The organism is Roseateles sp. P2_H4 (genome assembly GCF_056403315.1).
The window spans coordinates 53,569-106,669 of record NZ_JBFUFR010000023.1; the positions used below are offsets into that span (position 1 = coordinate 53,569).

General features: G+C 69.6%; 58 protein-coding genes (2 of these 58 running past the window's edge). 32 read left to right on the plus strand and 26 right to left on the minus strand.

Annotation, left to right across the window (positions count from 1 at the left end):
* From AC1DW3_RS17935 to mnmG, 8 genes are all read right to left on the minus strand, one after another.
* Positions 1-2,230 carry the 5' portion of a beta-glucosidase gene (locus tag AC1DW3_RS17935; protein WP_477933353.1) on the minus strand. It extends 32 nt beyond the left edge of the window, so only the first 2,230 of its 2,262 coding nucleotides appear in the window; its start codon is at positions 2,228-2,230; its stop codon lies beyond the left edge, outside the window.
* A gap of 139 nt (positions 2,231-2,369) precedes the next feature.
* Positions 2,370-3,395 (minus strand): OmpA family protein, encoded by a 1,026-nt coding sequence (locus AC1DW3_RS17940; protein ID WP_477933355.1) that lies wholly within the window; start codon positions 3,393-3,395, stop codon positions 2,370-2,372.
* Between the two features lie 8 nt (positions 3,396-3,403).
* Positions 3,404-4,429, minus strand: coding sequence for an OmpA family protein (locus tag AC1DW3_RS17945; protein ID WP_477933357.1), 1,026 nt, complete (start codon positions 4,427-4,429; stop codon positions 3,404-3,406).
* Between the two features lie 112 nt (positions 4,430-4,541).
* Entirely contained in the window at positions 4,542-5,288 is a 747-nt protein-coding gene (locus AC1DW3_RS17950) for a GNAT family N-acetyltransferase (protein WP_477933359.1), read from the minus strand.
* Positions 5,281-5,820 (minus strand): N-acetyltransferase family protein, encoded by a 540-nt coding sequence (locus AC1DW3_RS17955; protein WP_477933361.1) that lies wholly within the window; start codon positions 5,818-5,820, stop codon positions 5,281-5,283. The genes AC1DW3_RS17950 and AC1DW3_RS17955 overlap by 8 nt, the downstream gene beginning before the upstream one ends.
* Positions 5,817-6,590: a ParA family protein gene (locus AC1DW3_RS17960; protein WP_477933363.1), complete on the minus strand. Its 774-nt coding sequence runs from the start codon at positions 6,588-6,590 to the stop codon at positions 5,817-5,819. The genes AC1DW3_RS17955 and AC1DW3_RS17960 overlap by 4 nt, the downstream gene beginning before the upstream one ends.
* Positions 6,591-6,668: 78 nt before the next feature.
* Entirely contained in the window at positions 6,669-7,379 is a 711-nt protein-coding gene (gene rsmG / locus AC1DW3_RS17965) for a 16S rRNA (guanine(527)-N(7))-methyltransferase RsmG (RefSeq protein ID WP_477933365.1), read from the minus strand.
* Positions 7,376-9,325, minus strand: a complete 1,950-nt coding sequence (mnmG, locus tag AC1DW3_RS17970) for a tRNA uridine-5-carboxymethylaminomethyl(34) synthesis enzyme MnmG (RefSeq protein ID WP_477933476.1) — start codon at positions 9,323-9,325, stop codon at positions 7,376-7,378. The genes rsmG and mnmG overlap by 4 nt, the downstream gene beginning before the upstream one ends.
* 336 nt (positions 9,326-9,661) lie before the next feature.
* On the opposite strand from mnmG, the gene AC1DW3_RS17975 reads away from it, so the two are divergent.
* From AC1DW3_RS17975 to AC1DW3_RS17990, 4 genes are read left to right on the plus strand one after another with little or no spacing between them, the layout of a single operon-like run.
* Complete coding sequence (locus tag AC1DW3_RS17975) at positions 9,662-10,831, plus strand: M23 family metallopeptidase (protein WP_477933367.1); 1,170 nt, start codon at positions 9,662-9,664, stop codon at positions 10,829-10,831.
* Positions 10,832-10,864: 33 nt separating this feature from the next.
* The gene (locus AC1DW3_RS17980; RefSeq protein ID WP_477933369.1) at positions 10,865-11,122 is read left to right on the plus strand and encodes a YkgJ family cysteine cluster protein; all 258 of its coding nucleotides are present in this window, start codon (positions 10,865-10,867) and stop codon (positions 11,120-11,122) included.
* A 34-nt stretch (positions 11,123-11,156) separates the two neighbouring features.
* On the plus strand, positions 11,157-12,125 hold the full coding sequence (locus AC1DW3_RS17985) for a Bug family tripartite tricarboxylate transporter substrate binding protein (RefSeq protein ID WP_477933371.1): 969 nt from the start codon (positions 11,157-11,159) through the stop codon (positions 12,123-12,125).
* A 45-nt stretch (positions 12,126-12,170) separates the two neighbouring features.
* Positions 12,171-12,683, plus strand: coding sequence for a hypothetical protein (locus tag AC1DW3_RS17990; protein ID WP_477933373.1), 513 nt, complete (start codon positions 12,171-12,173; stop codon positions 12,681-12,683).
* Here AC1DW3_RS17990 and AC1DW3_RS17995 read toward each other — a convergent pair.
* From AC1DW3_RS17995 to AC1DW3_RS18010, 4 genes are read right to left on the minus strand one after another with little or no spacing between them, the layout of a single operon-like run.
* Positions 12,680-13,192 carry a hypothetical protein gene (locus AC1DW3_RS17995; RefSeq protein ID WP_477933375.1) on the minus strand — a complete coding sequence of 171 codons (513 nt, stop codon included), beginning with the start codon at positions 13,190-13,192 and terminating at the stop codon, positions 12,680-12,682. The two genes, AC1DW3_RS17990 and AC1DW3_RS17995, sit on opposite strands and share 4 nt — an antisense overlap.
* Positions 13,193-13,204: 12 nt before the next feature.
* A complete protein-coding gene (locus tag AC1DW3_RS18000) occupies positions 13,205-14,368 on the minus strand; it encodes an ABC transporter permease (RefSeq protein ID WP_477933377.1) in 1,164 nt (387 codons plus the stop codon).
* Positions 14,365-15,147, minus strand: a complete 783-nt coding sequence (locus tag AC1DW3_RS18005) for an ABC transporter ATP-binding protein (RefSeq protein ID WP_477933379.1) — start codon at positions 15,145-15,147, stop codon at positions 14,365-14,367. Before AC1DW3_RS18005 ends, AC1DW3_RS18000 begins: the two co-directional genes overlap by 4 nt.
* Positions 15,144-16,619, minus strand: coding sequence for an alpha/beta fold hydrolase (locus tag AC1DW3_RS18010; RefSeq protein ID WP_477933380.1), 1,476 nt, complete (start codon positions 16,617-16,619; stop codon positions 15,144-15,146). The genes AC1DW3_RS18005 and AC1DW3_RS18010 overlap by 4 nt, the downstream gene beginning before the upstream one ends.
* Positions 16,620-16,787: 168 nt before the next feature.
* On the opposite strand from AC1DW3_RS18010, the gene AC1DW3_RS18015 reads away from it, so the two are divergent.
* Positions 16,788-16,919, plus strand: a complete 132-nt coding sequence (locus tag AC1DW3_RS18015; protein ID WP_477933382.1) for a hypothetical protein — start codon at positions 16,788-16,790, stop codon at positions 16,917-16,919.
* A gap of 64 nt (positions 16,920-16,983) precedes the next feature.
* Positions 16,984-17,187: a hypothetical protein gene (locus AC1DW3_RS18020; protein ID WP_477933384.1), complete on the plus strand. Its 204-nt coding sequence runs from the start codon at positions 16,984-16,986 to the stop codon at positions 17,185-17,187.
* On the opposite strand, the gene AC1DW3_RS18025 is transcribed toward AC1DW3_RS18020, so the two are convergent.
* Positions 17,184-17,855, minus strand: coding sequence for a hypothetical protein (locus tag AC1DW3_RS18025; protein WP_477933385.1), 672 nt, complete (start codon positions 17,853-17,855; stop codon positions 17,184-17,186). The two genes, AC1DW3_RS18020 and AC1DW3_RS18025, sit on opposite strands and share 4 nt — an antisense overlap.
* Positions 17,831-18,199, minus strand: a complete 369-nt coding sequence (locus AC1DW3_RS18030; RefSeq protein WP_477933387.1) for a DUF3667 domain-containing protein — start codon at positions 18,197-18,199, stop codon at positions 17,831-17,833. Before AC1DW3_RS18030 ends, AC1DW3_RS18025 begins: the two co-directional genes overlap by 25 nt.
* A 136-nt stretch (positions 18,200-18,335) precedes the next feature.
* Between AC1DW3_RS18030 and gstA the strand changes: the two genes are divergently transcribed.
* Complete coding sequence (gene gstA, locus AC1DW3_RS18035) at positions 18,336-18,947, plus strand: glutathione transferase GstA (RefSeq protein WP_477933389.1); 612 nt, start codon at positions 18,336-18,338, stop codon at positions 18,945-18,947.
* Here the strand turns inward: gstA and AC1DW3_RS18040 are convergent, their stop codons facing one another.
* From AC1DW3_RS18040 to AC1DW3_RS18050, 3 genes are all read right to left on the minus strand, one after another.
* A complete protein-coding gene (locus AC1DW3_RS18040; RefSeq protein WP_477933391.1) occupies positions 18,948-20,510 on the minus strand; it encodes a thioredoxin family protein in 1,563 nt (520 codons plus the stop codon).
* Between the two features lie 72 nt (positions 20,511-20,582).
* On the minus strand, positions 20,583-21,017 hold the full coding sequence (locus tag AC1DW3_RS18045; protein ID WP_477933393.1) for a nuclear transport factor 2 family protein: 435 nt from the start codon (positions 21,015-21,017) through the stop codon (positions 20,583-20,585).
* Positions 21,014-21,442 (minus strand): MerR family transcriptional regulator, encoded by a 429-nt coding sequence (locus AC1DW3_RS18050; protein ID WP_477933395.1) that lies wholly within the window; start codon positions 21,440-21,442, stop codon positions 21,014-21,016. The genes AC1DW3_RS18045 and AC1DW3_RS18050 overlap by 4 nt, the downstream gene beginning before the upstream one ends.
* 48 nt (positions 21,443-21,490) lie before the next feature.
* Between AC1DW3_RS18050 and AC1DW3_RS18055 the strand changes: the two genes are divergently transcribed.
* Positions 21,491-22,150, plus strand: a complete 660-nt coding sequence (locus tag AC1DW3_RS18055; RefSeq protein WP_477933397.1) for a DNA alkylation repair protein — start codon at positions 21,491-21,493, stop codon at positions 22,148-22,150.
* On the opposite strand, the gene AC1DW3_RS18060 is transcribed toward AC1DW3_RS18055, so the two are convergent.
* Positions 22,147-22,521 carry a cupin domain-containing protein gene (locus tag AC1DW3_RS18060; protein WP_477933399.1) on the minus strand — a complete coding sequence of 125 codons (375 nt, stop codon included), beginning with the start codon at positions 22,519-22,521 and terminating at the stop codon, positions 22,147-22,149. The genes AC1DW3_RS18055 and AC1DW3_RS18060 overlap by 4 nt on opposite strands.
* A gap of 82 nt (positions 22,522-22,603) precedes the next feature.
* Positions 22,604-24,241, minus strand: coding sequence for a phosphoethanolamine transferase (locus AC1DW3_RS18065; RefSeq protein ID WP_477933401.1), 1,638 nt, complete (start codon positions 24,239-24,241; stop codon positions 22,604-22,606).
* A 207-nt stretch (positions 24,242-24,448) separates the two neighbouring features.
* Here AC1DW3_RS18065 and AC1DW3_RS18070 point away from each other — a divergent pair, with 207 nt between their 5' ends.
* Positions 24,449-24,658, plus strand: coding sequence for a hypothetical protein (locus tag AC1DW3_RS18070; protein ID WP_477933402.1), 210 nt, complete (start codon positions 24,449-24,451; stop codon positions 24,656-24,658).
* Here AC1DW3_RS18070 and AC1DW3_RS18075 read toward each other — a convergent pair.
* Complete coding sequence (locus AC1DW3_RS18075; protein WP_477933404.1) at positions 24,655-26,706, minus strand: oxidoreductase; 2,052 nt, start codon at positions 26,704-26,706, stop codon at positions 24,655-24,657. The two genes, AC1DW3_RS18070 and AC1DW3_RS18075, sit on opposite strands and share 4 nt — an antisense overlap.
* Positions 26,707-26,906: 200 nt before the next feature.
* Here AC1DW3_RS18075 and AC1DW3_RS18080 point away from each other — a divergent pair, with 200 nt between their 5' ends.
* From AC1DW3_RS18080 to AC1DW3_RS18100, 5 genes are all read left to right on the plus strand, one after another.
* Positions 26,907-28,211, plus strand: coding sequence for a DUF4397 domain-containing protein (locus AC1DW3_RS18080; RefSeq protein ID WP_477933406.1), 1,305 nt, complete (start codon positions 26,907-26,909; stop codon positions 28,209-28,211).
* A 72-nt stretch (positions 28,212-28,283) separates the two neighbouring features.
* On the plus strand, positions 28,284-28,976 hold the full coding sequence (locus AC1DW3_RS18085; protein ID WP_477933407.1) for a hypothetical protein: 693 nt from the start codon (positions 28,284-28,286) through the stop codon (positions 28,974-28,976).
* A gap of 39 nt (positions 28,977-29,015) precedes the next feature.
* Positions 29,016-31,703 carry a DUF3857 domain-containing protein gene (locus AC1DW3_RS18090; protein WP_477933409.1) on the plus strand — a complete coding sequence of 896 codons (2,688 nt, stop codon included), beginning with the start codon at positions 29,016-29,018 and terminating at the stop codon, positions 31,701-31,703.
* Positions 31,704-31,710: 7 nt separating this feature from the next.
* Positions 31,711-32,130: a DUF1801 domain-containing protein gene (locus AC1DW3_RS18095; RefSeq protein WP_477933411.1), complete on the plus strand. Its 420-nt coding sequence runs from the start codon at positions 31,711-31,713 to the stop codon at positions 32,128-32,130.
* Positions 32,127-32,354 carry a cysteine-rich CWC family protein gene (locus tag AC1DW3_RS18100; RefSeq protein ID WP_477933413.1) on the plus strand — a complete coding sequence of 76 codons (228 nt, stop codon included), beginning with the start codon at positions 32,127-32,129 and terminating at the stop codon, positions 32,352-32,354. Before AC1DW3_RS18095 ends, AC1DW3_RS18100 begins: the two co-directional genes overlap by 4 nt.
* Here AC1DW3_RS18100 and AC1DW3_RS18105 read toward each other — a convergent pair.
* Positions 32,318-32,770, minus strand: coding sequence for a nuclear transport factor 2 family protein (locus tag AC1DW3_RS18105; protein ID WP_477933415.1), 453 nt, complete (start codon positions 32,768-32,770; stop codon positions 32,318-32,320). The two genes, AC1DW3_RS18100 and AC1DW3_RS18105, sit on opposite strands and share 37 nt — an antisense overlap.
* Positions 32,771-32,881: 111 nt before the next feature.
* On the opposite strand from AC1DW3_RS18105, the gene AC1DW3_RS18110 reads away from it, so the two are divergent.
* The 5 genes from AC1DW3_RS18110 (at position 32,882) to AC1DW3_RS18130 (ending at position 37,548) form a co-directional block, all read left to right on the plus strand.
* Positions 32,882-33,592: a TetR/AcrR family transcriptional regulator gene (locus AC1DW3_RS18110; protein WP_477933417.1), complete on the plus strand. Its 711-nt coding sequence runs from the start codon at positions 32,882-32,884 to the stop codon at positions 33,590-33,592.
* 13 nt (positions 33,593-33,605) lie between these two features.
* Positions 33,606-34,481: a DMT family transporter gene (locus tag AC1DW3_RS18115; RefSeq protein WP_477933419.1), complete on the plus strand. Its 876-nt coding sequence runs from the start codon at positions 33,606-33,608 to the stop codon at positions 34,479-34,481.
* Complete coding sequence (locus AC1DW3_RS18120) at positions 34,478-36,151, plus strand: long-chain-fatty-acid--CoA ligase (protein ID WP_477933421.1); 1,674 nt, start codon at positions 34,478-34,480, stop codon at positions 36,149-36,151. The genes AC1DW3_RS18115 and AC1DW3_RS18120 overlap by 4 nt, the downstream gene beginning before the upstream one ends.
* Before the next feature lie 89 nt (positions 36,152-36,240).
* Entirely contained in the window at positions 36,241-37,038 is a 798-nt protein-coding gene (locus AC1DW3_RS18125; protein ID WP_477933422.1) for a DUF4349 domain-containing protein, read from the plus strand.
* A 9-nt stretch (positions 37,039-37,047) separates the two neighbouring features.
* Complete coding sequence (locus tag AC1DW3_RS18130) at positions 37,048-37,548, plus strand: endonuclease V (RefSeq protein ID WP_477933424.1); 501 nt, start codon at positions 37,048-37,050, stop codon at positions 37,546-37,548.
* 43 nt (positions 37,549-37,591) lie between these two features.
* Here AC1DW3_RS18130 and AC1DW3_RS18135 read toward each other — a convergent pair whose 3' ends face one another.
* Positions 37,592-37,972, minus strand: coding sequence for a YXWGXW repeat-containing protein (locus AC1DW3_RS18135; protein WP_477933426.1), 381 nt, complete (start codon positions 37,970-37,972; stop codon positions 37,592-37,594).
* Positions 37,973-38,127: 155 nt separating this feature from the next.
* On the opposite strand from AC1DW3_RS18135, the gene AC1DW3_RS18140 reads away from it, so the two are divergent.
* Both AC1DW3_RS18140 and AC1DW3_RS18145 read left to right on the plus strand, forming a co-directional pair.
* Positions 38,128-38,490: a VOC family protein gene (locus AC1DW3_RS18140; protein WP_477933428.1), complete on the plus strand. Its 363-nt coding sequence runs from the start codon at positions 38,128-38,130 to the stop codon at positions 38,488-38,490.
* A complete protein-coding gene (locus AC1DW3_RS18145) occupies positions 38,487-39,107 on the plus strand; it encodes an HD domain-containing protein (protein WP_477933430.1) in 621 nt (206 codons plus the stop codon). Before AC1DW3_RS18140 ends, AC1DW3_RS18145 begins: the two co-directional genes overlap by 4 nt.
* Here the strand turns inward: AC1DW3_RS18145 and AC1DW3_RS18150 are convergent.
* Positions 39,056-39,358 (minus strand): DUF2834 domain-containing protein, encoded by a 303-nt coding sequence (locus AC1DW3_RS18150; RefSeq protein WP_477933432.1) that lies wholly within the window; start codon positions 39,356-39,358, stop codon positions 39,056-39,058. The two genes, AC1DW3_RS18145 and AC1DW3_RS18150, sit on opposite strands and share 52 nt — an antisense overlap.
* A 113-nt stretch (positions 39,359-39,471) precedes the next feature.
* Between AC1DW3_RS18150 and AC1DW3_RS18155 the strand changes: the two genes are divergently transcribed.
* The 9 genes from AC1DW3_RS18155 (at position 39,472) to AC1DW3_RS18195 (ending at position 48,110) form a co-directional block, all read left to right on the plus strand.
* Complete coding sequence (locus AC1DW3_RS18155) at positions 39,472-39,852, plus strand: phosphopantetheine adenylyltransferase (protein WP_477933434.1); 381 nt, start codon at positions 39,472-39,474, stop codon at positions 39,850-39,852.
* Positions 39,849-40,631, plus strand: a complete 783-nt coding sequence (locus AC1DW3_RS18160) for a helix-turn-helix domain-containing protein (protein ID WP_477933436.1) — start codon at positions 39,849-39,851, stop codon at positions 40,629-40,631. The genes AC1DW3_RS18155 and AC1DW3_RS18160 overlap by 4 nt, the downstream gene beginning before the upstream one ends.
* 191 nt (positions 40,632-40,822) lie before the next feature.
* Positions 40,823-41,041, plus strand: a complete 219-nt coding sequence (locus AC1DW3_RS18165; RefSeq protein ID WP_477933438.1) for a hypothetical protein — start codon at positions 40,823-40,825, stop codon at positions 41,039-41,041.
* A 318-nt stretch (positions 41,042-41,359) separates the two neighbouring features.
* Positions 41,360-43,507: a protein kinase domain-containing protein gene (locus AC1DW3_RS18170; protein ID WP_477933440.1), complete on the plus strand. Its 2,148-nt coding sequence runs from the start codon at positions 41,360-41,362 to the stop codon at positions 43,505-43,507.
* A complete protein-coding gene (locus AC1DW3_RS18175) occupies positions 43,504-44,094 on the plus strand; it encodes a hypothetical protein (protein WP_477933441.1) in 591 nt (196 codons plus the stop codon). The genes AC1DW3_RS18170 and AC1DW3_RS18175 overlap by 4 nt, the downstream gene beginning before the upstream one ends.
* 130 nt (positions 44,095-44,224) lie before the next feature.
* The gene (locus tag AC1DW3_RS18180) at positions 44,225-45,439 is read left to right on the plus strand and encodes a hypothetical protein (protein ID WP_477933443.1); all 1,215 of its coding nucleotides are present in this window, start codon (positions 44,225-44,227) and stop codon (positions 45,437-45,439) included.
* Positions 45,440-45,466: 27 nt separating this feature from the next.
* Complete coding sequence (locus AC1DW3_RS18185) at positions 45,467-46,588, plus strand: HBL/NHE enterotoxin family protein (protein WP_477933445.1); 1,122 nt, start codon at positions 45,467-45,469, stop codon at positions 46,586-46,588.
* A 23-nt stretch (positions 46,589-46,611) separates the two neighbouring features.
* Positions 46,612-47,409, plus strand: a complete 798-nt coding sequence (locus AC1DW3_RS18190; RefSeq protein WP_477933447.1) for a hypothetical protein — start codon at positions 46,612-46,614, stop codon at positions 47,407-47,409.
* A gap of 59 nt (positions 47,410-47,468) precedes the next feature.
* Complete coding sequence (locus AC1DW3_RS18195; RefSeq protein WP_477933449.1) at positions 47,469-48,110, plus strand: hypothetical protein; 642 nt, start codon at positions 47,469-47,471, stop codon at positions 48,108-48,110.
* 113 nt (positions 48,111-48,223) lie between these two features.
* Here AC1DW3_RS18195 and AC1DW3_RS18200 read toward each other — a convergent pair whose 3' ends face one another.
* Entirely contained in the window at positions 48,224-48,685 is a 462-nt protein-coding gene (locus tag AC1DW3_RS18200; protein ID WP_477933451.1) for a helix-turn-helix domain-containing protein, read from the minus strand.
* A 153-nt stretch (positions 48,686-48,838) separates the two neighbouring features.
* Between AC1DW3_RS18200 and AC1DW3_RS18205 the strand changes: the two genes are divergently transcribed.
* On the plus strand, positions 48,839-50,422 hold the full coding sequence (locus AC1DW3_RS18205) for a sigma 54-interacting transcriptional regulator (protein ID WP_477933453.1): 1,584 nt from the start codon (positions 48,839-48,841) through the stop codon (positions 50,420-50,422).
* Positions 50,423-50,827: 405 nt separating this feature from the next.
* Here AC1DW3_RS18205 and AC1DW3_RS18210 read toward each other — a convergent pair whose 3' ends face one another.
* Together AC1DW3_RS18210 and AC1DW3_RS18215 are read right to left on the minus strand one after the other, a co-directional pair.
* Positions 50,828-51,397: a dihydrofolate reductase family protein gene (locus AC1DW3_RS18210; RefSeq protein WP_477933455.1), complete on the minus strand. Its 570-nt coding sequence runs from the start codon at positions 51,395-51,397 to the stop codon at positions 50,828-50,830.
* A 396-nt stretch (positions 51,398-51,793) separates the two neighbouring features.
* Positions 51,794-52,975, minus strand: coding sequence for an MFS transporter (locus AC1DW3_RS18215; protein WP_477933456.1), 1,182 nt, complete (start codon positions 52,973-52,975; stop codon positions 51,794-51,796).
* A gap of 23 nt (positions 52,976-52,998) precedes the next feature.
* On the opposite strand from AC1DW3_RS18215, the gene AC1DW3_RS18220 reads away from it, so the two are divergent.
* Positions 52,999-53,101, plus strand: the beginning of a protein-coding gene (locus tag AC1DW3_RS18220) for a helix-turn-helix domain-containing protein (RefSeq protein ID WP_477933458.1). 461 nt of this gene lie beyond the right edge of the window; the window shows 103 of its 564 coding nt (coding positions 1-103); its start codon is at positions 52,999-53,001; its stop codon lies beyond the right edge, outside the window.

Here is a 53,101-nt window from a genome sequence, read left to right on the forward strand (position 1 = left end):
GGCCCGCGAGCGACAGCCTGGCGGTAGCGCGGATGTCGTCTGAGCCCGCGCCGAGCTGCACTTCATAGCTGCCGGGCGCGATGATCCATTCACCCGTCGCGACGTCGAAACGCGCCAGCAGCCGGGGATCGATCCTGATCGCGCTGCTGCCGGCCTGGCCGGGCTTCAGGCTCAGCTTGTCGAAGCCGACCAGGCGGCGCGGGGCCTCCCACTGGGCGCCCTGCGGCGCACGCACATAGACCTGGCCCACCGAGGCGCCTTCGCGGCTGCCGGCGTTGCGGGTCGAGAACCTGACGGTGACCTGTGCCCTGGTCTGCTCGGCCTTCAGGCCGCCCAGCTCGAAGGCGGTGTACGACAGGCCATGGCCAAAGGCGTACAGCGGCTTGTGCCCATGCAGGTCGAACCACTTGTAGCCCACGGCCGCCCCCTCGGTGTAGCGGACCGTGAACGCGGGGCCGTCGGACTTGCCGGCGATCTGCGCGCGCACGAGCTGGTCCGTGCCCGCGGGGAAGGTGATGGGTAAGTGGCCGGACGGGTTGACCGCGCCCGTGAGCAGCCGGGCGATGGCCTCGCCACCGGCGGCGCCCGGGTAGAAGGCCGCCAGGATGCCCTTCACGTCCTTGTGCCAGGGCATGAGGACGGCGCCGCCGCTCTCGACGACGACGACCGCATTCGGGTTGGCCTTGGCGACCGCGGCGACGACGGCGTCCTGGTTGCCTTCCAGGCTCAGCGACGGCGCATCCAGCGACTCGGCCGTCCACTGGTGGACGAAGACGATGGCGACATCGGCAGCGGCGGCGGCCTTGCTGGCGGCGTCGACATCGGTGCCCGCATCGAAGGCGAACTGCGTTGCCGGCAGCAGTTTCTGCAAGGCCTTCAGCGGCGACGACGGTTGCCACACCTGCGTCAACCAGCCGCCGGGGCCGAGGCCCGGCACGGCGTTGCCGCCGATGGGCGTGACGACGGCCGAGCCGCCGCCCGCGAGCACGGCCTTGTCGGCGTAGCTGCCGATGATGGCCACACGCCTGGGCGCTGCGCTCGGGGAAAGGGGCAGCACACCCCCCTCGTTCTTCAGCAGCACCAGCGACTGCTCGGCGGCCGACTGCGAGACCTTCGCGTTGGCGGCAAAGTCGATGGGGCCGGCCTTCACGGGGTGGTCCATCACACCTTTGTCGAACATCGCCCAGAGGATGCGCCGGGCCATGTCGTCGATGCGCGCCTGGGGCACCGAGCCGTCGTCGACGGCGTCCTTCAGCGGCTTGCCGAAGTAGGCGACCTTGTCGAAGGGGAAGCCGGACTGCTGGTCCAGCCCGCCATTGGCGTCCTGCACCGTCGAGTGCACGGCGCCCCAGTCCGACATGACATAGCCCTTGTAGCCCCAGTCGCCCTTGAGCACCTGGTTCTGCCACTTGTCGTTCTGGCAGGCATGGACGTCGTTGATGCGGTTGTAGGAGCACATCACCGAGCCCGGGCTGGACTTCTCGATGGCGAGCTCGAAGGCCAGCGCGTCACTCTGGCGCAGCGCGGCCTCCGAGATCTGCGCACTGACGATGTTGCGGCCGGTCTCCTGCGAGTTGATCAGGTAGTGCTTGACCGTCGAGATGATGTGGTTGGTCTGCACGCCGCGGATCAGCCCGGCGCCCATCTCGGCAGCCAGCAGCGGGTCTTCGCCGGTGTATTCGAAGTTGCGGCCGTTCTGCGGCTCGCGCGCCAGGTTGACGCCGCCCGCCAGCATGACGTTGAAGCCCGACAGCCGCGCCTCCTGGCCGATCATCTTGCCGCCGGCCTCCGCCACGCGCGGGTCCCAGCTGGCGGCCGTGGCCAGCGACGACGGCAGGGAGGTGCGCTCCAGGTAGGGGTTGCGCACGCCGATGGAGGCGTCGGCCTGGTGCTGGGCCGGGACCCCTAAGCGCGCGATGCCGGGGATGTAGCCGGCGGAGCCGGGAAGCACCGTGGCGATGACCTCCTTGGTGTTGACACCGGGAATCAGGCTGCTGTCCACCTGCGCCAACTGGTCGCCCGAGGCATAGCCGAACAGCAGCAGCAGCTTCTCCTCCAGCGTCATCGCCTTGAGCAGCAGCTCGGTGCGCTGCACGGAGGACTTGGTTCGGTCTGTCCAAGGCTGGGCCGAGGTGATGGCAGCGGTGGTCGCGGCATTGGCGGCGTGCACCGTCGGGGCAGCAGCGCAGAGCGCCATCGTCACAGCCGTTGCGACCAGGGAAGCGGACATTGTTTTCATGGCGGGCGGGCGCTTTTCCGCTGGGCGTGGAAGCGCTTTCCAGATCAAGGAGGGCGGGCGGACTCTACCTGGGATAGCGGTGTCCTGCCCGTCGCCGGGGGCCGCCGGCCCCAGCGATTTTTGGCGCGCGCTACTGCGCGACCAGCTCCACGCGCCGGTTCCTCGCCCGCCCGGCCTCGTCGCCATTGCCGGCCACCGGGGCGAGCGAGGCCAGGCCCTTGGCGCTGAGGCGCTTGGGGTCGACCTTGTAGGGCGCCGCCGTCAGGGCCAGCACGACGGCGCGGGCGCGCTCCATGCTCAGCGCCTGGTTGGCCTCGAAGCTGCCGACGTTGTCGGTGTGGCCGACGATGTAAGCCTTCAGCATGGGCTGGTTCTTCATCAGCTCGGCCATCGCGTCGAGCTGGGCCTTGGACTCGGGCTTGAGCTCGGTCTTGCCGGTGTCGAAGAACAGGCCGGTCAGCGTCACGCGGCCTTCCGCCACGAGGCCGGCCTGCAGGGCATTGGGGTCGACCGTGACCTGGCCGGTCTCCATGGCCTTGGGCTCGACGACCTGCACATAGGTGGCCACCATGCCGGTCGTCGCATTGGCGGCCAGCGAGTTGTAGATCAGCACGGTGGCTTCCTGGCCGGGCTTGCCCAGGGTGCCGACCAGCATGCGGCCCTCGTCGCCGGACAGGGCCGACGTCAGGCTGTAGCGGCCGCTGGTGGGCGTATCGACCGTGCCCTTGGCCCAGACGAAGCCCTTGGTCGGATCGCTCTGCTTGAGCCAGGCGAAGTAGAGGTCGAAGCAGTCGCGCTCGCACGAGAAGCGCTTCTTGAAGCCGGCCGCGTTCAGCGCCTGCTCGTAGTTGCGCCAGACCTCCAGGTTGGCCTTGCCGCGCGGCGCGATGTAGACGGTCTGCGTGACCTTGCCTTCGAGGTTGAGCAGCGGGTCCTTGAACTGGCGCTTGTCGGCCTTGGACAGTTCGACGCTGGGCGGAATGACGGCGGCGTCCCAGTTGGAGACGCGCTGGCCGGCCAGCCAGGAGCCGGCGAAGCGCCTGATGAGGGGGTGGTCGGCCGCGCCGGGCACGTCGGGGTAGGGGGCGTCGGCGGCGAAGGCTGCGGTCTGGGCGAGGAGGGCCAGCAGGGCGACGGTCAGGCGGGTGTTGATCATCTTGGCAGTCATTGAAGGACCATTTCGACACGGCGGTTCTTGGCGCGGCCGTCTTCGCTGGTGTTGGTGGCGACAGGGGCAAAGCCGGCATTGCCATGCGGCTGCAGGCGGCTCGCGGCGATGCCGCGCTGCGTCAGCGCAGCGGTGACGGCCTGGGCGCGGCCCTGGCTGAGCTTGAGGTTGGCGTCCACGCTGCCGACGTTGTCGGTGTGGCCGACGATGAAGACCTTGAGGGCCGGCTGGGCCTTGAGCACGGCCGCCATCTGGTCGAGCTGGGCATTGCTGTCGGGCTTGATGTCGGTCTTGCCGGTGTCGAAGAGCAGGCCGTAGAGAGCGATCCTGCCTTCGGCCTGCAGGCCCGCGCCGATGGCCTTGGCATCGACCGTGACCTGGCCGGTAGGCATGGCCTTGGGCTCGACGATCTCGACGTAGGTGGCGGCGCGGTTGGTTTCGCTGTTCTCGGCCATGGAGGTGAACAGCAGCACATTCAACGTGCGGCCGCCGCTGCTCAGCGTGCCGACCATCATGCGGGCCTGCTCATAGCTGATGGCCATCTCCAGGTTCCAGGCGCCGCTGCCGGTGGCCGAAGGCAGGTTGCCCTCTGACCAGCGCATGCCCTTGGCGCGCTCCGTGCCGTCGAGTGCGAAGTAGGCCTTGGTGCAGCCCTGGGCTTCGTTCTCGCACTGCCAGGTCGTCTTGAAGCCGGCGGCGGTCAGGGCCTGCTGGTAGTTGCGGTAGACCTCCAGCGGGCTCTTGCCCAGCGGGGCCAGGTAGAACAGGCGGGTGACCTTGCCTTCCAGGCTGACCGGGTTGGCGAACTTGTCGTTCTCGGTCTTGGACGCGCCGCGGGCGTCGGGGAAGCTGCGCTGCTCCCAGTCCTGCTGGGCATAGCCGGCCAGCACGCTGCCGGTGAAGCGCTTGAGGACGGGATGGTCGGCGCTCTTGGCGACGTCGGCCTTGGGGGCGTCGGCGACGGCCGTGGTGGCGAGGAGCAGGGAAGAGAGAAGAGCGAGGGCGGCGCGGAAGGGCGTCATGGGTGGGGGCGGGTTGGAGGCGCGATGTTGACGCAGCCAACGCGCGAGACCCTCGCCACAGCGACCTGCAAACGTGGGAGCCGAAAGGAGGGACGGGCCCTCGGCCTTCGACTCAGACCAGTTCTTTTTCCGGGCTGCGGTAGTGGTAGCGGTAGGCGAAGGTAAAGCCCATGCGCGTGTAGAGACGCTTGGCGACCTCGTTGTCGCTGCCCACCTGCAGATAGGCCTGGCGAGCGCCTTGCGCGTGCGCGAGCGCCAGCAGCGCGCGGCACAGGCGCTCCGCATGGCCCTGGCGCGGCACGGCGGAGAAGATGTCGTAGAGGCCGACGATGTCGCCGTCGACGACCATTTGCCCGCAGGCCAGCAGGGCGCCTGAGGCATCATTCAGCGCAAAGCCCTGGTAGGTGACCGGGGCGTTAGCGATGCGCTCGGCGTGGGCATCGATGGCGGTCTGGGATGAGCCGCGCAGCGCGCCGACGGTGGCGGCGTAGGTGGGGGCATCGAGGGCCTGGAGAGCGGGGGGAGCGGGCTCGGCGGCGAGGTCGCCGAGCACCATCACATCCGCCGCATCGAAGGCGTTCCAGCCCTTGGCGGCGAGCAGGGCATCGAGATCGGCCGGTTGGCTCCAGGGTGTCACGCGCACCGCGAGCGGCAGGCCGGCCGCGTCATAGGCGCGCTGGCAGCGGGCCAGCAGCTCGTCCAGCGGCAGGGCGCCGGCGCGCAAGGCATTGATGCAGCGCGAGCGCTTGGCCTTGCCGGGCGACAGGCGGATCAGCCAGCCGTCGATGTCGGCCTGCTGGGGCGGGGCGCTGGCGTCCAGGCCGGCGTGTTCGGCGCGCAGGGCGAGGGGATCAAGCATCGGTCAGCAACGAAGAGGGATGGCGCCAGACGCAGCGCCATTCGGGCAGGCACACGCCACCAAAAGGCGGGGTCGTGCCGGGGTCGATGAACTCGGCACCCATGCGGGCATAGAAGCGCTTGGCGGCTTCGTTCTGGTCCAGCACCCAGAGATGCAGAGGCTGGGTATGCGCCGGCCCCAGTTCGCGGACGACGGCCTGCAGCAGCTGGCGGCCGATGCCGCCGCCCTTGAGGTCGGGGTGGACGTGCAGGTTGTCGACCAGCGTGCCGCAGACCGGGTCGTGGCCTGGCAGCACATAGGCAAAGCCGATCATCTGGCCGGCGGTGTCTTCCGCCACGATGCCGAAGGCTGGCGTGGTGGCCAGTCCCTGCAGTCGCTCGCGCCAGACGGCCTGGCGCTCGGCGAAGACCTCGTGGTCGAGGAAGCCATCCGGCACGATGCCGCGGTAGGCACTGCGCCAGCTGATGGCGTGGAGGACGGCGACGCTGTCGGCGTCGTCGGCACGCATGGCACGCAAGGCGGCCGCGCTCACCGCATCGTCTCGATGCGCCTCACCATCTCCTTGGCGAAGTCGACAAAGGCCTGGGCGCCCTTGGAGCTGGGGTCGAACACCACGCCCGGCAGCCCATAGCTCGGCGCCTCGGCCAGGCGGACATTGCGCGGGATGACGGTGTCGAAGACCTTGTTGCCGAAGTGAGCCTTGAGCTGGTCGCTGACCTGCTGCTGCAGCGTGATGCGCGGGTCGAACATGACGCGCAGCAGGCCGATGATCTGCAGGTCGGGGTTCAGGTTGGCGTGGATCTGCTTGATGGTGTTGACCAGATCGGTCAGGCCTTCGAGCGCGAAGTACTCGCACTGCATCGGCACGATGACGCCATGGGCGCTGCACAGGCCGTTCAGCGTCAGCATCGACAGCGAAGGCGGGCAGTCGATGAGGATGAAGTCGTAATCCTTGCCGGCTTCGGCCAGTGCCGCCTTCAACCGGGCCTCGCGGCGTTCCAGCGCGACCAGATCCACCTCCGCGCCAGCCAGTTCGCGGTTGGCGCCGAGCACGTCGTAGCCGGCCTTTTCGGCACGGGTCTTGGCCTCGGCCAGGGAGGCGGACTCCAGCAGCACGTCGTAGACGGTCAGCTCCAGCTTGCGCTTGTCGATGCCCGAGCCCATGGTCGCGTTGCCCTGCGGATCCAGGTCGACGACCAGCACGCGCTGGCCGATCTGGGCCAGGCCGGCGGCGAGGTTGACGGTGGTGGTGGTCTTGCCGACGCCGCCCTTCTGGTTGGCAATGCAGAAAATCTTGGCCATGGGTTCGAGTTCTCGGTCAGCCGGCATCGTACCGGCGTGAGATGACTGTGAGGCTCGGGCCGGACCCGCRCCGACGGCTCAACGAGGCCGCATCCAGATGATGCAGCGCTGGGCGTCCAGGCCCGGGACGGCCAGTTGTTCCACGTGAAACACGCTCACGTCGGCAGGCAGGGCGGCGATCTCGTCGGCCGGGTGCTGGCCCTTCATGGCCATCCAGACGGCGCCTTCAGCCAAATGCTGGCGGGTCAGGCTGGTGAAGTCGACCAGCGAGGCGAAGGCGCGCGAGGTGATGACGCCGAACGGCTCCGTCTTCAACTGCTCGACGCGGCTGTGCACGCCATGCAGATTGGGCAGCTTCAACTCGGCCGCGACCTGCTGGATGAAGGTGGTCTTCTTGGCGACGGCGTCCACGCAGCTGACGTCGGTGCCGGGGAAGCAGATGGCGATGACGACGCCGGGCAGCCCGCCGCCGGCGCCGACGTCCATCAGCCGCGAGACATGTCTACCCTCCGCCTGCGAGTACGCAGGCACCTCCCCGAGGGAGGGCAAGTCTTCCTTGGGGCGGCCCGGCGCTCGACTTGCGGCGCCGTGGCGCTGCAGCGGCGCGATGACGGACAGGCTGTCGATCAGGTGGTGGCTCAGCATCTGTGCCGGGTCACGCACAGCGGTCAGGTTGTAGACCTTGTTCCACTTCTGCAGCAGGGCCAGATAGGCCAGCAGCTGGTCAAGTTGGATGTCGCTGAGTTCGAGGCCGAGTTCGGCGGCTGCCGCCTGGAGCGTGTCCCTCATGCCGCCTCAGCTTCCGTGAAGCCCTTGAACTTGCTCTTCTTCAGGTGCACCAGCAGCAGCGAGACCGCGGCCGGCGTGATGCCGGAGATGCGCGAGGCCTGGCCCAGCGTCTCGGGGCGGTGGGTGTTCAGCTTCTGGCGCGCCTCGAAGGAGAGGGCGTGGACCAGGCCGTAGTCCAGGTCTTCGGGCAGCTTCAGGTGCTCGAAGTGGGCGGCGCGGGCGACGTCATCGACCTGCTTGTTGATGTAGCCGGCGTACTTGGTGCTGATCTCGAGCTGCTCGGTGACGAGGTCGGCCAGCTCCTGGCCCAGCTCGGCGGTCAGTGTTTCACGTGAAACGCCGGCTTCGGGCCGCGCAATCGACGCCACCTCGGCGATGGTGTCAAAGCCGACGCCAGGCCGGCGCAGCAGTTCGACCAGCGTGTATTCACGCTCCAGCGCCTTGCCGACCAGCCGCTCCGCATCCGCCGCAGGCAGGATGCCGGGATGCACCCAGGTGTTCTTCAGCTTCTCGGTTTCACGTGAAACAGCGTCGCGCTTGCGGTTGAAGGCGGCCCAGCGCTCGTCGTCCACCAGGCCCAACTGGCGGCCAGTCTCGGTGAGTCGCGCGTCGGCGTTGTCCTCGCGCAGCTGCAGCCGGAACTCGGCGCGGCTGGTGAACATGCGGTAGGGCTCGGTGACACCCTTGGTGATCAGGTCGTCCACCAGCACGCCCAGGTAGGCCTGGTCGCGCGCCGGCGTCCAAGGGCCGTCGCCGCGCACCTGCAGTGCCGCGTTCAGGCCGGCGAACAGGCCTTGAGCGGCGGCTTCCTCGTAGCCGGTCGTGCCGTTGATCTGGCCGGCGAAGAAGAGCCCTTGGATGACCTTGGTCTCGAAACTGGCCTTCAAACCGCGCGGGTCGAAGTAGTCGTACTCGATGGCGTAGCCGGGGCGCAGGATGTCGGCGTTCTCCAGGCCCGGGATGCTGCGCACCGCGGCGAGCTGGATGTCGAAGGGCAGGGAGGTGGAGATGCCGTTGGGGTAGAACTCGTGCGTCGTCAGGCCTTCGGGCTCCAGGAAGATCTGGTGCGAGTCCTTGTCGGCGAAGCGATTGACCTTGTCCTCGATGCTCGGGCAATAGCGCGGCCCCACGCCCTCGATGACGCCGGTGAACATGGGGCTGCGGTCGAAGCCGCTGCGGATGATCTCGTGCGTGCGTAGATTGGTGTGCGTGATCCAGCACGGCATCTGCTGCGGATGCATGGCCTTGCTGCCCATGAAGCTGAACACCGGCACGGGATCGAGGTCGCCGGGCTGGGCCTCGCACTTGCTGAAGTCGATGGTGCGGCCGTCGATGCGCGGCGGCGTGCCAGTCTTGAGCCGGCCTTGCGGCAGCCTCAGCTCCTTGAGCCGAGCGGACAGGCTCACCGCCGGCGGGTCACCCGCGCGGCCGGCGCTGTAGTTCTCCAGACCGACGTGGATGCGGCCGTCCAGGAAGGTGCCGGCCGTCAGCACGACGGCGCGGGCGCGAAAACGGATGCCGGCCTGCGTGACGGCGCCGACCACGCGGTCGCCTTCCACCATCAGGTCGTCGACCGCCTGCTGGAAGATCTGCAGATTCGGCTGGTTCTCCAGCATGCGGCGGATGGCCGCCTTGTAGAGGATGCGGTCGGCCTGGGCGCGGGTGGCGCGCACGGCCGGGCCCTTGCTGCCGTTCAGGATGCGGAACTGGATGCCGCCTTCGTCGGTCGCCAGCGCCATCGCGCCGCCCAGGGCGTCCACTTCCTTGACGAGGTGGCCCTTGCCGATGCCGCCGATGCTTGGGTTGCAGCTCATCTGGCCCAGGGTCTCGATGTTGTGGGTCAGCAGCAGCGTCTGCGCGCCCATGCGGGCGGCAGCGAGCGCCGCCTCGGTGCCGGCATGGCCGCCGCCGACGACGATGACATCGAATTCCTTGGGGTAGAGCATCTCTTTATCCATTCCGCATTTCGGGCCGAGCGCTGGGCCGCTCCCGAGCCGGCCCGCTCTGGCGATGTGCTTGCCGGTCAATCCGGCAGGCATCGCCGTCCCCTCGGGGACCGGCCAAGGTAGTCCTTGGACGAGGGGCGTCGAGCCATCGGGCAAACCCGGAATTTTAAAGAGTGGCTGTGGATAAGTCATCCCATACGGCCTTGGTACGCGGGCGCACATACCGCAATCGGCGCAATCCGAACGCTTGAAGCCCCAGGGAATGCAGATGGTCGCGCCGCACAGGCGCTGCCGGGCGCCGGTACCCACAATGCGGCACCGTCTTGAAAGGACCCCATGCTTCCTCGCCAAGTGTTTTTGTCGGCCTGCCTGGCCGCATCCTGCAGCCTGCCGGCCTGGTCGCAAGCCCTGTCGGTGCGCTTCTATCCGGCGCAGGGCGTGCATGCCTATGCCATCGATTCGGTGCGCGGCGTCCAGGGGGTGCTGGTGCAGAACATCGCCATCGCCAACGACGGCAGCGTGCCCGTCACGCTGGATTCGGTGATGCTGGCCGTGAAAGGCCCCGGCACGCCGACCGACTCCCGGCTGCTGGAAGCCGCGGACCTGGCCAAGAGCGCCGCCCGCGGCAAGCAGATGGGCGACGCCGGCCTGATCGACCAGCTCGGCTTCCAGTTCGGCGGCGCCGCGCTGCTGGGGCCCAAGCCGGTCTTCGCGGCCTCGGCGACGCTGGCTCCCGGCGAGACGCTGATGCTGGTGCAGCAGTTCCTGAGCTACCGCGGCAAGCGGCCGGCCGTGACGGTGCAGGTCGCGGGCCACGACGCCAGCCAGCAGGCGGTCAGCGCCGTCGCCTCGCTGCCCATCCTCAGCGGCGCCAAGAACAGCTACCGCTTTCCGCTCGCGGGCACCTGGTTCATCGGCGCCGGCCCGAGCGCCCACTCCCATCACCGCTGGGTGGTGCCGCAGGAATTCGCCCTCGACATCGCGCGCATAGGTGCGGGCGGGCTGAGTTATCGCGGCAAGGGCAGCCGGCTGGCGGAATACTTCGCATATGGCGCGCCCGTGCTGGCGGCCGCCGACGGCATCGTGCGGGTCGCGCGCCAGGATGTGCCTGAGTCCGTGGACGACCTGCGGCGCCCGGGCGAGGAGCAGGGCGCCTATCTGAAGCGCGTCGGCGAGCTGCAGGACAAGCGCATGGCCCAGGGCGAGGACGCCCTCATCGGCAACTATGTGCTGATCGAACACGCCCAGGGCGAGTCCACCGTGTATGCCCACCTCAAGACGGCCAGCGTGCGCGTCAAGGTCGGCGACACCGTGCGTGCCGGGCAGGTCATCGCTTCGCTGGGCAGCAGTGGCAACTCCACCGAGCCGCATCTGCACTTCCATGTCTGCGACCGGCCCCTGGCGCTGCGCTGCGCGGGCGTGCCCGCGAGCTTCGCGAACATCGAGCTGCCTTATGTGGATCAGTTGCGCGAGCTGCAGTCCGGCGACATCGTCGTCAGCAAGTAACCCCGGGCCTGGCAGGCAAAATCGCGGCTACCCATGGAATGCCGCCCCCGCTGCGCCGCCTGCTGCATCGCGCCCTCGATCAGCTCGCCCATCCCCGGCCACCCGAATGGCAAGCCGGCGGGTGTGCGCTGCGTGCAGCTCGATGAGGAACTGCGCTGCCGCATTTTTGGGCAGCCCGAGCGCCCGGCTGTCTGCGGCTCCCTGCCGCCGCATGAGGAGATGTGTGGCGAGAACCGCGAGCAGGCCATGCTCTGGCTGGGTTGGATGGAGCAGGAGACGGCGCCCGGATAGAGTCGGCCCACGCTGACTTCTTCACCGCGCCGCCATGACCGATCTGCAACGCCGCCTGCTGCTGTTGTCCTCCGCCGGTCTGGCCCTGCCCAGCCTGGCCGAGACCCCCTGGCCCAGCCGTGCCATCCGCCTGCTCGTGCCCTTCGCGCCGGGGGGCAGCAGCGAGATCGTCGCGCGCACCGTCGCGGCCGAGCTGACCAAGTCGCTGGGCCAGACCATGTATGTCGAGAACAAGCCGGGAGGCGCCGGCAATGTGGCCATGGCCGAGGTGGCCCGCGCGGAGGACCAGCACACGCTGGTGCTGGGCCATATCGGCACGCTGGCCGTGAACCCCTATATCTTCGACAAGCTGCCCTACGACCCGGTCAAGGACTTCCGGCCCGTCACGCTGCTGGCCAAGGTGCCCAGCCTCTACGTCGTCCACGCCGACGTGCCCGCCAGGACGCTGCAGGAGTTCGTCGCCTACGCCCGCAAGCGCCCGGGCCAGCTGAACTACGGCTCGGCGGGCAACGGCAGCGCCGGTCACCTGGCGATGGAATACCTGAAGATGGCGGCCAATATCTTCATGCTGCATGTGCCCTACCGCGGCACCGGCCCGCAGCTGACCGACCTGCTGGGCGGGCGACTGGAGGCCGCGGCCGTCGGGGCGCCGGCCGTGCTGCAGTTCATCAAGGCCGGCAAGCTGCGCTGCCTGGCCACGGGTTCGCGCGAGCGCCTGCCCCAGCTGCCCGACGTGCCCACGGTGGCCGAGCAGGGCTTCCCCGGTTTCGAGATGACGCAGTGGTATGGCCTGCTGGCACCGTCCAGCATGGCGCAGGCCTCGGTCGACAAGCTCGCCGTGGAAGCGGCCAAGGCGATCCGCTCGACCGGCTCCAAGGATCGCCTGAGCGCCGACTCCGCCGAGGCGGTCGGCAACACGCCGGCCCAGTTCGCGGCCTTCATCGCCCAGGAACAACAGCGCTGGAAGCCGGTCCTCCTGCGGGCCAAGGTCAAGCCGGATTGAGCGTCAGCGCGGCCTCGCGGCGCTGAGCGTTTACGCTTCGCGCCCATGACACCCCAGGACACCCCGCCTCCCACCGACAGCCTGCTGGCCCGTCTGGCCGAGGAACGTGCTGCCTTTGCCGACGCCTACACGCTGAAGTTCCCGCGCGCCGTGACGCTGGCCGAGTTCGTCGAGGCCTTCTACACGACGCGCCTGTTCAAGGTGGAGCGCGCCCTGATCGCGCTGCTGGGCAAGCCCTCCAGCGACGCGATGGCGCGCGCCGTGGCCCGTGGCGAAGGTGAGCGCCTGGCGGTCTGGACCGTCGCGGCGCGCAGGCCCGACGAGCTGCTGATGCACGAGGACAGCGGCGCGACGCGCTCCTGGTTCAAGGTCGAGGCCGCTGAGGCCGCTGAGGCCGGTACGGCTGGCAGCACGCTGTGGTTCGGATCGGCCGTCGTGCCGCGCCGGCGTGAGCCTGGCGGCGCGCCGCGCCTGGGCTGGGTCTTTCACGCCCTGCTGGGCTTTCACCGCTGGTACTCGCGCGCGCTGCTCAAGGCCGCCGCTCGGCGGTTGGGTTAGGGCTCGATGCCGGGGCCGCTGATCTTCTCGGTCACGGCCTGCCCCGTCACCGGGTCCTCGATCCAGACTTCGCAGACCTTGGCGGCGATGCGGCCGCCGACGATGTAGCGCTTGCCCTCCTGGGGCGTGAAGCTGACCTCGCCGACCGTGCGGCAGGTCGCGTTCGACATCGCCAGCATCGGCGAGGCGTATTGCGTCGTCGCCTGCAGCCGCACCCGGGCCGGGCGCAGCGGCAGCTCGTTGGTCAGCGCCACCGGCGCCACCGTCATGCCGCTGCCCTGGCCGGCGCGCGTGGTGGCCATGCTGCTGCTGGACAGGCGGCGGTCGTCCACCTGCGTCATCTCGAAGACGTGCAGCCGCTGGGCGCTGATGGCCACCACCTGGTCGGCAACGTTCACCGTCGGACCGGTGTAGTCGGGGGGCGTGGCGGCTTCAAAGGCGGTGAAGCTCTTGAAGCTGGTGCAGCCGGCCAGCAGCACCAGGGCAGACGTGGAGAGGATGCGATTCATGGGCCGCGCAGCTTAGCGCGCCACGGCGGCCCGCATCGAACGCGCCACGTAAAGCAATGCGACTGCCGCGAGCGCGAAGCCGACGATGACGCCGGGCATCACCTGGCTCCAGCGCAGCGCCTCGCCCTTCAATACCGCCATCATCAGCGTGTTCTGGGCAAGACCTGGCACCCAGTAGTACCAGGCCGCCTCGCCGCCCGGATTGAACATGCTGACCATGGGCATCAGCGTGATGGCCGTGATGACCAGGGTGCTGCCGGCCTGGGCTTCCTTGAAGGTCTTGGAGCGGATGGCCAGGGCCATCAGCAGCGCCGACAAGCCGGCCGCGAGCGGGATCTGCAGCAGCCAGAAGGCCAGCACCTCGCCGCCGCCGAAGCTGAACTGCGCCTGCAGCACATCGCTCTTCAGCAGCCACTGCGCGGGCACGAAGCTCAGCGACGACAGCAGCGCCACGGCCATGCCCATCAGCGCGACGGCAGCCCATTTGCCGGCCACGATGGCACCGTGCGGCGCGGGGTTCATCAGCAGCGGCTCGAGCGAACCGCGCTCGCGCTCACCCGCCGTGCTGTCCAGGGCCGAGGTCAGGGCGCCGTAGAGCACGGCCATGATGATGAACATCGGGATGATGCTGGTGAAGCGCGCGGCACGGGCCTGGGCGCTGGCGAGGTCGCGCTCCTGCACGTCGACGGGCTCGAGCAGTTCGGTGGACACGCCGCGCATCGCCAGGTTGAGCATGGCGCGCTCGCGGTTGAAGCCGCCCAGCAGGCGCGCGATCTGCCCGACGCCGGCGTTGGCGCGCTGGTTGGCGCTGTCGCTGACGATCTCCACCGTCGGCGCCTCACCGGCCAGCAGCTTGGCTTCGAAGTCCTTGGGCACGACCAGCACCGGCTCCAGCAGCGTCGTGGCACGCAAGCCCACCTCGTAGTCGGCCGGCGCGGCCTTGACGGTGTAGGTCTGGCGTTCGATGTAGTTCTTCAGCGTCGGCGCCGCCTCGATGTTGACGGCCAGGATCTCGCGCTTGTCGGCGCGTTCCTCCAGCGAGGCGATGAGGCCGGACAGGGCCATCAGCAGCAGCGGGCCCATCAGCACGGCGGGGATCATGAGGCGCAGCAGCGTGCGGCGGTCGCGCAGCGCGTCGCTGAGCTCTTTGACGAAAACGATCAGGCCTTGTTTCACGCAGCCACCTCTTCCGGAAATGCGAGCTTGACGAAGGCGTCCTCGAAGCGGGATTCACCGGCCTGTTCCAGCAGGCCCGGCACGCTGCCGTGGGCGACGCTGCGGCCCTTGGAGACGATGATGACCTCGTCGCAGAGCTGCTCCACCTCCTGCATGATGTGCGTCGAGAAGACGATGCATTTGCTGCCGCCCGCGGGGCTCTTGAGCCAGCGCAGGGCCTCGCGCAGCGCACGCGTGGCCAGCACGTCCAGGCCGTTGGTGGGCTCGTCCAGCACGATGTTGGCCGGGTCGTGCACGAGGGCGCGGGCCAAGGCGGTCTTCATGCGCTCGCCCTGGCTGAAGCCGTCGGCGCGGCGGTCCAGGATGCTGCCCATGTCGAGCAGCTTGGCCAGCTCCTCGGCGCGTGCGTTGGCGGCGTCGGGGCTCATGCCTTGCAGGCGGCCGTAGTAGACGATGTTCTCGCGTGCCGACAGCCGCGGGTAGAGGCCGTGGGCATCGCCCAGGATGCCCATGCGGCCCAGGGCCTTCAGCGGTGCGTCCTTCACGGCAATGCCGTCGACGCTGATCTGGCCCGCATCGGGAGGGAACAGGCCGGCCAGCATGCGCAGCGTCGTCGTCTTGCCGGCGCCGTTGGCGCCCAGCAGGCCGGTGATGCGGCCGTTGGCGGCCTTCACGCTGACGCCCTGCACCGCGTGCACGACGCGCTTGGCGCCGCGCTTGAACAGGCTGCCGCCGCTCTGGGCGACGAACTGCTTGTGAACGTCCTGGATGTCGATCATTTCGCTGCCCCTTCTTGCGTGGACTGGATGGGTTGGAAGGCGACGGGGCGCGGGATGCGGGTGGCGCAGGCGGCGTCCTGGGGCAGGGCGGCCGTGTCGGCCTTGGCGTCGATGAAGCGGAACATCAGGTCGCGCACGCAGCCGACGGCCATGACGCCATGGCCGGCTTCGGCGACGACGACATGCTGCACGCGCTCCGGATGGCCGGCGCTCAGGGCCTGGGCGACATGCTCGCCATGGCGCGGCGGCGTGGCCGGGTCGGCGCCGCCGCTCAGCACGAGGACGGGGCTGGGCGCGGGCGGCATCTTGTAGAAGTCCGGCGCCACGTCACCACGGGGCCAGGTCTTGCAGACGCGGGCATACATCTCGGTGTCCACCGTGCGGAAGTCGGCGCCCGGTGCGTCCTTGGATTCGCCGATGCGAGGGGCGTCCTCGGCGCACATGACCGAGAAATGCATGCCCATCGCCAGCCGCATCGAGGGGCTGGAGCCGAAGGCCGTCGTCAGGCCGAAGAGGGGAGCAAAGTTGCCGTCGCTGGCCGCCGCGTGGATGGCCGCGGGCAGGGCGGCGGCCAGGGCCGGCTGGTAGAGCGGGCCGCGCACCGAACGCATGACGAGGTCGCGGTCGACGCTGAAGCGCTCCAGCACGCCGGTCAGCGGCTGCTGCACGGCGACGGGGCGTGGCAGCGAGGCCAGCAGCTTCTGCCAGTCCGCGCGCAGCTCGGGATGGGTCTTGGCGTGGGCTGCGAACAGCTTGTCCAGCGCCGCCTGGCCGTCGGTGGAGAAGCTGGCCGGCAGGATCATGTCCGGCGGCGCGACGCCGTCGATGACGGTGCGGCGCACCTTGGTCGGGAACTGGCGCAGGTATTCCACCGCGGCGCGCGTGCCGTAGCTGGCGCCGACGAGATTCCACTGCGGCACGCCGAGCTGCTCGCGCACGGCGTCCATGTCCTGCATGGCAATCGTGGTCGTGAAGAAGCGCAGGCCACCGTCCTTGCCGTAGGGCAGCTTTTCGAGTCCGATGCGGCATTCTTCGATGCGCCGCATCTGCGCGCCCGGCTCAAGCTGCTCGGCGACGGAGAGCTTGCTGTCGTCCGGGCAGTCCAGCGGTGCGGACTTGCCGGTGCCGCGCTGGTCGATGAAGACCAGGTCGCGGCGGTTGTTCAGCCTTGATAGGCGCGGCAGCACGCGCGAGGCCACCTTGATGGCGCTCTGGCCGGGGCCGCCGGCCAGCAGCAGCACGGCGTCGGGCTGCTTGTTGCGGGCCAGTGCCGGCACGACGAGGTAGTGGATGTCGACCTTGACGCCGTCCGGCCGCGCCGGGTCCAGCGGGCGCTGCAGGCTGCCGCATTGCAGCTCGGTGGGAATGCCGTCGATGCGGCAGGGCTTGAGCGGCGCGGCCGCGTGAGCCAGCGGCGCGGCAAGCGCCAGAGCGGCGGCGAGCGCACAGGCGCGCCGGGCAGGGAAGGGCATGGCAGGGCTCCAGGGATCGGATGGCCGCCAGTATCCGGGCCGCCAGGCCTGCCCCCGCGTTGGGGATGACGGTTGGCAGTTCCATGAGCTGAATGGCGCCTGACGCGGGATGAATGGCAGCGTATGCTGGGCCGCCCTTCAGCCAGCCACCGTCCCCGGGAGCCAGCCATGACCCTTTGCCCCATCGCCATCGTCGCCGGCTGCGCCAAGTGCCCGGCCTTCAAGGTCTGCCCGCTGAAGACCGTCATCGGCGATGCGCCCAAGGTGTCCCCGGCCCAGCCTGCCAAGCCCCGCAAGTAGCAGCGTCGGGCGCACTCGACCAAAATAGGCGCTGCGGCACTCGCGCCGCGAAGAAAGGCTGAGCGTGCAGACACTCGACGAGATGCGTGACCGCTGCCTGCTGACTCACGAACAGCATGCCGAGATCGGTGCCTGGGTCAGCCAGGCGCGCACCCCCGAGGCCATCCTGGCCATGCCCGAGGGGCTGTGGCGCACGCTGGAACTGGCCAGCGTGCTGATGGACGTGGACGCCGACCTGCGGCGCGAGCCGCTGCTGTCGGAGCTCTAGCCCGCCGCCAGTGCCCCGGCCATCGTCAGGAGGACGAGGCCCAGCGTGATGATGACCCAGTGCAGCACCGCCAGCAGCGCGGCGCGCAGCACCGTCGTCCACCAGCTGGCCGCGTGCACCCGCTTCAGCGCCAGCACCGGGTAGACGTTGGACCAGGCCCAGACGGCAAAGGCCACGACGCCCCAGGGCAGCAGCACCGCCAGCAGCAGCATGCCGTACCAGGCTGCGTGCAGATGCATGGCGAAGACGAAGTGGGCGCCATAGGGCTGGCGCCAGAACAGCAGCTTGAGCAGGCCGGCAAAGAAGGGCAGGGAGCACAGCACCGCATAGGGCGCCAGGCCCAGCATGGTGGCGCCCATGGCGCTCATGGACCCCTGGGGGTCGGCACGCCAATGGTCTTCGGCACGATGCATGCGGTCCTGCATGCCCTGGGGCAGCTGCGAGGCCAGTTCGGGGTTGAGGATGTTCGCGTCCCTGCTGCGCTCGACCACCTTCTTCTTGGTCTTGGCGATCTTGGCGGCAGCGCCTGATGCCGCTGACGCCGCCTGGGGCACGACCTGGGCGACCTCGTCGTCATCGTCCAGGAAACCCTGCGTGCTGCCGGGCATCAGCTTCAGCGCCAGGAAGAACAGCAGGCCCAGCGTCAACAGCAGGCGAAGCGGCAGCACATAGCGCGCTGCTTGCGGCCGGCCAGGTATTCGCGCGTCAGGAAGCCGGGCCTGGCCATCAGGCCCCACAGGCTCTTCCACAGCGTGCCTTCGACGGCGATGTAGTGGCTGACGAACTCGTGCGCGAACTCCATCAGCGACGGCGGGTGGTTGGCCGTGTCCTGGCCGCACTGGCTGCAGAAGCGCGCGTTCATCGCCAGCGTGGCGCCGCAGTTCAGGCAATCACCGCTGGCGCCGTGGCCGTGAGCGGCCTTTCCGCCGCTGAGCGCCAGGCCAGCCAGGTCGGCCGAGGCCACCACGGCGGCGGTGCCGCCAGCCAGGCCGCTCAAGCCTGCGTCATCCATGTTCCGTCCCTCCGCGGCATTGTGTCCAGCAGCCCTAGCGCCGCCGGGGCCGAAGTGTGCCGCAGCTGGCGCTCGCCGCTCCGAGCGGGCATGGCATTTGCCGCTTCTGACCCTCAGCTACCAGGAGACATCCGCCATGAAGCTCTATTTCAGCCCCGGTGCCTGTTCGCAATGCCCGCACATCGTGTTGCACGAAGCAGGCCTCGCCCACGAAGCCGTTCAGGTCAACCTGAAAACCCATCAGCTCGCCGACGGCAGCGACTACTACGCCATCAATCCGCGGGGCTATGTGCCGCTGCTGGAGCTGGACGACGGGCAGCGCATCACCGAGAACGCCGCCCTCGTGCAGTACATCGCCGACCTGGCGCCCGCCAAGGGCCTGCTGCCGCCGGCCGGCACGCTGGCACGCACGCGGGTGCAGGAGTGGCTGGCCTTTGTCGGCAGCGAATTGCACAAGGGCTTCGGGCCGCTGTTCAACCCGGCCGTGCCTGACGAGGTGAAGGCCCTCTTCAAGAAGAAGCTCGTGGAACGCTTCACGTGGGTGGACGGTCAGCTTTCGGGCAAGTCCTACCTCATGGGCGAGAGCTTCACGGTGGCCGACGCCTATCTGTTCGTCATCACCGGCTGGTCCGGCCGCATGGGTGTGGACATCGCGGGCCTGGAGAACCTGGCCGCCCACCAGGCGCGCATGCAGCAGCGCCCGGCCGTGCAGGCCGCGCTGAAGATGGAACAGGCAGTCGCCGCCTGATCAGGCCTTGGCTGGTTTCATCAGGCCGGCACAGGCCGACTTGGCCTTGGCGTCGCTGCCGTCCAGCTTGCCGCAGACGCCGTCGAGCTGGGCCTTGAGGCGGCCGACAACGGCGGCCTGCGTCGGGCCCTGGTTCCAGGTGGTCAGCAGGCTGCCGACCTTTTTCAGCGAACGCTCGCTGCGTTCGTAGAAGGCGCCGGGGTCCTTGTCCGCCTCGCTGAACAGCTGGGCGGCGGCCTTCTCGATGCGCGGGGCGTCCTCGGGCGACAGCTCGACCAGCGCAGTCAGATAGGTGGTGCCCCATTGCAGGCGGGTGGCCGGGCCTTCGCTCTTGTTGAAGGCCTCCTCGTACCAGCGCAGCGCGTCGGCTCGTCTGCCTTGCTTCTTCGCGTTGCTGCCGAGCTGGCTCATCAGGTAGTAGGGCGAGTGGCTGCGCGCCAGGGCCGATTTCAGCAGCTCGTCGCTGTCCTTCCACAGCCCGGCGCGGCCCAGCAGATGGGCGGCCTCGGTGACGACGGCCTGGCGCTCGTAGCCATCGGTGATCTCGCGGTTGGCCTTGGCGGCCTGCTCGCGGGCTTCGGTCAGCAGGGCAGCGGGGATGTTCCTGGGGTTGGGGTCGTCCTTGGGCGAATCCAGGCGCGCCAGGTCGATGCGGCCCTGCAGCGCGTTCAGGCGGTCGGCGCGGGACAGCGTCGTGTCTTCGTTGAGGCGCTTCAGCGCGGCGTCGAATTCGGCGACCAGGGCATGGCGCGCCTCGCCCGGCTGCGGCGCGAAAGCCTTGACCAAGTCGGGCGCTTCGTTGGTCAGTACGTCCATCTGGGCGTGGGACTGGGCGGCGTCGCCGAGCACGGCGCGCAGGCGCGGCAAACCTGTCGAAATTTGGGCCGGGTCGGCCGCCTTGCCCTCGGCCATCGCGCCGACCGACTTCAGCCACAGCCGCGTCGTCGTTTCGGCATCCACGCCCTCGCTGGCCTTGGCCAGCTGGGCCAGCGTGGCCGGTCGCTCGGCTACCGGCAGCAGTTGCTGCTCGTCGGTCTCCCAGCCGTAGAAGCCCAGCAGCCGCCATTCGTTGGCGGCGAGCTTCTTGCCGGCCTTGGCGTCGGCCAGCACCGCCTTCACGGGGCGGCCGCTGGACAGGCCCAGCTGCAGCACCTTCATGACCTGGGCCGCATCGGCCTCGCCGGGCAGGCGGGTGATCTCGCTGCCGGCCGGGTTGAACAGGATCATGGTCGGGTAGCCGCGCACCTTGAAGCGCGTGCCCAGCTTCTGCGCGCCGGGCGCGTCGCCGTCGATGCCCACGGCCACGAAGGCCTTGCTCTGCTCGATGAAGTCCGCGCGGTTGAACAGCGTGGCCTTGAGCTGGTTGCAGGGCGGGCACCATTTGGCGCCCCAGTACAGCAGCACCGGCTTCTTCTCGGCCTTGGCCTGCACGAAGTAGCGGTCGATGTCGGCATCGGCCGCGGCGGCCTGCCAGGAGACGCCCGGGCCGGTGACGGCGTGGGCAGGGGCGCAGCTCAGGGTCAGGGCAAGCGCAAGCGTCGAGAAGAGGGGTAGCAGCTTCATGGCAGGCGACGAAATGGGGTGGCGCAATTGTCCTAGGCTTTGCGCCGCGTCACGCGCGTTCGCCGAATAGGCTTATGAGCCGGCCGCATGAGCTGCCATCTCGGGTGCGCCGAGCACGCGGCAGGCGAGGTCGGTGTCCATGTACTCGGTGACCGAACGCAGCCGCCCGTCAGCCACCCGGTAGACCATGCAGTAGTGGTTGTCATAGGCCTCGCCGGCGGTGGTCTGCACTTCGCCACGGCATTGCACGACGACGGTGTCGCCCTCGGCGATGAAGTGCTCGGCGCGATTGCGGTAGCGCGTCGCGAAGCGCTGGAACAGCGGCGCAAGCAGATCGCGCTGTACGGCCTCGCGGCCCAGCCAGCTGCGCGACCACGCCGAGTGGCCGGCGATGGTCCAGCTGAAGTCCTCGGCCATGGCCTCGCGGAAAGGCCGGCCGTCGCCGTCCGCCAGGGCGGCGTAGATGGATTGCAGCAGGGCCTTGTTGGTCTCGGTGGCGGTGTTCATGTCGGTCTCCTGGGGTTGAGCGGGTCGCGTTCCGGGCGTTGGCCGGTGGCGATCCAGTCGTCATAGAAATCCAGCTTCTGGTCCAGCGCGCCCAGCGCCTCCTGCCAGCGCGTGATCGTGGCCAGCACCTCGGCACGGTGGGCGGCCAGCATGTCGCGGCGCGCGCCCAGGCTCTTGCGGCCCTGGGTGACCAGTTCGGTGTAGCGGCGCATCTCCGCGATGGACATGCCGGTGATGCGCAGCCTCTCCATCAATTCGAGCCAGGCGACATGCTGCTCGCGGTAGCGCCGGCGGCCGCCGGCGTCGCGCGCCACGCCGGGCACCAGGCCCTGGGCCTCGTACCAGCGAATCGCGTGGACGGACTTGCCGCAGCGCGCGGCCAGCGCGCCGATCAGCAGCAGGGGAGGGTCGGCCAGGGCTGTCATGGGGCCATTGGACGACCTAGAGTGCGCTCTAAGTCAAGCGCCATCTTCATGAGCACCTCCCGACTCGACCTTGCCCTGCAACGCCTGCATGCCGCGGCCCGCCCCGAGGCGCTGGAGGCCATGGCCCGCTTCGGCCTGACCGGCGATGCCCGCCTGGGCCTGGCCGTGCCGACGCTGCGGGCGCTGGCCCGCGAGTTCAAGCGCGACCACGAGCTGGCCCTGGCGCTGTGGGACAGCGGCATTCCCGATGCGCAGATGCTGGCCGGCATGGTGGCCGAGCCAGCCCAACTGACGGTGAAGCAGATGGACCACTGGGTCGCCGGCATGAGGGCCTGGGACGTCTGCGACCAGGCCTGCACCAATGCCTTCGTGAAGAGCCCTCTGGCCTGGGAGGCGATTCCGCGCTGGGCGGCGCGCGAGGCCGAGTTCGAGAAGCGCGCCGGCTTCGCGCTGCTGGCCGTGGCCGCCGTGCACCAGAAGACGCGGCCCGACGCCGACTTCATCGCCCGCCTGCCGCTCATCGAAGCCGCCGCCGACGACGAGCGCAACTTCGTCAAGAAGGCCGTCAACTGGGCGCTGCGGCAGATCGGCAAGCGCAGCCCGGCACTGCGTGAGCCTGCGCTCACAGTGGCGGAGCGCCTGTGCCAGCGTGAGGAGAAATCGGCGCGCTGGATAGGCAGCGACGCGCGCCGGGAGCTGAGCCGCTAGACCTGGCCCAGCTGCGCCTCGATGGAGCGCGTCTTCTCGTTCGGCGTGTCGCCGCTGTGCAGCGTCGTCTTGCGCTCCACCAGCATCAGCAGGCACTCCTCTTCGGCCACGGGGCAATGCTCCACGCCGCGCGGCACGACGAACATCTGGCCCGCCTCCAGCGTGACCGCGCCGTCGCGCATCTCGATGCGCAGCCGGCCGCGCAGGATGTGGAAGAGTTCGTCCTCGTCGGGGTGGCGGTGCCAGCCGAAAGTCCCCTGCACCTTGGCGACCTTGACGTAGTTGTCGTCGAAGGCGCCGACAACGCGCGGCGACCAGAACTCGGTCAGGCTGGCGGCGACGTCGACGGGGCTGATGGCGGTGGCGGTCATGGCGGTTCCTCGGGTGGGATGCGTCAGCCTAGCCGATCCAGGTTGGCAAACGATAAATCGACTCTGACCCCAGTTTCAGAGATCAGCGCATGTCTTCGTAGTTCCAGCCGGGGCCGTCGATCTGGCGCAGGCGGCGCGGGCGTGGGCGCCAGTCCGGCGAACGCAGGCTTTCGGCGGGCGCGATGCCGTTGGCGTCGACGCCGGCCAGGTCCAGCAGCGTGGGCATCAGGTCGGGGTGGCTGATGGGCGCCTTGCTGTGGACCCGCAGCGGCGCGAGGGCCTCGGGCCAGCGCCGGCGGTAGGCCTCGTTGGCCCAGAAGAACAAGGGCACCGTCGTGTCTGCCTTGGACGGATCGGTCAGCGCGTGCATGAAGCGCTGGCGCTCGTCGTCGAAGAGGTTTTCGCCATGGTCCGAGGTGAAGACCAGCAGGGCCGGCGTGGGGTCGGCACGCAGCGCGGCGATGGTGCGCATCAGGAAACGGTCCAGCACGACCAACGTGTTGTCGTAGGAATTGATGGCCTCGGCCTTGTGGCCCGGGCCTGGCCAGCCGTTGACGCCGGCGTCGGCCAGCGTGGGCGTGAAGCGCCGCGCCTGGGCGTCGTAGCGCTCCTCGTAGGGGAAATGGCTGCCGATCATGTGCAGCACGATGAACTGGCGCGGCCCGGCCTGGCGCAGCAGTGCCTCGAACGGTGGCAGTAGCGCGGCGTCCATGCGCAGATGGAAGTCGTAGTCGCCGCGCGCGAAGTCGGCCACGTCGGCGTCGCTGATCAGGTCCGAGTTCTCCTGGTTGGACAGCCAGGCCGCGTGGTAGCCGCCCTCGCGCAGCGTGCTCACGACGCTGGCTCGGCCGTGGTCGCCGAAGGGCCGGCCGACGATGCCGGGCACGGCGACACCGGTCCAGTGCGCCGTCGAGGCGACGTCGTGGAACAGCAGCAGCTCGTCGCGCAGCGCGGACAGGCCGGGCGTCGTGTCGCGCCCATAGCCATAGATGCCCAGGTGATCGGGCCGAACGGACTCGCCGATGACCAGCACCAGGTGCAGAGCCTCTTCGGCCGAGCCGGGGCGGGCACGGCCGTTCAGCGAGACGGTCGGCTTCTCACGCCCGGCCTGCTCCAGCACGCGTTGCAGGCTGGACGCGAGGTTGAGCGGAAACACCCGGTCGGCCGTGGTCCGCTCGAAGAACGCCGGCAGGCTCAGCTGCTGCGGGAAGGCCTGCCGCATTCCCAGCGACAGGCAGGCCATGCCGAGCAGGCCAGCCAGCCAGCCCTTGCGGCCCGCCAGACGCCAGCGCCCGTCGATGCGCCAGGCCAGCAGCGGGTAGGCCAGCGCGATGGCCGCCCACAGCCACACCCAGGCGCCGAAGCCGCGCACCACCTCCAGGCTGCGCGCCGGCGCCGTGTGCAGCGCCGCGGCGACCAGGGCGTCGCCCGGAGGGCTGCCCAGGCTGAGGCAGAGGTAGACATAGGGCGGCAGCAGCAGCACCGCGGGCGTCCAGGCCAGCATTGCCCAGCGCAGGCTGCCCAGCAGCGTCGGCACCAGCGCCAGCAGCCACAGCGACAGCCCCAGCGTGGCCAGGCGCTCGGGCAGGTCCAGCCCGGTGCTGCCCAGCGCGACGACGAGGCCGGGGCTGGCCAGCAGCGACAGCAACAGCGCCACCAGCCCGCGCTGGGCCGGCGCAGGGCGAAACGGGGCTTGGAAGGGCGGCGCGGAGGGGATCAAGGCGATGGGCGGCTGATGGGCGCCGCGAGCTTAGCCTGCGGCCGTCTCCCCCTTTTGGGGGAAGAAGAGGGGAAGAAGGGGGATGCGGCGCCGCCCTCTCCCCCCTCGCTCCACCCTCCGGGTGATGTCCCCCAAAGGCCCCGGCCGCGATGCTGACGGCATGGCGTTGAACACGACGACGCCCCTTCAAAAACCCGGAGCCACCCCATGCAATTCTTCAACTCCTCGCAGTCGTCCTGGTCCCACTCCAAGCTGCCTGTGGCCGGCCTGCCCAGCCCGCGCACGGCGGCCAGCGGCGCCAATCGCAAGCTGGATTGCGGCTGGTACGACTCCAGCTTCGACCTGGCTCAGGGCCTGGAGATCGTCGAGCAGGACTGCGACACCCTGTACCAGCTCTGGGAGCTGTCCCAGAACTAAAGCGTGCAGGCCAGCTTGGTGCCCTGCAGGATGGCGCGTTTGGCATCCAGCTCGCCGGCCTCCAGCGCGCCGCCGATCAGGTGGACGTTGACGCCCGCGGCCTTCAGCGGCGCCTCCAGCTCGCGCAAGGGCTCCTGGCCGGCGCACAGCACGATGGTGTCGGCCTCGATCAACTGGGCGTCGGCCCGTTTCTCGCCATAGCTGACCCACAGGCCCTCGGCCGTGATCTGCTCGTAGTTGACGCTGGCCAGCATGTCAACGTTCTTCATCTTCAGTGCCGCGCGGTGGATCCAGCCGGTCGTCTTGCCCAGGCCCGCACCGGGCTTGCCGGCCTTGCGCTGCAGCAGCGTGATCTGGCGCGTCGGCGCCTCGGGTGCCGGCCGCAGCAGGCCGGCGCGCACCTGTTCCGGGTCGCCCACGCCCCAATGGCGACGCCAGGCGGCCGGGTCCAGCGTCAGCGAGTGGCCGGCCTCCAGCAGGTATTCGGCCACGTCGAAGCCGATGCCGCCGGCGCCGACGATGGCGACCCGCCCACCCACCGGCTTGCCGTGCCTCAGCACATCGATATAGCTCAGCACCTGGCCGCGCGCTTGGCCTTCGTCCTGGCCCTTGATCTTCGGATTGCGTGCGCTGACGCCGGTGGCCAGCAGCACCTCGTCGAAGCCCTTCAGGTCGTCCGCCGCGACGCGACGGTTCAGCTTCAGCTCGACACCGGTGACCTCGATGCGGCGGCCGAAATAGCGCAGCGTCTCGCTGAACTCCTCCTTGCCCGGGATGCGCTTGGCCATATTGAACTGGCCGCCGATCTCGGCCGCGGCGTCGAACAGCGTCACCGCGTGGCCGCGCTCGGCCAGCGTCGTCGCGGCGGCCAGGCCGGCCGGGCCGGCGCCGACGACGGCGATGCGCTTCTTCGCGCCATTCACCGGCTTGATGACGATCTCCTGCTCGTAGGCCGCGCGCGGGTTGACCAGGCAGGTCGAGATCTTCTGCGCGAAGGTGTGGTCCAGGCAGGCCTGGTTGCAGGCGATGCAGGTGTTGATCTCGTCCGCCCGGCCCTGGCGGGCCTTCTTGACGAACTCCGAGTCGGCCAGGAAGGGCCGCGCCATCGACACCATGTCGGCGCTGCCGTCCGCCAGCACGCCCTCGGCCACCTCGGGCGTGTTGATGCGGTTGCTGGTGATCAGCGGCGTCGTGATGCCTTCCTCGCGCAGCTTGACCCGCAGCTTCGCGGTCACCCAGGCGAAGCCCGCGCGCGGCACGCTGGTCGCGATGGTCGGGATGCGCGCCTCGTGCCAGCCGATGCCGGTGTTGATGAGGGTGGCACCGCCCTTGGCCACGCGCCGGCCCAGCTCCACGACTTCCTCCCAGCTGCTGCCGTTGGGCACCAGGTCCAGCATGGACAGGCGGTAGATGATGATGAAGTCCGGCCCGACGGCCTCGCGCATGCGCGCCAGGATCTCCAGCGGCAGGCGCATGCGGTTCTCGTAGGACCCGCCCCAGGCGTCCGTGCGCTGGTTGGTGTGTTCCACCAGGAACTGGTTGATGAAATAACCCTCGCTGCCCATCACTTCGACCCCGTCGTAGCCGGCCTCGCGGGCCAGCTTGGCGCAGCGGATGAAGGCGCGGATCTGGCGCTCGATGCCGCGGGCCGAGAGCTCGCGCGGCGTGAACGGGCTGATCGGGCTCTGGATGCGCGACGGCGCCACGCACAGCGGCGAATAGCCGTAGCGGCCCGTGTGCAGGATCTGCAGCGCGATCTTGCCGCCCTCGGCATGCACGGCGTCCGTGATGATCTTGTGGCGCCGCGCCGCGCCCGACGTGGCCAGCGTGCCCGCGAAGGGCTTGGCCCAGCCTTCGATATTGGGCGCGAAGCCGCCGGTGACGATCAGCCCCACCTCACCCTTGGCGCGCTCGGCGAAAAAGACCGCCATGCGCTCGAAATGCTTGCGTCCATCCTCCAGGCCGGTGTGCATGCTGCCCATGAGCACGCGGTTCTTCAGCGTCGTGAAGCCGAGATCCAGGGGCGCGAGGAGGTGGGGATAGTTCATGGCGGCGGATGCTACCGACGCGGACGCGCCGGAATTGGAGTGCTCTCCTCACCTGCAGCCTGGGGCAGACCCTGGCTCCAGCAACAGTTCTTCACCCGGTGCTAGGTGGCGGAAATGGCGATATCGCCGGCTTGGGTTCTAATCGCGAGTCCGCGTTCTTGGGATCGGCCCGGCGGTTTGGTTTTTTCGGAGAGTTCTCGATGCGATTCACCCCCTGGGCCACGCGACTGGTCCTGACGCTGAGCCTGTCGGCCACTGCATTCCTGACCGCCTGTGGTGGCGGTGGCGGCGGCAGCAGCAACACGCAGGTTCGCCTGCTCAATGCCACGCGTTCCTATGCGGCGCTGGATCTGTCGGTCAACGACAAGTCCATCAACACCAAGGTCGCCTACGCCAGCGTCGGCGCCTATGGCGACGTCGACACCAACGCCACGGCCACCAAGGTGCTGACCAGCGACGTCGGTACCAGCGTGTCGGCCACGACGCCCACGCTGACCTCGGGCAGCAACTACACCTTCATCACCTACGGCTTCGCCGGTGCCATCCGCACCACGCTGCTGCAGGAAGCTGAAGTCGTGCCCGACGCCAACAAGGCCAAGCTGCTGGTGCTGAACCTGGCACCGGACGCCGGCGCGCTGGACGTCTACGTGACGACGGCCACCGACCCCATCGACACCGCCACCGCACTGACGACCAACCTCCAGGGCGGCGCCGGCAGCGGCTACATCCAGATCAACTCGGGCACCTTCCGCGTGCGCGTGACCGGCTACAACAAGCGCACCGACCTGCGCCTGGACATCCCGGCCATCACGCTCGACTCGGCCAGCGTCAACACGCTGATCCTGACGGCTTCGGATGGCGGCGTGCTCGTCAACGGCATCAGCCTGGTCCAGAAGGGCGCCGTCAAGAACTTCGCCAACACCCAGTCGCGCGTGCGTACCGTCGCAGCCCTGACCAATGGCGCCGCCGTCGGCTCCAACGTCAACGGCCAGCAGATGTTCAGCAGCGCCATCAGCCCGCTGATCAGCGACTACGTGACCACCGCCTCCGGTGCCAGCACGCTGTCCGCCACCGTCAACGGCGCTGCGGTCAGCTTCAACGCCCCGACGCTGACGGCCGGCAACGACTACACCCTGCTGGTCTGGGGTGACGCCGCTGCGCCCAAGATGTCGGTGCTGAACGACGACAACCGCCTGCCCACCGTCGCCGGCAACGTGAAGATCCGCCTCGTCAACGCCATCGCCGCCCAGACCTCGGGCGTGTCGCTGAACGTCGACTTCAGCTCCGTCGCGTCCAATGTGTTGCCGGGTACGGCTTCCACGCCCAACAGCATCTCGTCGACGACGGCGTCGCAGGTGGATGTGACCGTGCCGACCTCGGCCACGTCCATCTACACCAACACCGCTCTGGCCTTCCCGGCCAACAGCGTCTGGACCTTCTTCGCCGTGCCCAGCAGCTCGGCCACGCAAGGCATGACCGCCCTGCCCAAGCGCGAGCGCCCGTAAGCCTCGGCTGACTCCTCGCAAAGCCCCCGTGCCTACCGGCCGGGGGCTTTTTCTTTGTCCGATGATGGCGGCATGCCCGCCCCTACCCGCTTTCATTTGCAGCGCCTGCGCCTGCTGTGGCGCAGCGCCGGCTGGCCCAGCCTGGACCTGGTCGAGATCGAGCTGCTGGCGGCCGGCTGGGTGGAGCGCCTGCAGGAGGCCGACGGCCGCGAGCGCCTGCGCGTGACCGATGCCGGCATCGCGCTGATCGCCGATTCCCTGACCCGCAACCGCGCCGCCCGCGACGCCCACGAGACCCTGGTCGAGCGCGTCGCTACCGAGATGCAGCGCGCCGGCCGCATCGCCTGGCGCGGCCTCGCGCTGCGCGCCGGGCTGCCGGGCGAGGAGGACGGCAAGACCCTCTGGGTGAATGCCATGCCCGACGTCTATTCCATCCGCCACAGCACSGTAGAGGACTACCTCGAACCCGCCATCCACGAGATCAAGGTCAGCCGCGCCGACCTGCTCGGCGAGCTGCGCCGCCCGGCCAAGTCCGCCGCCTACCGCGCGCTGTGCGGCCAGTGCTGGTTCGTCATCAAGGCCGGCATCGCCGAAGCCGAGGAGATCCCGCCCGACTACGGCGTGCTGATCGGCCACGCCAACCACCTCGAGCTCGCCCGGCCGGCGCCCAAGCGCGCCTGCAAGCCCGATTTCGCGACCTGGATGGCCCTGGCGCGAGCGACGCCGCTGCTGCCACCGGAAGACCCGCAGTCCCACCTCGCCTGAGCCTGACCATAATCGCCGCGCGATGAGAGGGAGGCGCCAATGATGCGCGGATTGAGGGAGAAGCTGGCCGTTGCGGGTCTCGCACGGCTGGGCGGGGTTGTGCTGCTGTGGGCCCTGCTGCTGGGCGGGGCGGTCAATGCCTGGGCCCAGCAGGCCAGCGCGGCGCGGGGGCTCAGCTTTGCACCCGTGCCGGCCTGGGTGCAGCCGCAGGCGGTGCCGCTGGATGCCGCGGCGCCCGCCGAAGGCCTGAACAAGGGCCAGCACTATCTGCTGGCGGACGAGCAGGTGCGCATCGTGTCCGGCACCCTGGTCAGCTATCACCATATCGCCAGCCGGGCCGTCAACGAGCGCGGCGTCGAAGAGATCGCCAGCGTGCAGCTGCGTTTCGATCCGAGCTACCAGACCCTCGTCATCCACCGCATCGACGTGAAGCGGGCGGGGCGCACCGTGTCCACCGTGGCACCGGGCGCCGTGAAGCTGCTGCAGCGCGAGTCCAGCCTGGAGTCGCTGATCTTCGACGGCCGCCTGACCGCCCATGTCGCCTTGCACGACGTGCGCGTCGGCGACGTGGTGGAGTATGTCTACAGCCTGCAGGGCGACAACCCGGTCTTCGGTGGCCGCCATTTCGGCAGTTTCGACCTGGACTGGGACACGCCCGTCGCGCGCCGCACCGTGCGCGTGCTCTGGCCCAAGGGCCGGCCGTTGTACTGGAAGCTCCACAACCAGGCGGCGGCGGCCCAGGTCAGCGACCTGGGCGCCGAGGTGGAGCACCGCTGGGACCTGCGCAACGTGCCGCCCAAAGTGCTCGACAGCGACAGCCCCGGCTGGTACGACCCCTACAACTGGGTCGAATGGAGCGAATTCGAGAACTGGGCGGCGGTCACGCACTGGGCGCAGCCCCTGTACCGCCTGCCCGCGGGCCCCATGCCGGCGGTGGATCGCGAGGTGGCGCGCATCGCGGCCGAGACGAGCGACCCCGAGCAGCGCCTGCTGTCCGCCCTGCGCTTCGTGCAGCGCGAGGTGCGCTATCTCGGCATCGAGATGGGCGTGAACTCGCACGCGCCGCATGCGCCGGAAGTCGTGCTGCAGCGGCGCTTCGGCGACTGCAAGGACAAGACCCTGCTCAGCATCGCCCTGCTGCGCGGCCTGGGCATTGCGGCGCGACCGGCCCTGGTGCACACCGGCCTGCGCCAGGCCGCTGCTGACCGCCTGCCCACCCCGGGCGCCTTCAACCACGTGCTCGTGCAGGCCGACGTCGGCGGCCGCCGCGTCTGGCTGGACCCGACTCGCAGCCCGCAGGCCGGCCGCGGCGTGGCGCAATGGGTGCAGGCCGATTTCGGCCGCGCCCTGCTCGTCGACGCCGACAGCCGTGAGATGGTGGCCATGGCCGGCCCGCAGGCGCGGCTGCACACGCGGCAGGTGCGCACGCTGCTGGACGCCAGCGCCGGCTTCGACCAGCCGGCCAGCTTCACCGTCACGACGACGGCGAGCGGCGCGGCCGCCGAGCAGCTGCGCGCCACGCTGGCGGACAACGCGCGGGACAGCCTGCAGAAGCAATACCTCGACTACTACGCCGCCAGCTACCCCGGCCTGACGGTGGAACAGCCCTTCAGCGTGCGCGACGACGTCGACGCCAACACGCTGGAAATCGTCGAGCGCTACCGCATGCCCAGCTACTGGACCCGCGATGAGAAGCAGGCGCGCTGGAAAGGCGAACTCGAGGTGCCCGACCTGCTGGAGTGGCTGCGCCGCCCCTCGGGCCTGAATCGGCAAGGTCCGCTGGGGCTGCGCCATCCGGTGGACTTCACCCTCGTCAGCGAATTCCGCCTGCCCGGCAACTGGGGCCTCAAGCCGGAGAAGCTCCATGTCGAGGACCCGGCCTTCGAGCTGCGCCGCGAAGAAGCCTGGCAGGGCGCCACCCTGGTGCTGACCGACCACTACCTCAGCCGTGAGGATCACGTCGCCGCCGCCGACATGGCGCGCTATGTCGGCCAGCTCGACAAGGCCCGCACCGGCGTCGGCTTCAGCCTGACCCACACGGGCGGCAGCGAGGCCGCGGGGCCGGCATCCGCCGGCGCCGGCACGCCACACTGGCTGCCGCTCATCGCCGGCCTGCTGGCGTTGGGCGGCCTGGCCGTGCTGGGGCGCCGCCTCTACCGCTGGGATCCCGAGCCGCCTGCCCTGCCGCTGGACCCCGCGGCGGCCAGCGGCATTGGCGGCTGGCTGCTGCTGCCGCCGATCGGCCTGGCCGTCACGCTGTATCGCGTCGGCAAGTCGCTGCTCGAATCCACGGGGGTCATGGATGTGCAGTCCTGGGTCGAGCTGACCAAGGCCCATGCCCTCTGGGCACCGACGCTGCTGTTCGACCTCGTGCTGCAGCTGGCCATCGGCGCCGGGGCGCTGCTGCTGCTGTGGCTGATGGTGAAGCGCCGCAGCAATCTGCCGCGCATCTATGTCGGCTGGTGGGTGCTGGTGATCGTGATGACGCTGGGCGACGCCATCGCCTTCCAGATCATCCCGGCGCTGCGCGAGCAGTGGGGCGCCAAGGACTCCGCCGAATCGGTCCGCGCCTGCGTGTTCGGCGCGATCTGGATCAGCTATTTCCTGCGCTCGGAGCGCGTGCGCCGCACCTTCGTGGAGCGCCTGGGTGCCCGCCAGGAAAGCCCTCTCGCCCCTCCCATCCCGGCCGTCGACGGCACACAATCGGCCTCTTCTCCCGTGGCCTGAGGACTCCATGGCGACCGCCAACAAGACCGTCCCGACCGACGCCGATGTCCAAGCCCACTTCGCGGCCCAGCCCGAGGCGCGCGCGGCCGACTGCCGGGCGCTGGCCGCGCTGATGCAGCGCACCAGCGGCCAGCCGCCGAGGATGTGGGGCCGCATGGTGGGTTTTGGCGATCACCACTACGTCTACGACAGCGGCCGCGAGGGGGACATCTTCGAGATCGGCTTTGCCAGCGGCGCGGGCGGCAAGGGCGACATCAGCCTCTACCTGAACGTCGGCTGTATCCCCGCCGAACGCGCGGCCCTGCTTGCCAAACTGGGCAAGCACCGCGAAGGCAAAGGCTGCGTCTACATCAAGCGCCTGGCGGATGTGGACCTGGGCGTGCTGGAAGAGCTTTGCGTGGCGGCACTCAAGGAGAGGCGTTCATGAACGGCCCGCTGCTCGACACCAGCTGCCCGCGCTGTGGCGGTGGCTTCGAGTGCGGCGTCAACGCCGGCCACTGCGCCTGCTTCGGCATCCGCCTGACCGAGAGGTTGCGCGTGCAGCTCGCCGAGCAGTACAGCGGCTGCCTGTGCCTGCCCTGCCTGAGCGAGCTCATCGAGGCCGACCTGCGCCGTCAGCCCGTGATCGGTTCCGCCAAGGCCTCGGGCTGACCGGCTGCGGCCACCTCGGCCAGATAGCCCGCCAGCCGGGCCGTGTCGCAGTGCACCGTCAGCGCGCTGACGCGGCCCCAGCGCAGCTCGAACTCGTGCATGCCGCGGTTGCTGCCTTCGCGGCCGCCGGGCAGCTGGAAGCGGTCGCGCCAGGCCACGACGGCCCGCGTGCGCCAGGGCCAGCCGCTGACCCATACGCCGTCCACCTCGAAGTGCAGGCCCGGCAGCAGGCGCTGCAGCCGGCCATACCAGCGCGTCGTCGCGCCCAGGTCGCGGCGCTCGCCGCCGAGGGCATGGTCGCCCACCATGTGATGCCGGTGCGCGGCCCTGAACTGGGCCGGGATGCCGTCATAGCGCCCCGCATTCAGCTCGGCAAAGGCGTTCAACAGCTTGCGCCGGACGATGGCGTGATACATGGCCGCTCTCTCCTTGCTGTCCGTCCAACCATGCAAGCCAACGCATGATCTTGACGGTGTAAAGATGTCGGCAGTATCCACCTTGATCTTGACGATGGCAAGATGCGGCGCATGAGCAAGCCTGCTTCGACCCGACCGCCCGCCAGGAAAGACGCCGTTCAACCGGCGAGTGCGCCGCGCGCCACCCAGGCGGCGGCCAGGCCCGCCGCGGACCGCCCGCCGCGCCCGCGCGCCAAGGCGGCCGGCGTCTATCACCATGGCGAGCTGCGCGAGGCCCTACTGGACGCCGCCGAGGCCCTGCTCGCCCAGCGCGGCGCCGCGGCCTTGAGCCTGCGCGACGTGGCGCGTGGCGCCGGCGTCTCGCATGCGGCGCCCTATCACCACTTCGCCGGCCTGCCCGAATTGCTGGCGGCGCTGGCCGAGCGCAGCTTCCGGCAGCTCGGCGCGGCCATGCAGGCTGGCGTCGACGCCCACCCGGCGGATGCGCGCGAGCAGCTGCTCGCCATCGCCGCGGCCTATGTCGACTTCGCGCGGCGCCGCCCGGCGCGCTTCCGGCTGATGTTCGGCCCCGTGCTGGCCTCGCGCAGCCACAACCCGGGCCTGGACCGCGCGGCCGAGGCGTCCTTCCGCGTGCTGCTGGACGCCGCGACGCGCTTCGACGCCAGCGCCGGCCCGCTGATCGCGCTGACCGGCTGGAGCCTGGCCCACGGCCTGTCACACCTGAGTTTGGATGCGGCCTTTGCCGGCCTGCCGCTGGCCGGGCCGCTGCCCGAGCCGGCCGAACTGGTGCGCCTGATGAGTGCCAAGGTCTTGGGTGCTTAGGCATGATGGCTCGATGTCCGCACTCGACCGCCTGGCCCCGCCGCTTTTCATCTTCATCTGGGCCACCGGCTATATCGTCGCCAAGCTGGCCGCGCCCTATGCCGACCCACTGACCTTCCTCGCCTGGCGCTATGTCGGCGTCATCGCGCTGATGCTGGGCCTGGCCCTGGCGGCGCGCGCGGCCTGGCCGTCGCCGCGCGCGATGGCCCATCTGGCGGTCGCCGGCCTGGGCATCCAGGCCCTCTACCTCGGCGGCGTCTGGGTCTCCATCCGCCAAGGCCTGCCGGCCGGCACGGCGGCGCTCATCGTCAACCTGCAGCCCGTACTGGTCGCCGCGCTGGCGCCGCTGATCGGCGAGCGCGTCTCGCCGCGGCAATGGCTGGGCGTGGCCCTGGGCCTGGCCGGCGTCGTCCTCGTCATCTGGCACAAGCTCAACCTCGGCGCGAGCTATGGCCCGCCGCTGCTGCTGTGCCTGATGTCCCTGCTCGCCATCACCGGCGGCACGCTATACCAGAAGCGCTTCGTGCCCCACTTCGACCTGCGCACCGGCCAGGTCGTGCAGTTCGCGGCGTCGCTGGCCGTCACCCTGCCGCTGGCCTGGTGGCTGGAGCCCATGCACATCGAATGGAATGCCCATGTGCTGGTTGCCATGGCCTGGAGCATCCTGGTGCTGACGGCCGGCGGCATCAGCCTGATGTTCCACATGCTGCGCCATGGCCGCGTGACGGCCGTGTCAAGCACCATGTATCTGGTGCCCTCTGTCACCTCGGTGATGGCGTGGTTGCTGTTCGGCGAGACACTCGGCGCACAAGCCATCGCCGGCATGGGGGTGACGCTGCTCGGCGTCTACCTCGTCGTCGCGCAGAGGAAAACGGAGACAGCCGAATGACGACCCCCCGAGCACATCACAAGTTCTGGCCCGTCCGCGTGCCGCACGCCATCGAGCCGCCGGCCACGGCCCTGCCCGACAACCTGCTCGTCAGCGCACGCCGCTTCCCGCATCGGCCGGCGCTGGTCTTCCTGGGCCAGACGACGACCTATGCCGAATTGGCCGCCCAGGTGGCGCGCCTGGCGGGCTGGCTGGCCCAGCGCGGCATCAAAAAGGGCGACCGCGTGCTGGTGGGGCTGCAGAACTGCCCGCAGCTCGTCATCGCCCATTACGCCATCCTCAGCGTCGATGCCGTCGTCGTGCCGGTCAACCCGATGAACAAGGCGGCGGAGCTCAAGCACCTCATCGAGGACAGCGGCGCGGTGCTGGCCATCACCAGCGCCGACCTCAGCGCCGAATGGCTGTCGGCCGGTGTGGCCGCGCAGAACCTGGTCGTCACGCGCCTGGCCGAAGTGCTGCCGGGTGGCCACAGCGACGGCGCAGGCCTGCCCGCGGGTTGGGCCGACTGGCTGAATACCGACATCGCCCTGCCCGCCGGCGCCACGCCCTGGGCCGAGGCCCTCGCCTGCACGGCCCCGGCACCGGCCATGACCGTGGGTGCCGACGACCTCGCCCTGCTGCCCTACACCAGCGGCACGACCGGCCATCCCAAGGGCTGCATGCACCGCCATCGCAGCCTGCAGCACAACATCTTCGCGGGCGGCCTGTGGGCCAATGTCAGCCACGAAGACGTCGTGCTCGGTGTCGTGCCCATGTTCCACATCACCGGCATGGTCGTCGTCATGCACGGCACGCTGGCGGCCGGTGCGGCGCTGGTGCTGATGCCGCGCTGGCAGCGCGAGTACGCGGCCCGCCTCATCGCCAGCCACCGCGTCACGCGCTGGACCAACATCCCCACCATGGTCATCGACCTGCTGGCCAGCGCGCAGGTCGACAGCTTCGACCTCAGCAGCATGGTCACCATCGGCGGCGGCGGCGCGTCCATGCCGCAGGCGATCGCCGAGCGGCTGTGGCAACGCTATGGCCTGCGCTACATGGAAGGCTATGGCCTCACCGAAACGGCCGCGCCCAGCCACAGCAACCCCTACGACGCGCCCAAGCAGCAATGCCTGGGCGTGCCCTATCTGAGCTGCGACTCGCGCGTCGTCGACCCCGACACGCTGAAGGAGCTGCCCGTCGGCGAAGCCGGCGAGATCCTCGTCCACGGGCCCATGGTCTTCGACGGCTACTGGCGCCGCCCCGACGCGACGGCGGCCGCCTTCGTCGAGATCGACGGCAAGCGCTTCTTCCGCACCGGCGACATCGGCTACGCGGACGCCGACGGCTATTTCTTCATGACCGACCGGCTCAAGCGCATGATCAACGCGAGCGGCTTCAAGGTCTGGCCCTCCGAGGTCGAGAACCTGATGCACGCCCACCCCGGCATCGCCGAGGCCTGCATCATCTCGGCGCCCGATGCCTACCGCGGCGAGACCGTCAAGGCCGTCGTCGTCAAGCGCGCCGGCCATGAGTCCCTGACCGAAGAACAGCTGCGCGACTGGTGCCGCGCCAACATGGCCGTCTACAAGGTGCCGGCCCTCATCGAGTTCGTCGACACCCTGCCCAAGAGCGGCGCGGGCAAGGTGATGTGGCGGGCGCTGCAGGAGCGCGAGAAGGCGCGTGGCGGTTGAGGGGGCCGGGCCTCATGCGACAGTCTGGCCGGTCGCTCCACGTGGCTAATCCAGCCGCCCCATGCCCCCTCCCTCCCGCCGGAGATCCGATGCATCGTCTGCTGATCGCTTGCCTCTTCCTGGTGATCATCACCGGCTGTTCCCGCCCGGGTGAATCGGGCCCGGTCACGGGAGCCAAGGTGGTTTCGGTCGCGCGTGATGCGGCGGCCGACGGTGCGCGCCGCACGCTGGCGTACAGGCATGCGATCCAGCTCGACGCGCCGGAGGGCAAGGTCGCCGCACTTCATGAAGCGGCGCTGGCCGCCTGCACCCAGTCCGCGGCGGAGCTTTGCACCGTGCTGGAATCGCGCATCAGCACGGGCCGCTCCGCGACGGCCTTCCTGCGCCTGCGCGCCAAGCCCGGCGGCATCCAGAAGCTCATCGCGACGCTGGGCAAGCAGGCCGATGTGACGGAGCAGTCCACCCAGGCGGAGGACCTCGCCGGGCCGATCCAGGATGGCGAGAAGAAGCTGGCCATGCTGACAAGCTACCGCGCCGAGCTGGAGGTCCTGCGCAAGCGCGCCGGCAACGATGTGGATGCCTTGATCAAGGTGACTCACGAGCTGGCGCAAGTGCAGAGCGAGCTGGAGGCGGCGAATGGCAAGCATGCCTACCTGCTGCAGCGCGTGGAGACCGAGACCCTCGACATCAACATCCGCGCCGAGCGCAGCCACTCGTTCTGGAGCCCGGTCGCGCTCGCCCTGTCGGACTTTGGTGGCAGCCTGTCGCAGGGGGTCGCGACGGCCATCACGGGCACGGCCTATCTGCTGCCCTGGGCCTTCGTCATCGGGCTGGCGCTGTGGATAGCGCGCAAGCTATGGCTGCGGCGCGGGGCAAAACGCGCCTGAGGCTGCTGCATGAAACTCGTGGTCGCTGTTCATTTCGATGGTGCGCAGGCGATCGCTGCCGCGGTGGCTTTCGACGCCTGGGATGCCGCGGAGGCGAGCAAGACCTATGTCTCGCGCATCGTCCATGTGGAGAAGGCTGCAAGAGGAGAACTCGACCTGCGGGAACTGCCCTGCGTGATGCAGCTGTTGCGCGAGCACGGCCTGGAGCCTGAGCTCGTCCTGCTTGACGGCTTCGTCCATCTGGATGCGGACGAAACGCCGGGCCTTGGCCAGCACCTGTACCACGCACTGGGCGGCATGGTGCCCATCGTCGGCGTTTCAAAGAGGAGCCTGCCAGGCCTGTCGGCGCAGTTCGAGGTCATGCGAGAAGAGGAAACGCAGCCGCTACTGGTGACGTGCGCGGGCATCGACATTGGCGCGGCCAAGGCGCGACTGCGCGCCATGCATGGCAGGAAGCGAGTTCCTACGCTGATGAAGCTTGCAGCGCGCCTGGCGAAAAACCAGGACTGAGTCCGGGACCGCTGGCTGAGCAGCCGGCGGCCCCGGGCCGGAATCAGCGGCGGTGCGGATCGTTGGGCCGGCGGTCGGCGCCGTTGGGCACGCCATCCCGGTCTGCGTCGCCGCGCGCCCAGCCGCCGCGCCTGAATTCCCAGCGGCCATCGTGTTCGGCCCAGGCCGGCTGGTTGTAGGAATAGCCATGGCGTTCCTTCATCCAGACACCGCGTTGCCAGACGTGGCGACGGCCGTTCCAGTTCCAGTAGCCGGGCACCCAGACATAGCCCCGGCGCGCAGCGGGAACCACCTCATGCCGCGGCGCCGGTGGCGCCACCTGAACCCACACGCTGGCCTGTGCCGTCGCGGCGGTGGGCAGGGTGGCTGCGCCCAAGCCAAGGCTTGCGGCCAGGCAGGAAGCGAGGAGGGTCTTGTTGAGCATGGCAAATCTCCAAGGTAGAGGAGTCCATTCAACGCCCGCGCCCGGCGGCCCGTGGTCGGAGGAACGCCCATCGGCGTGTCAGCCGCTTCCTGCCCTTGGGCTGTGGTTTCCATCGTCCAGGCAATATCCGAGGTCAAGCCGCCTAACATGGCCCGATGCTGACCCAAGCCCGCTACGTCCTCGCCGTGCCCGACCTCGCGCGCTCGGCGGCCTGGTACCGCGACGTGCTCGGCTTCACCGTGCACGACATGGGCGACCCCGGCTGGTGTTGGCTGGAGCGCGATGCCTGCGTCATCATGGCCGGCGAATGCGCCGATGCGCTGCCGCCCGCACAACTCGGCGACCACAGCTATTTCGCCTATCTGCAGGTCGACGCCATCGACGCCCTGCATGCCGAACTCCAAGGCAAGGGCGCCGACTTCATCAAGCCGCTGCGCGACGAGCCCTGGGGCATGCGCGAGTTCGGTGTCAGGACGATCGACGGCCACCGCATGATGTTCGGCCAGCCGACGGCATGAAGCGAGCCTGGACAGCACTTGGCGCCGGTGGCGGCGAAGCCTTGCAGGCCGAGCTGCTGGCCCGCTATGCCGAGCCGCATCGCGGCTATCACACGCGGCAGCATCTGGACGAATGCCTGGCCTTGTTCGGCGAGTTCGCCCATCTGGCCGAACGGCCCGCCGAGGTCGAGATCGCGCTGTGGTTCCACGACGCCATCTACGACGTGCATCGCCATGACAACGAAGCGCTGAGCGCCGACTGGGCCCGCACGGCGCTGCTTGACGCAGGCGCATCGACCGACACCGGTGAGCGCGTTGCGGCCTTGGTGCTGGCCACGCGCCACAGCGTCGCGCCGCAGACGGCCGACGAGCAGCTCTTGGTCGACGTCGACCTCGCCATCCTCGGCGCCGCGCCGGCGCGCTTTGCCGAGTACGAGGCGCAGATCCGCCGCGAGTACGCCCATGTGCCGCCGGCCGTCTTCAGCGAGAAGCGAGCCGCCATCCTGGCCGGGTTTGTCGCGCGGCCGGCGCTCTACGGCACACCGGCCCTGCGCGAGCGCTTCGAGGCGCCCGCGCGGGCCAATCTTCAAGCGGCGCTCAACGCCCTGTCGCGGCCCGCGGGCTTGAGCAGCAGATAGAGCAGCGGTCCGAACGAACCTGCGGCCAGCGTGATCAGTGCGAACGGCCAGACGGTGCGACCCGTCTGCCTGGCGTCGCGCCAGATGAAGCCCAGCGCGATCCAGGACATGATGACCAGGTCCGCCAGCACCTGCCAGGCACCCACGCTGCTCATGCCGGCCTGCCAGATGCCGAGGTAGCCGACCTGCCACATCACATAGGTCGAGAACAGGCCGAAGGCGGCGAGGACGAGGATGAGGACGACTCTCATGACGATCTCCTTGGGGAGTGGTTGATGGCGTCATGTTCGGCAGCCGAGTGCGTCGCCGCAATGACCTCCGAGGTCATCGCAGCCGCGCGATGCATGGCCTATGGTCAGTCCTCATGAAGCTGCTTGTCCCCATCACATTGGCCCTGGTCGCCCTGCTGCATGCCCTGCCACTGGCCGGCGTGCTGGGCGCCACCAGGCTGTCCACCCTCTACGGCGTCGACGCCCGCGACCCCGCCCTCGAACTGCTGCTGCGACATCGCGCCGTGCTCTTCGGGCTGCTCGCGGCGCTGCTGGCGTGGGCCGCCTGGCAGCCCGCGTTGCGCGGCCTGGGCCTCGTTGCCGGCCTGGTCAGCGTCGCGTCCTTCCTGCTGCTGGCGCTGCAGGCGGGCCCGCTGCCGCCGGCCCTGGCCACGGTCTTCAAGCTGGACGTCGCCGCGCTGCTGCTGTTGCTGGCAGCGGCTACCCTGCACCTGCTGCCCACGCCATCACCATGACCGCCACCCTCGCCGCCCTGCGCAAATCGCGCCGCGTCAGCCAGCTCGAGCTGTCGCTGCGCACCGGCGTCTCGCAACGCCATCTCAGCTGCATCGAGACCGGCCGCTCGCGCGCTGGCCGCGAGACGCTGATCGCCCTGCTCGATGCCCTCGGCGCCACGCTGGAGGAACGCAACCAGGCCCTGCTCGCAGCCGGCTATGCGCCCGCCCATACCGAGCGCGCGCTGGACGCGCCCGAGATGGCGCCCGTGCGCGCCGCGCTGGAACAGCTGCTGCACGCCCACGACCCGACGCCGGCGCTGGTGCTGGACGGCGAATACAACCTCGTCATGGCCAATGCCGGCCTGGTGCGGCTGTTGGGGCTGCTCGGCCTGCCGGCCGATCACCTGCTGGCGGGGCCCTTCAACCTGCTGCGCGCCGTCTTCCGCCCCGATGGCCTGCGCGCCCTGTGCGTCAACGAGGCCGAGCTGTGCGGCGAGATGTGGGCGCGCGCCAGCCGCGAGGCTGAGCACCTGCCGCGGCTGCGCGCCCTGCTCGACGAGCTGAGGCCCTCCCTGCGCCCCTGGGGCGCCATCGAGCCCAGCGGCCTGCCCGTGCTGGCGCTGCGCCTGCGCGCGGCCGACGGCCAGACGCTGAGCTTCTTCTCCGCCTTCACCAGCTTCGGCACGCCGCTGGACATCACGCTGGCGTCGCTGAAGGTGGAGCATCTTTTCCCTGCCGACGAGGCCACGCGCATGGCCCTGATGGACGAGGTCGGGGCGCCGGCAATTTCGGCCTGACGCGGCTTCGGCCGTCGCGCCGCAAACACCGCCAAGCGGCAATTCACCACACGCCATGCGGGTTCGCACCCAGCCCGGGCCCGTCGATTGCCTACGATGCCGGGTTGAGTCAGGCGGGCTCCCGCTAAGCGAGCCTTGTCGATCCCGCTGCGGCAATGGTGCCGCGCGATGCAGCCGTCATTTGTTGGTTGATGAAGCTTCCTACCGTCGTGGCGACGGACGCTGTCGTCCGGTCCATTGAACTGGCCGAGATCCAGGCCTCACGCCGGGCCGCCATGGGCTCGCAGCCTGTCATCAGCCAGATGCCTTTGCAGCAGGCCATCGCCGTGACCCACCTCGACGGCCAGACCACGCGCGCCGTCTTCGGCGTCGTGGGCGCGGCCCGCTACGAGGCCGTCAGCAAGCTTTAGCGTCGCCGATGCCAGCTCTGGACCGGCAGGGCGCGGCAATGTCCGCAACAGGCGGGCTGCCGCCGTTCGCAGCGCAACGGACGTGCCAATCGCCCCCCGGATCGCAGACCGCGACGCCTTCAACACCGCTGTTCCCCTAACTACTTCTTGTAGGATGCTGTCCAAGCGCCTGTTGTGAGCCTTCAGCTGCGCGGTAGCGCGCCGGGCCAGCACCCGCGACGCGCCGAACGTGCGCATGGAGTCGCCGCATACATGGAGCGCCACGAAGGTATCGCTGAATCGCAGGCCGAGAAACCTGCGGCATGGCCGCTTCACGGAATGGACGGCTTGCCGGCCAACCTCGTGCTGGCGACGCGGTACGACATCAAGCGGTTGATCGGCCGCGGCGGCGCGGGTTCGGTGCATGAGGCGTGGGACCGGCAGCTGGAGCGGGCCGTTGCCATCAAGCGCGTGGGCTGGGGCAGCGGCGACGCGCTGGTGGAGGCGCGGCTCGCGGCCGGGCTGAGCCACCCGGCCATCGTCGCCATCCACGACGTGGTGCAGCAGGCCGACAGCGTCTGCATCGTGATGGAGCTCGTGCAGGGCCGCACGCTGGCCGCCGTCATCGCGGACGGCCCCACCGAGCCGCAGCAGGCGCGGGCCTGGGTCGCCGAGGTGGCCGACGCACTCGCCCAGGCCCACGCCGCCGGCATCGTTCATGGCGACATCAAGCCGGGCAACCTGATGCTGGACGACGCCGGCCGTGTGCGCATCCTCGACTTCGGCATCGCCAGGCGCATCGACGTGCTGAAGACCGCCTCCGGGCCCGTCACGCCCGTCGGCACGCTGCGCTACATGGCGCCGGAGGTGCTGCTCGGCGCCCGGCCCGGGCCGGCGGCTGACATTTACTCGCTGGGCCTGGTGCTGTTCGAGCTGCTGCAGGGCGGACAGGCCTTTGCCGGCGAGGGCGACTTCGCCGTGGCGCATCGCAAGCTGTCCGAGACGGCTGGGCCTGTCGCGCCGGAGCTCGCCGCCGCTGACCCGCTTTGCGCGCTGGCCGAGCGCATGACCCGCCGCGAGCCGGCGCAGCGCCCGCCCGGCATGGCCGACGTCGCCCGCGCGCTGCGCCAAACCGGGCTGCCCACCGATGGCCCGGCGCCGCCGCACCCCCGCCTGCCCTGGCGCAGGCACCTTCGGCGCGCTGTGCTGCCGATTTCATTGCYTGCCAGTGCCGCCGCGCTGTGGGGCGGCGTGATCATCGCCACCCGGTACCTGCCGGCCAACACCCAGGCGCCGGCACCTGCGCCGGCACTTGCACCCCAGGAGAGCGTCTCGCAGGCCCGGCGCCTGCTGATGCGCTTCGACGAGCCCGGCCACCTGGACCGCGCGGTGGCCTCGCTCAAGGGCGTGCTGGAGTCACACCCCCGCGACGCCCCCGCCGCGGCGCTGCTGGCCATTGCCTACTGCCTGCGCGACGGCAGCGACGCCTCGGACGCGGCCTGGCTGGAGCGCGCCAATGCGGCGTCCCAGGTCGCGGTGCAGGCCGACGACCAGCTCGCCGTTGCCCAAGCCGCCCGCGGGCGCTACCTGGCGGCCGCCGGGCAGGCCGGGCCTGCGCTGCAGGCCTACGACCGCGCCCTCGTGCTGGACCCGCGCGACTTCCATGCGCTGCTGGGCAAGGCCGAGCTGCTGACCAAGCAGCAACAGGCCGAGCCCGCGCGTCAGGCGCTGGACGCGGCGCTGGCGGCCTACCCCGACGAGCCCGTGCTGCACAACGCGCTCGGCACGCTGCTCTACCAGGGTGGCCGCTACGCCGAGGCCGAGACCGCGTTTCGCGCCGCCGTGCGGCTGGCGCCCCTGGTGGCCGCAGGCCACGCCAACCTCGCCGCCACCCTGCAGAGGCTGGGGCGCGGCGACGACGCCCTGCAGGTGCTGCAGCAAGGCCTCGCGGCGCGGCCCGAGGGGCGGCTCTACAGCAACCTCGGCACGGCGCTCTTTGCGCGGGGCCGGTATGCGGAAGCCGCCAGCGCCTTCGAGAGCGCGGTGTCCGAGAGCAAGGGCAACCCGAACGACTACCTGAAATGGGCCAACCTGGCCGATGCCCTGCGCTGGGTGCCCGGCCGCGAGGCCGGGGCGCAAGCCGCCTACCGCCACGCGCTGCAGCTGCTGTCGCCCCGCCTGGGTGGCGACAAGCCCGAGCCCACCCACCTGAGCCGGGCGGGCGTGTATGCCGCACGGCTGGGCGAGGCGGCGCAGTCGCGCGCCTGGACCGAAGCCGCCGTGGCCGCCGCGCCCAAGTCGCCCGACGTGGCCTTCAGGGCCTGCATGGCCTACGAACTCAGCGGTGACCGCACGCAGGCGCTCGCCCACCTGCAGCGGGCGTTGAAGCTGGGCTATCCCCTGTCGTCCGTCGAGCAGGAGCCCGACCTGCAGGCGCTGCGGCGCTCGCGTGCCTTCCACCAGACCATCACCCAAGGACTGCCATGAAACCATCCAGCCTCCTGAATGACCTGCTCCTGCTCAACGTCAGCTTCGACATCCACCAGCTCAGCCCCTTCCTGTGCTGGCAGGTGATCGACGAGAGCCAGGGCGGGCGCAACCTGATGCGCCAGGTCGGCCGCCACGCCGGCTCGGTGCACCTGGAGAAGGACGACACGGTGCACGTCTGCGTCACGGCCTTCAGCGGGGCTGAGGGCAACGCCCCTCCCGAGGACTTCGGTGGATTCACCATCAAGAACTGCACGCTGCAATCCGTGCCGCGCCTGCGCGAACGGGACACCTTCTACTCACCGTCCCCGTTTCAGTACGGTCAGTCCGTCGACGGCGGGACTGCCATCCCGATCGGCCCGTTCAAGGTGGTCGATCACGGCAAGGACGACAAGCTCAATGCCTTCTACGAGCGACAGGTCAGCGAGGGCAGCGTGCTGGTGGACAAGGAGATGGGCATCTGGGAGATGTCGCTCGTGCTCGTCGTGGAGATCAAGCCCAAGGCCACGGCCGTGGGCTCGCACAAGCGGGTGTTCCGCTTCGACCCCGAGGCGGAGGTCGGCACCGGCACCAGCAAGAACCTCTGACCGCGGCCGCCCTCGGCGGCATCCAAAGGCGCTGAGACGAAGCGCCCGCTATTGAGACGCGTTGCCCTGCCGCCCGGCAGGGTGCGCCGACACCATGAGCCCCGTGTTCAACGTTTACGGGAGACCTCTCATGAGTGTCGTCAACATCGAGCGCAGCCAGGGGCTCAGCGCCCTCAGGCTGATCAGTGCGGTCGACGGGCTGGCGGGCGCCAGCCTGCTGGCCCAGGTCCGCGCCATGGTCGTGGAGCGCCAGCCCGGCGCCGCGCCCTTCAGCACCGACACGACGGCGCGGGCCATGCTGTCGGTGCACCAGTCGCAGCTGCGAGCCCGTGCCACCGAGCTGCTCAACGAGCTTCATCCCGCGGCCCTCGCCAAGATCACCGACATGCAGCAATTCGTGCTGCTGCTGCTGGAAATCCAGAAAGAGGCGCAGGGCAGCGATGAAGCCGTCGAGGCCCTCATGGGTGCGCTGACGGAGCAGGCCCGCGGGTTCGAGCAGCGCAGCGCGGCACTGGCCGCCAGGGCCACGGCAGCGGCCACGCAGGCCGCCGAGGAGCAGGCCGAACTGGACAAGCTCATCGACGCCGAGGTGAGCCGCATCGACGGCGCCGAGGACGGCGACGGCGACGGCGAGCTGGCCCAGGTGCGCGCCCAGATCGCCAAGACGAGCGAAGCCATGTCGGCCGCCGTGCAAGCCACGGTGGACTCCAGCCGCAAGGTCGGCGGCGGCATCGGGCGCATCGTCACCTGGGTGTCTTCGCTGTTCTCCTTCCAGCCCGGCGACACGCCCAGCAAGCCCGCCAAGGACGACGATGGCGACGACGGCGACGACGACGGCGCCGAGAAGGTCAAGGCCAGCGACAAGGACAGTGAAAAGGACAGCGGCAAGGCTGGTGGCAAGGCCAGGCCCGACAAGCCCGGCCGGCCCCGCATCACGCCGGAGCGGCCGACCGCGGACTTCCCGGTCGAGACCATCGGCGAGATCGGCGACGACACCGCGGCCGTCTTCGACGCGCGCACCAAGCTCAACAGCCTCGTCATCCAGCAGCGCAACCTGTACGTGCAGCTCTACCGCGCCGAGGCGGGCCTGGCCGTGATGCAGGTCGTGGGGCAGCAGGGCAGCGACCTCGTCGCCGCGCTGCAGGGCCTGGGCAGCCGTGCCGAAGCGCTGCGCGCCGAATGGGAACGCCTGGCCGCCGAGTGCGAACAGGCCAAGGGCGCCGGGCTGTCCTTCGATGACAGCTGGGCGCACCAGCTCGCCAGGATCGACGCGCTGGTCAGGGCCTCCACATCGGGCTCCGCATCCATGCCGCGCCTGACCCACATCGATTCCCCCATCGCCTGATCCACCCTCACCCCCCAAGGAGATTCCATGACTGACATCGCCATCGACCAAGGCGTGAAGGACAGCGGCAAGGCCGCTCTCGACCAATCCGCCGCGGGCCTGATCCTGCAGGCCCACTGCATGACCGTTGAAAGACAGGTCCCCGTCAACATCGCCAACGCGAGCGACAAGCTCAAGCCCATCCAGGAGCTGGCCAACCATCGGCTGGGCCTGGCCACGGATCGTTCCAAGAACTACCTCAACGTGCTGCAGCCGCGCATGCTGAACACGGCCACCGACATCCAGCAGTATTTCCTGCTGCATCGGGAGATCAGCCGCGAGTTCCAGAACGCGCCTTCGCGCCAGGAGGCCCTGGCCCTGCTGCGCGCCCTGCAGGAACAGACCCAGGGCTTCCAGGCGCGCAGCATCAGCGTGCGGGATGACCTTGGCGTCCTGCGCAGCGGGCTGGCCGAGGACGCGGCCGTCTTCCAGCGCGTGACGCTCGACCTGAACACGCTGCTGAATGGTGACGAGGGCGTGCTCAAGGACATCAACGAGCAGCTCGGCGGCATCGACGGCAAGATCGCCGGCATGGCCGTGGGCATCGCCCTCGGCGGCCTGGCCGTGATCGCCGGCGGTCTGTTGTTCGTCATCGGCGCCTTCGGCTCCGTCGTCACCGGCGGCGCCGCGGCGGCCCTGTGCGTGGGCGGCGGTGCATTGGCCGCGGCCGGCGTCGCCACCGTGGTGGGCTCGTCCATCGGCATGGCCGGGCTGCTGAACCTGAAGAGCGACCTGCTGATGCGCCAGGCCACCATCAGCGCCGAGACGACGCTGGTCAACAGCATGGCGGTCAACTTCGGCACGCTGCACACCAGCGCCACCGGCGCCCAGGGCTCGGCCCAATCCATGGCCAACGCCTGGAGCGTGATGGGCGACCACCTCGGCTCGCTGTACCAGCAGCTGGAGAAGGGCAAGACGGACGTCCCGGTCCTGGCCCGCGTGTTCCTGGGCGCGGCCGACGGCTCCGTGAAGCTGGTGCTGGCTGACACGGAAAACATTCTCCGCAACCTCACAGGCGCTACGCGCACCGTGGACACGACCCGCCGCGTCGGCGACGTCATGAAGGACGCGGTCAATGCCGCCGCGCTCGTGAACCGCATCGCGGCCTGACAACCCAAGCCGAGGAACCCATCATGCCCATGACTCTGACCGACCAACTCACCGCGCTCGTCCAGCAAGGCGGAGCGGGAGCCGCCACGCTGCCAGGCACGCAGCAGGTGCAGCAGCACGCCAAGGCGGCCGAAGCCTTCGGGCGCACGCTCAACGAACTGTGGAACACGGTTCGCGGCCACGCCCAGCGCACGCGGCAACGCGTGGCCCAGGTGCAGCTCGAGATCGCCCGCTGGAACCCGGCGACACCCGGGGCCCTGCAAGCCCACGCCAAGGCGCTGTCCGAGGACGTGAACGCCCTGCTGCCCGCCGTGCAGGCCAAGTCCGACGAGACCGCGCGCCACCGCTCCGTGCTGGCGGCCGACAGCGGGGCCCTGACGCAGCAGGTGGCCCAGGCACGCGCCCGGCTGAAGCAGCTGGAGCAGCAAAAGGCCGAGCTGCAGGCCAAGGCCAACGAGCTGCGCAACCGCTCCGTCTGGACCTGGCTCTTCCCGCTGGCCAAGGCCATCGACGAGCTGGTGGCACTGGGCCAGTATGGCAAGTCGACCGAGGCCGCCTTCGAGGACGCCCTGCGCCAGGTGGCCGAAGGGCAGCGCGAGGCCTCCGAGCTGATCCGTGCGTCCGACCTGGCCTCGGGCCAGGTGGCCGTGCTGGACCAGATGACCGTGCGCCTGCAGGCCCTGCACAACCAGCTGTCCGTCGTGTCCGCCCGGCTGCGCAGCGAGGAATCCCTCGCGAAGTTCGACAACCCGCAGACCGCTGGCGTCTTCGCGAACGTGCTGATGCACGTCGCCCAGGCGCTGGAACACAGCGTCGACTGATGCACCGCCGCCGGCCCCGGCCGGCGGCCCTTCCCCCCGACCCACGAAAGGAAACCGACATGTTGCTCTTCTACGGAAAACCCAATGGCGGCAATCTCTCCAAGGACGAGAACGCCTCGCGCGCCGCACGCCTGGTCGCCCTGCGCGAGCATTTCCACGCCTGGAAGAAGTGGCCCGAGTTCGCCCCGGCGAACAAAACCTTCAAGCCCGTCGCCATCCACTACCTGCAGGAGGAAATCCGCGCCGGCCGCCACAAGGGCCTCAAGGCCTACGGCGAAGCGGCCAAGATCCTCGTGCTGAACGCGCACGGCAACGAGTTCGCCTTCAACAACATCTCCACCGGCGCTGCCGAAGTGGCCGACCTGCTCATCGAGCTGGGCATCCGCGAGGCCGGCACCGAGCAGATCTGGCTGGCCGCCTGCGACAACGGCCTGCAGACCCAGGACAACAGCGGCCCACTGCCCCTGGTGTCCAAGCTGGCCAGCCTGCTGGCCACCCGCGAAGGGCTGCACCCCAAGGTCTACGCCCCCCGCGGCAAGGTGAGCTACCAGGAGAAGACGCTGCAGCGCGTCGGCACGGAGGACGTGATTCGCTACGGCAAGGTCATGATCCGCACGCAGGATGGCCCCGCCAACCCCAAGACCGGCAAGAAGACGGACTTCTTCTACCCGTTCGACCAGGGCTGGGTGCTGGCCCAGTAGCCACACGCCGCCCCTGAGCATCGCCTGGCCGCCTCGGTCCCCAGTGGACGAGGCGGCCAGGTCTTTTCTATCGTTGTGGGTCCTGGACCCGAAGCGCGGGGCGCGGCATGCGCTCAAGCGGAGGCTGCCGCCGCAGCAGAAGTCCAGTTGCGCAGCCGCGTGTCCATAGGCGACAGCTGGCGCGCCAGCGCATGCGCCCGCCAGGCGCCGGCGCTCAGGCCGTAGGCCTTGCGAAAGCACCGGTTGAAGGTGCGCACGTCCTCGAACCCGCACTGGTAGGCCAGCGTCTCGATAGGCGTGCGAAATGGCGGCTGCGCCAGCAGCTCGCAAACGCGCGCGAGCCGCGCGCGGCGCAGGCAGCCCGCCACCGTGTCGCCCTGGCGCACAAAGGCGCGGTACAGCGTCGGCCGAGACACCCGCAGCTCATCCACCAGGCGCGTGACGTCATAGCTGCTGTCCGCCAGGTGCCGCTGCAACTGCAGGCAAGCCTGCGCGTACAGCCAGTCCAGCCGCCCGTGGCCGCCACGGTCCGCAGGGTGCGAACGGTCGGCAAGGGTGGCAGGGGCGGCGTGCATGGTGTTGGGGCGAGGCGTGCTCCCCTCAACACAACAAACGTGCCAGGCTTTTGACGGGGTATTGATGCAAGAATTCCTCCGCCAGCCGTGCTCTGGCATGTCAGCCGGGGCGGGCCRACATGTCAGCCCCTGTCAGCGGGCTGGCCCCATGCCATGACGCCCTCCGTACCGCCCCACCCTGAAGAACAGACCCAATCCGCCCGCATCGCCGGGCTCGACGCCGCGGGCGTGCCGGCGCCCACCCTGACCATCCTCTGGCACCCCGACCCGCAGCGCCTGGGCGAGCAGTGCGCCGTCTCCGTGGACGACGACACCCTCGTTCCCATCAGCCGCTTCACGCCGGGCTTCAGCACGCCCGGCGCCCTCGGCGGGCGGCCGCTGGAGCATGCGAGCGTCTCGCGAACGCCCATCCACCTGCTGGCGTCGCGCGACGGCAGCGTGCGGCTGTCGTTTCCGCCCGGCCCGGTCTGCCATGAAGTAGACGGCCTGCCCGCCGGCGGCGAACTGCTCCTGACGCGCGAACAGGTCGCCAGCGGCGTCGTGCTGTCGCTGCGCGGACGCGTGCTGCTGCACCTCGGCCATCGCACGGCCCTGCCGGACCGGTTGTCCGGCCGCCTGCTGGGCGTCAGCGGCGCGATGGTGCGCGTGCGGCGGCAGATTGCGCAGGCCGCATCGACCGAGCTGCCGGTGCTTGTCCTCGGTGAATCGGGCACCGGCAAGGAACTCGTCGCGCAGGAGATTCACGCGCGTGGCAGCCGCGCGGGCCGGCCGCTGTGCACCGTCAACATGGCCGCGCTGACCGAGTCCATCGCCACCACGGAGCTGTTCGGCTGCGTCAAGGGGGCGTTCACGGGCGCGGACGCCGCGCGGCGCGGCCTCTGGGCCGAGGCCGACGGCGCAACGCTCTTCATGGACGAAGTGGGCGACACCCCCGCCCTCGTGCAGCCCATGCTGCTGCGGGCCGTCGAGACCGGGCAGTACCGCCCCGTGGGCAGCAGCCGCGTGGAGCGGGCCGACGTGCGGCTCATTGCCGCGACCGACCGGCCGCTGCAGGAGCGCGGCTTCAACGTGCCGCTGCTGCGCCGCCTGGAGGCCTTCGTGATCCGCATGCCCGCCCTGCGTGACCGCCGCGAAGACCTCGGCGTGCTGCTGCGCCGGGAGTTCGACGAGGCGGGCGATGTCGCAGGCTGGCTCGGCGAAGTCCCGCCCGAGCTGGCTCGCGCCCTGTGCCTGCATGACTGGCCCGGCAACGTGCGCCAGCTGCGCCATGCCGTGCACCGCCTGGTGCTGGCCGCCCAGGACCGCCAGTGGCTCAGCGTGGAAGATCTCCTGTCATTGCCGCCGGCAAGCTCCGCCCCACGAGCTGCCGGCAACGGCCTCCCGCCCCATGCCGAATCGGCCCCGGCGCCCTTCACCGACGACGAACCGCAAGACCCGCCCCGCGCGGGCTGGCGCGCGCCGTCGTCGGTCACACCCGATGAGTTGCTGAAGGCGCTGGAGCAGCAAGCCTGGAGCCTGCGGGCCACCGCGACCAGCCTGGGCATCTCGCGCAGCTCCCTCTACGCCCTCATCGACCGCCACCCCCTGATCCGTTGGCCCGACGACATCGCCGGCGACGAGATCGCCGCCGCGGTGACCGAGGCGCCAGCCGGCGATGTGGCGGCGCTGGCGTCGAATCTGCGGACGCCGAGGGAAGCGCTGCGGCGGAGGTTGGTTTCGCTGGGAATCAGCCACTGAATGCAGGGCGTGTCCAGAGGGCAAAGTTGCCTGACGCAAGGCCTGGCCCTCGCCATCGTGGGCAGCATCCACGAGTTGCTGCCGGCGCGCGTCGAGGCGGGCGAGACGGCGGCCATCGGGGAGCTGGCGAGGCATGCGGAAGCGTTTGTGTTGAGGGTGGCGGGGAGCCGGGCGGCCTGCGTTCCACAGCACGCCGACGCGCCCTCGGATGGCGAGGGCCAACCTGCTAGGACGGGTATAGGCTGAACACGGTTCGTCAACGAAAGCGCTTCGGGCGGTCGTGTCGACCCAGAGCGGAAGTTGGGGCTGGATTAGCAAGCCTCGCAGAAGCAGTCATTCGACGTCTAAATTGAGCTGAGCCGCGAAGCGGCTTCGGCTTGAACGATTTGTTAGCCGCCACCCCGCTCAACGACGAACGCGATAGCGGATGTGCGTGGCATCCAATGTGTCGATCACCCGAACGATCTCCAGCTCGATCCGCGAAGGCAATACCTCGAATAGCCGACGGCCGCCGCCGAACAGCACTGGAATCTGATGGATCTGCACCTCGTCCAGCACACCGGCCTCAAGTGCCCGTTGTGCTGTGTACGCGCCGAGCACCAGCACGTTCAGGTTGCCGGCGGCGGCCTTCGCTCGAGCCATCGCGTTCTCGATGCCGTCGCGCACATACGTCACCAACGGATAGTTCGCGACGGATGGGCCGGGCGGCCGGTGGCTGGGCACGAAGATCGGGACGCCGTGATTGTCACCGCCCCAGTGATCGATTTGCTCCACGGTACGCCGACCCGCCAATATCGAACCAGGCGTGTTCCACTCGTCCCACAACTCTCCGACGGCCCCAGACGGCCGGGAGAAGTCCCCGTACCACTCGTGTAGCCGGTCGAAGGCATCGCCTCCGGGATTGCCAACTTCGTCGTTCGGACCAGCGATATATCCGTCGAGCGACATTGACATGAATAGTACCGATGCAGACATTGGAGTCTCCTTCGCTCTAGCAAGAATGGTGTGATACCTGTACGACGAGCGAGGCGCAGCAGAATCGACATGGGCACTTCAGCTTTTGCGCCTGTACCCAACTACTGGGAGGCTTCCATGGCGCCTCACGTTCGACGTAAGGGACCCGCCGAAGGCAGTCTCTCTTGTGTTCACGGATGGGCAACCATGGATGTGCGCAGGTTTTGCGGGTCTGGCGGGCCCTGCAGCGCGAGATGAGTCCCGCGTTGGACCGCCAACATTGGCGATGACGCTCAACAAGTGATGGCACAGCCGCGATGGCCAGCCGCAAAGCGACCCTTAACGAGCTTCCGCTTATGGCCGAGACCTGACCTCTGAGGCGATGCACGCGACCGGCAGCAATCGCTGCAAAGCGAACTAGACAAGTTTCCCAGCCGCCGTCGCGCTCCCGGCCGCGCCATGGGCCACGGCCCGCAGTACCAGCCCCGCAGCGACGATGGACAAACCCAGGCTTGCCCACCCCGCCGCCTGCCAACCCCAGTGCTCGACGACGCTGCCGATCAGGGGCGGCCCGAGCAGGGCGCCCGACGCGCCGAACTGCGTCAGCCGCCCGCTCGCGAGGCTGAGCCGCTCGGCGCTGCCCGCCACGCGGGGCAGCAAGGCGAAGACCAGACTGGCGAAGACGCCGGACACGAGGTTGACGAGGATGGCCATGACGACCAGCCGGAGCGGCGACGCACCCAGCTGATAGACCAGCGGGAACAGCGCGCCGGTCGCCAGCAGGCAGAGCACCAGCGCGCGGCCGACGAGGGCTTCGTGGCGCATCAGCCGGGCGCCGATGACGCCCGCGGGCACATTGGCTAGCGCAGCCAGCGCGGTCCAGGTGCCGGCCTCGGGCAGCGACATGCCGGCCTCCTTCAGCAGGCTGGGCATCAGGGCCAGCTGCCCCACCTCGCTGATGGCGTAGACGCCGAAGGCGGCCACCAGCATCCAGAGCGTTGCGCCGGTGTGCTGCTTCTTCTCGAAGCCGGCTGGCGACGCGGCCGGTGGCGCGGCGGCCTGCATGCCGACCAGGCTGGCGCCCAGGGCCAGGCCGGCCAGCACGCTCAGGCCTTGCGCCCAGCGCCAGTCGCTCAAGCCCGCCGCATAGGCATAGGCCGCGGCGCCGACCGCCATGCCGACGGGCACGAAGGTGCCCCACAGCGTCATGGCCGCGGCCTGGCGGTGGGCGGGCGCGGCCAGGGCGATCAGCACCGGCGCGGCCACCACCGTGACCAGATAGCCCATGCTCTCGATGAGTCTTGCAACAGCGGCCATGGGCATGTCCTGCGCCAGGGCCGCCCCGGCCGAGCCCAGTGCCAGGCAGAGCATGGCGACGGCCAGGCTCCGCTGCAGGCCCAGGCGCGGCAGATGCCTGCCGGCAGCGCCACCCAGCAGGGCACCACACACTTCCAGCAGCGAGGTCAGGGCCGCCATCGCGGCCAGGCCCAGGTGCAGGTCGCGCGAGATCAGCGGCGCCAGCGCGGCGAGCTTGCCGAGCTGGGCCGCCGCGAAGACGCCGCAGAGGTAGTAGACGAAAATCCGGGTCCGCGCCCTCATCATGATTCGACCCGCTGCCGTTGATGAACCACGCCCTGATTCCCGACACCCGCCAGATCGGCCGCAGCCTGCGCCTGTGGCGCTCGCTGCGTCGCCTCAAGCAGGCGGCGGTGGCCGAGCTGATGG

Excerpts from the sequence above, each read along its gene's own strand:
- AC1DW3_RS17940 (WP_477933355.1), bottom strand. The coding sequence starts at position 3,395 with ATGATCAACACCCGCCTGACCGTCGCCCTGCTGGCCCTCCTCGCCCAG.
- AC1DW3_RS17945 (WP_477933357.1), bottom strand. The coding sequence starts at position 4,429 with ATGACGCCCTTCCGCGCCGCCCTCGCTCTTCTCTCTTCCCTGCTCCTC.
- AC1DW3_RS17950 (WP_477933359.1), bottom strand. The coding sequence starts at position 5,288 with ATGCTTGATCCCCTCGCCCTGCGCGCCGAACACGCCGGCCTGGACGCC.
- AC1DW3_RS17960 (WP_477933363.1), bottom strand. The coding sequence starts at position 6,590 with ATGGCCAAGATTTTCTGCATTGCCAACCAGAAGGGCGGCGTCGGCAAG.
- rsmG (WP_477933365.1), bottom strand. The coding sequence starts at position 7,379 with ATGAGGGACACGCTCCAGGCGGCAGCCGCCGAACTCGGCCTCGAACTC.
- mnmG (WP_477933476.1), bottom strand. The coding sequence starts at position 9,325 with ATGCTCTACCCCAAGGAATTCGATGTCATCGTCGTCGGCGGCGGCCAT.
- AC1DW3_RS17975 (WP_477933367.1), top strand. The coding sequence starts at position 9,662 with ATGCTTCCTCGCCAAGTGTTTTTGTCGGCCTGCCTGGCCGCATCCTGC.
- AC1DW3_RS17980 (WP_477933369.1), top strand. The coding sequence starts at position 10,865 with ATGGAATGCCGCCCCCGCTGCGCCGCCTGCTGCATCGCGCCCTCGATC.
- AC1DW3_RS17985 (WP_477933371.1), top strand. The coding sequence starts at position 11,157 with ATGACCGATCTGCAACGCCGCCTGCTGCTGTTGTCCTCCGCCGGTCTG.
- AC1DW3_RS17990 (WP_477933373.1), top strand. The coding sequence starts at position 12,171 with ATGACACCCCAGGACACCCCGCCTCCCACCGACAGCCTGCTGGCCCGT.
- AC1DW3_RS17995 (WP_477933375.1), bottom strand. The coding sequence starts at position 13,192 with ATGAATCGCATCCTCTCCACGTCTGCCCTGGTGCTGCTGGCCGGCTGC.
- AC1DW3_RS18005 (WP_477933379.1), bottom strand. The coding sequence starts at position 15,147 with ATGATCGACATCCAGGACGTTCACAAGCAGTTCGTCGCCCAGAGCGGC.
- AC1DW3_RS18010 (WP_477933380.1), bottom strand. The coding sequence starts at position 16,619 with ATGCCCTTCCCTGCCCGGCGCGCCTGTGCGCTCGCCGCCGCTCTGGCG.
- AC1DW3_RS18015 (WP_477933382.1), top strand. The coding sequence starts at position 16,788 with ATGACCCTTTGCCCCATCGCCATCGTCGCCGGCTGCGCCAAGTGCCCG.
- AC1DW3_RS18030 (WP_477933387.1), bottom strand. The coding sequence starts at position 18,199 with ATGGATGACGCAGGCTTGAGCGGCCTGGCTGGCGGCACCGCCGCCGTG.
- gstA (WP_477933389.1), top strand. The coding sequence starts at position 18,336 with ATGAAGCTCTATTTCAGCCCCGGTGCCTGTTCGCAATGCCCGCACATC.
- AC1DW3_RS18040 (WP_477933391.1), bottom strand. The coding sequence starts at position 20,510 with ATGAAGCTGCTACCCCTCTTCTCGACGCTTGCGCTTGCCCTGACCCTG.
- AC1DW3_RS18045 (WP_477933393.1), bottom strand. The coding sequence starts at position 21,017 with ATGAACACCGCCACCGAGACCAACAAGGCCCTGCTGCAATCCATCTAC.
- AC1DW3_RS18050 (WP_477933395.1), bottom strand. The coding sequence starts at position 21,442 with ATGACAGCCCTGGCCGACCCTCCCCTGCTGCTGATCGGCGCGCTGGCC.
- AC1DW3_RS18055 (WP_477933397.1), top strand. The coding sequence starts at position 21,491 with ATGAGCACCTCCCGACTCGACCTTGCCCTGCAACGCCTGCATGCCGCG.
- AC1DW3_RS18060 (WP_477933399.1), bottom strand. The coding sequence starts at position 22,521 with ATGACCGCCACCGCCATCAGCCCCGTCGACGTCGCCGCCAGCCTGACC.
- AC1DW3_RS18070 (WP_477933402.1), top strand. The coding sequence starts at position 24,449 with ATGCAATTCTTCAACTCCTCGCAGTCGTCCTGGTCCCACTCCAAGCTG.
- AC1DW3_RS18075 (WP_477933404.1), bottom strand. The coding sequence starts at position 26,706 with ATGAACTATCCCCACCTCCTCGCGCCCCTGGATCTCGGCTTCACGACG.
- AC1DW3_RS18080 (WP_477933406.1), top strand. The coding sequence starts at position 26,907 with ATGCGATTCACCCCCTGGGCCACGCGACTGGTCCTGACGCTGAGCCTG.
- AC1DW3_RS18090 (WP_477933409.1), top strand. The coding sequence starts at position 29,016 with ATGATGCGCGGATTGAGGGAGAAGCTGGCCGTTGCGGGTCTCGCACGG.
- AC1DW3_RS18095 (WP_477933411.1), top strand. The coding sequence starts at position 31,711 with ATGGCGACCGCCAACAAGACCGTCCCGACCGACGCCGATGTCCAAGCC.
- AC1DW3_RS18100 (WP_477933413.1), top strand. The coding sequence starts at position 32,127 with ATGAACGGCCCGCTGCTCGACACCAGCTGCCCGCGCTGTGGCGGTGGC.
- AC1DW3_RS18105 (WP_477933415.1), bottom strand. The coding sequence starts at position 32,770 with ATGTATCACGCCATCGTCCGGCGCAAGCTGTTGAACGCCTTTGCCGAG.
- AC1DW3_RS18110 (WP_477933417.1), top strand. The coding sequence starts at position 32,882 with ATGAGCAAGCCTGCTTCGACCCGACCGCCCGCCAGGAAAGACGCCGTT.
- AC1DW3_RS18115 (WP_477933419.1), top strand. The coding sequence starts at position 33,606 with ATGTCCGCACTCGACCGCCTGGCCCCGCCGCTTTTCATCTTCATCTGG.
- AC1DW3_RS18120 (WP_477933421.1), top strand. The coding sequence starts at position 34,478 with ATGACGACCCCCCGAGCACATCACAAGTTCTGGCCCGTCCGCGTGCCG.
- AC1DW3_RS18125 (WP_477933422.1), top strand. The coding sequence starts at position 36,241 with ATGCATCGTCTGCTGATCGCTTGCCTCTTCCTGGTGATCATCACCGGC.
- AC1DW3_RS18130 (WP_477933424.1), top strand. The coding sequence starts at position 37,048 with ATGAAACTCGTGGTCGCTGTTCATTTCGATGGTGCGCAGGCGATCGCT.
- AC1DW3_RS18135 (WP_477933426.1), bottom strand. The coding sequence starts at position 37,972 with ATGCTCAACAAGACCCTCCTCGCTTCCTGCCTGGCCGCAAGCCTTGGC.
- AC1DW3_RS18140 (WP_477933428.1), top strand. The coding sequence starts at position 38,128 with ATGCTGACCCAAGCCCGCTACGTCCTCGCCGTGCCCGACCTCGCGCGC.
- AC1DW3_RS18145 (WP_477933430.1), top strand. The coding sequence starts at position 38,487 with ATGAAGCGAGCCTGGACAGCACTTGGCGCCGGTGGCGGCGAAGCCTTG.
- AC1DW3_RS18150 (WP_477933432.1), bottom strand. The coding sequence starts at position 39,358 with ATGAGAGTCGTCCTCATCCTCGTCCTCGCCGCCTTCGGCCTGTTCTCG.
- AC1DW3_RS18155 (WP_477933434.1), top strand. The coding sequence starts at position 39,472 with ATGAAGCTGCTTGTCCCCATCACATTGGCCCTGGTCGCCCTGCTGCAT.
- AC1DW3_RS18160 (WP_477933436.1), top strand. The coding sequence starts at position 39,849 with ATGACCGCCACCCTCGCCGCCCTGCGCAAATCGCGCCGCGTCAGCCAG.
- AC1DW3_RS18165 (WP_477933438.1), top strand. The coding sequence starts at position 40,823 with ATGAAGCTTCCTACCGTCGTGGCGACGGACGCTGTCGTCCGGTCCATT.
- AC1DW3_RS18175 (WP_477933441.1), top strand. The coding sequence starts at position 43,504 with ATGAAACCATCCAGCCTCCTGAATGACCTGCTCCTGCTCAACGTCAGC.
- AC1DW3_RS18180 (WP_477933443.1), top strand. The coding sequence starts at position 44,225 with ATGAGTGTCGTCAACATCGAGCGCAGCCAGGGGCTCAGCGCCCTCAGG.
- AC1DW3_RS18185 (WP_477933445.1), top strand. The coding sequence starts at position 45,467 with ATGACTGACATCGCCATCGACCAAGGCGTGAAGGACAGCGGCAAGGCC.
- AC1DW3_RS18190 (WP_477933447.1), top strand. The coding sequence starts at position 46,612 with ATGCCCATGACTCTGACCGACCAACTCACCGCGCTCGTCCAGCAAGGC.
- AC1DW3_RS18195 (WP_477933449.1), top strand. The coding sequence starts at position 47,469 with ATGTTGCTCTTCTACGGAAAACCCAATGGCGGCAATCTCTCCAAGGAC.
- AC1DW3_RS18200 (WP_477933451.1), bottom strand. The coding sequence starts at position 48,685 with ATGCACGCCGCCCCTGCCACCCTTGCCGACCGTTCGCACCCTGCGGAC.
- AC1DW3_RS18205 (WP_477933453.1), top strand. The coding sequence starts at position 48,839 with ATGACGCCCTCCGTACCGCCCCACCCTGAAGAACAGACCCAATCCGCC.
- AC1DW3_RS18210 (WP_477933455.1), bottom strand. The coding sequence starts at position 51,397 with ATGTCTGCATCGGTACTATTCATGTCAATGTCGCTCGACGGATATATC.
- AC1DW3_RS18215 (WP_477933456.1), bottom strand. The coding sequence starts at position 52,975 with ATGAGGGCGCGGACCCGGATTTTCGTCTACTACCTCTGCGGCGTCTTC.